Origin of the sequence: Halococcus sp. IIIV-5B (assembly GCF_003602035.1) — an archaeon.
Taxonomy (GTDB): Archaea; Halobacteriota; Halobacteria; order Halobacteriales; family Halococcaceae; genus Halococcus; species Halococcus salsus.
The window spans coordinates 1-57671 of record NZ_QZWE01000022.1 but is presented as its reverse complement, the minus strand read 5'-3'; the positions used below and the strand labels follow the sequence as shown (position 1 = coordinate 57671).

At 60.5% G+C, this 57671-nt stretch carries 49 protein-coding genes and 3 pseudogenes (1 of these 52 running past the window's edge); 30 read left to right on the top strand and 22 right to left on the bottom strand.

What is annotated here, in order from left to right; all coding sequences use genetic code 11:
* The 4 genes from D3261_RS14230 to D3261_RS14215 all read left to right on the top strand — a co-directional run.
* Positions 1-556, top strand: the 3' portion of a protein-coding gene (locus D3261_RS14230; RefSeq protein ID WP_120073461.1) for a helix-hairpin-helix domain-containing protein. 479 nt of this gene lie to the left of the window's left edge; the window shows 556 of its 1035 coding nt (coding positions 480-1035); its start codon lies beyond the left edge, outside the window; it ends in the stop codon at positions 554-556.
* A 78-nt stretch (positions 557-634) separates the two neighbouring features.
* Complete coding sequence (locus D3261_RS14225; RefSeq protein ID WP_120073460.1) at positions 635-1435, top strand: enoyl-CoA hydratase/isomerase family protein; 801 nt, start codon at positions 635-637, stop codon at positions 1433-1435.
* Between the two features lie 105 nt (positions 1436-1540).
* The gene (locus D3261_RS14220) at positions 1541-1780 is read left to right on the top strand and encodes an amphi-Trp domain-containing protein (protein ID WP_120073458.1); all 240 of its coding nucleotides are present in this window, start codon (positions 1541-1543) and stop codon (positions 1778-1780) included.
* The gene (locus D3261_RS14215; protein WP_120073456.1) at positions 1780-2142 is read left to right on the top strand and encodes a hypothetical protein; all 363 of its coding nucleotides are present in this window, start codon (positions 1780-1782) and stop codon (positions 2140-2142) included. The genes D3261_RS14220 and D3261_RS14215 overlap by 1 nt, the downstream gene beginning before the upstream one ends.
* Here D3261_RS14215 and D3261_RS14210 read toward each other — a convergent pair whose 3' ends face one another.
* Positions 2143-2568: a DUF5796 family protein gene (locus D3261_RS14210; RefSeq protein WP_120073454.1), complete on the bottom strand. Its 426-nt coding sequence runs from the start codon at positions 2566-2568 to the stop codon at positions 2143-2145.
* A 78-nt stretch (positions 2569-2646) separates the two neighbouring features.
* Here D3261_RS14210 and D3261_RS14205 point away from each other — a divergent pair, with 78 nt between their 5' ends.
* Entirely contained in the window at positions 2647-3492 is an 846-nt protein-coding gene (locus D3261_RS14205; protein WP_120073452.1) for a shikimate kinase, read from the top strand.
* Positions 3450-3755, top strand: coding sequence for a chorismate mutase (locus D3261_RS14200; RefSeq protein ID WP_120073450.1), 306 nt, complete (start codon positions 3450-3452; stop codon positions 3753-3755). Before D3261_RS14205 ends, D3261_RS14200 begins: the two co-directional genes overlap by 43 nt.
* Positions 3756-3895: 140 nt before the next feature.
* On the opposite strand, the gene D3261_RS14195 is transcribed toward D3261_RS14200, so the two are convergent.
* A complete protein-coding gene (locus D3261_RS14195) occupies positions 3896-5539 on the bottom strand; it encodes an FAD-binding domain-containing protein (RefSeq protein WP_158589399.1) in 1644 nt (547 codons plus the stop codon).
* 345 nt (positions 5540-5884) lie between these two features.
* Between D3261_RS14195 and D3261_RS14190 the strand changes: the two genes are divergently transcribed.
* From D3261_RS14190 to D3261_RS21065, 3 genes and pseudogenes are all read left to right on the top strand, one after another.
* The gene (locus tag D3261_RS14190) at positions 5885-6751 is read left to right on the top strand and encodes an NmrA family NAD(P)-binding protein (protein ID WP_120073446.1); all 867 of its coding nucleotides are present in this window, start codon (positions 5885-5887) and stop codon (positions 6749-6751) included.
* Between the two features lie 129 nt (positions 6752-6880).
* Positions 6881-7258 carry a DUF1446 domain-containing protein gene (locus D3261_RS19795; RefSeq protein ID WP_147464979.1) on the top strand — a complete coding sequence of 126 codons (378 nt, stop codon included), beginning with the start codon at positions 6881-6883 and terminating at the stop codon, positions 7256-7258.
* Between the two features lie 716 nt (positions 7259-7974).
* Positions 7975-8409: pseudogene (locus D3261_RS21065) on the top strand (SDR family NAD(P)-dependent oxidoreductase); the annotation flags it as partial.
* A gap of 1093 nt (positions 8410-9502) precedes the next feature.
* Here the strand turns inward: D3261_RS21065 and D3261_RS14180 are convergent.
* From D3261_RS14180 to D3261_RS14165, 4 genes are all read right to left on the bottom strand, one after another.
* Positions 9503-10390, bottom strand: a complete 888-nt coding sequence (locus tag D3261_RS14180; protein ID WP_199694017.1) for a carbohydrate ABC transporter permease — start codon at positions 10388-10390, stop codon at positions 9503-9505.
* Between the two features lie 43 nt (positions 10391-10433).
* The gene (locus tag D3261_RS14175; protein ID WP_199694016.1) at positions 10434-11198 is read right to left on the bottom strand and encodes a carbohydrate ABC transporter permease; all 765 of its coding nucleotides are present in this window, start codon (positions 11196-11198) and stop codon (positions 10434-10436) included.
* A 156-nt stretch (positions 11199-11354) separates the two neighbouring features.
* Positions 11355-12770: an ABC transporter substrate-binding protein gene (locus tag D3261_RS14170; RefSeq protein WP_120073440.1), complete on the bottom strand. Its 1416-nt coding sequence runs from the start codon at positions 12768-12770 to the stop codon at positions 11355-11357.
* 257 nt (positions 12771-13027) lie between these two features.
* On the bottom strand, positions 13028-14446 hold the full coding sequence (locus D3261_RS14165) for an extracellular solute-binding protein (protein WP_120073438.1): 1419 nt from the start codon (positions 14444-14446) through the stop codon (positions 13028-13030).
* 161 nt (positions 14447-14607) lie between these two features.
* Here D3261_RS14165 and melA (D3261_RS14160) point away from each other — a divergent pair, with 161 nt between their 5' ends.
* Positions 14608-15915 (top strand): alpha-galactosidase, encoded by a 1308-nt coding sequence (gene melA / locus D3261_RS14160; RefSeq protein WP_120073466.1) that lies wholly within the window; start codon positions 14608-14610, stop codon positions 15913-15915.
* A gap of 16 nt (positions 15916-15931) precedes the next feature.
* Here melA (D3261_RS14160) and D3261_RS14155 read toward each other — a convergent pair whose 3' ends face one another.
* Both D3261_RS14155 and melA (D3261_RS14150) read right to left on the bottom strand, forming a co-directional pair.
* Entirely contained in the window at positions 15932-17125 is a 1194-nt protein-coding gene (locus D3261_RS14155; RefSeq protein ID WP_120073436.1) for an ABC transporter ATP-binding protein, read from the bottom strand.
* A gap of 150 nt (positions 17126-17275) precedes the next feature.
* Positions 17276-18625: an alpha-galactosidase gene (melA, locus tag D3261_RS14150; protein ID WP_120073434.1), complete on the bottom strand. Its 1350-nt coding sequence runs from the start codon at positions 18623-18625 to the stop codon at positions 17276-17278.
* Positions 18626-18770: 145 nt separating this feature from the next.
* Here melA (D3261_RS14150) and D3261_RS14145 point away from each other — a divergent pair, with 145 nt between their 5' ends.
* Positions 18771-19583, top strand: a complete 813-nt coding sequence (locus tag D3261_RS14145) for an IclR family transcriptional regulator (RefSeq protein WP_120073432.1) — start codon at positions 18771-18773, stop codon at positions 19581-19583.
* A gap of 1224 nt (positions 19584-20807) precedes the next feature.
* Here the strand turns inward: D3261_RS14145 and D3261_RS14140 are convergent.
* Positions 20808-21563, bottom strand: a complete 756-nt coding sequence (locus tag D3261_RS14140; RefSeq protein WP_158589397.1) for an IclR family transcriptional regulator — start codon at positions 21561-21563, stop codon at positions 20808-20810.
* A 277-nt stretch (positions 21564-21840) separates the two neighbouring features.
* Between D3261_RS14140 and D3261_RS14135 the strand changes: the two genes are divergently transcribed.
* The 3 genes from D3261_RS14135 (at position 21841) to D3261_RS14125 (ending at position 25773) form a co-directional block, all read left to right on the top strand.
* A complete protein-coding gene (locus D3261_RS14135) occupies positions 21841-23022 on the top strand; it encodes a CaiB/BaiF CoA-transferase family protein (protein WP_120073428.1) in 1182 nt (393 codons plus the stop codon).
* A 121-nt stretch (positions 23023-23143) separates the two neighbouring features.
* Positions 23144-24115, top strand: a complete 972-nt coding sequence (locus tag D3261_RS14130; RefSeq protein WP_158589396.1) for an MBL fold metallo-hydrolase — start codon at positions 23144-23146, stop codon at positions 24113-24115.
* Between the two features lie 5 nt (positions 24116-24120).
* On the top strand, positions 24121-25773 hold the full coding sequence (locus D3261_RS14125) for an acyl-CoA synthetase (RefSeq protein WP_147464978.1): 1653 nt from the start codon (positions 24121-24123) through the stop codon (positions 25771-25773).
* Positions 25774-25803: 30 nt separating this feature from the next.
* Here D3261_RS14125 and D3261_RS14120 read toward each other — a convergent pair whose 3' ends face one another.
* The 3 genes from D3261_RS14120 to D3261_RS14110 all read right to left on the bottom strand — a co-directional run bounded on the left by D3261_RS14120 (position 25804) and on the right by D3261_RS14110 (position 29206).
* Positions 25804-26931, bottom strand: coding sequence for a Gfo/Idh/MocA family protein (locus D3261_RS14120; protein ID WP_120073422.1), 1128 nt, complete (start codon positions 26929-26931; stop codon positions 25804-25806).
* 2 nt (positions 26932-26933) lie between these two features.
* Positions 26934-28049: a Gfo/Idh/MocA family protein gene (locus D3261_RS14115; RefSeq protein ID WP_120073420.1), complete on the bottom strand. Its 1116-nt coding sequence runs from the start codon at positions 28047-28049 to the stop codon at positions 26934-26936.
* A 77-nt stretch (positions 28050-28126) separates the two neighbouring features.
* The gene (locus D3261_RS14110) at positions 28127-29206 is read right to left on the bottom strand and encodes a DUF4432 family protein (RefSeq protein ID WP_120073418.1); all 1080 of its coding nucleotides are present in this window, start codon (positions 29204-29206) and stop codon (positions 28127-28129) included.
* An 86-nt stretch (positions 29207-29292) separates the two neighbouring features.
* Between D3261_RS14110 and D3261_RS14105 the strand changes: the two genes are divergently transcribed.
* The 3 genes from D3261_RS14105 to D3261_RS14095 all read left to right on the top strand — a co-directional run bounded on the left by D3261_RS14105 (position 29293) and on the right by D3261_RS14095 (position 32138).
* Positions 29293-30075, top strand: a complete 783-nt coding sequence (locus D3261_RS14105) for an SDR family NAD(P)-dependent oxidoreductase (RefSeq protein WP_120073417.1) — start codon at positions 29293-29295, stop codon at positions 30073-30075.
* A gap of 48 nt (positions 30076-30123) precedes the next feature.
* Positions 30124-31260 carry a glycoside hydrolase family 88 protein gene (locus D3261_RS14100; protein ID WP_158589395.1) on the top strand — a complete coding sequence of 379 codons (1137 nt, stop codon included), beginning with the start codon at positions 30124-30126 and terminating at the stop codon, positions 31258-31260.
* 116 nt (positions 31261-31376) lie between these two features.
* Positions 31377-32138 (top strand): enoyl-CoA hydratase/isomerase family protein, encoded by a 762-nt coding sequence (locus D3261_RS14095; RefSeq protein WP_120073413.1) that lies wholly within the window; start codon positions 31377-31379, stop codon positions 32136-32138.
* A gap of 825 nt (positions 32139-32963) precedes the next feature.
* Here D3261_RS14095 and D3261_RS14090 read toward each other — a convergent pair.
* Positions 32964-33404: a hypothetical protein gene (locus D3261_RS14090; RefSeq protein ID WP_199694013.1), complete on the bottom strand. Its 441-nt coding sequence runs from the start codon at positions 33402-33404 to the stop codon at positions 32964-32966.
* Between the two features lie 314 nt (positions 33405-33718).
* Between D3261_RS14090 and D3261_RS14085 the strand changes: the two genes are divergently transcribed.
* Positions 33719-34657, top strand: a complete 939-nt coding sequence (locus D3261_RS14085; protein ID WP_120073411.1) for an NADP-dependent oxidoreductase — start codon at positions 33719-33721, stop codon at positions 34655-34657.
* A 123-nt stretch (positions 34658-34780) separates the two neighbouring features.
* On the opposite strand, the gene D3261_RS14080 is transcribed toward D3261_RS14085, so the two are convergent.
* Positions 34781-35998 carry a mandelate racemase/muconate lactonizing enzyme family protein gene (locus D3261_RS14080; RefSeq protein ID WP_120073409.1) on the bottom strand — a complete coding sequence of 406 codons (1218 nt, stop codon included), beginning with the start codon at positions 35996-35998 and terminating at the stop codon, positions 34781-34783.
* Between the two features lie 87 nt (positions 35999-36085).
* A complete protein-coding gene (locus D3261_RS14075; protein WP_120073407.1) occupies positions 36086-38251 on the bottom strand; it encodes a glycoside hydrolase family 3 protein in 2166 nt (721 codons plus the stop codon).
* A gap of 151 nt (positions 38252-38402) precedes the next feature.
* On the opposite strand from D3261_RS14075, the gene D3261_RS14070 reads away from it, so the two are divergent.
* The 5 genes and pseudogenes from D3261_RS14070 (at position 38403) to D3261_RS14050 (ending at position 42927) form a co-directional block, all read left to right on the top strand.
* Positions 38403-39023 (top strand): TetR/AcrR family transcriptional regulator, encoded by a 621-nt coding sequence (locus D3261_RS14070; RefSeq protein WP_120073405.1) that lies wholly within the window; start codon positions 38403-38405, stop codon positions 39021-39023.
* A gap of 85 nt (positions 39024-39108) precedes the next feature.
* Complete coding sequence (locus tag D3261_RS14065) at positions 39109-40317, top strand: cytochrome P450 (RefSeq protein WP_120073403.1); 1209 nt, start codon at positions 39109-39111, stop codon at positions 40315-40317.
* Positions 40318-40396: 79 nt separating this feature from the next.
* A pseudogene (locus tag D3261_RS21060) lies at positions 40397-40572 on the top strand (SDR family NAD(P)-dependent oxidoreductase); the annotation flags it as partial.
* Between the two features lie 78 nt (positions 40573-40650).
* Entirely contained in the window at positions 40651-41289 is a 639-nt protein-coding gene (locus D3261_RS14055; protein ID WP_120073401.1) for a cyclase family protein, read from the top strand.
* A 330-nt stretch (positions 41290-41619) separates the two neighbouring features.
* A complete protein-coding gene (locus D3261_RS14050; RefSeq protein ID WP_394337584.1) occupies positions 41620-42927 on the top strand; it encodes an MFS transporter in 1308 nt (435 codons plus the stop codon).
* Positions 42928-43237: 310 nt separating this feature from the next.
* On the opposite strand, the gene D3261_RS14040 is transcribed toward D3261_RS14050, so the two are convergent.
* The 3 genes from D3261_RS14040 to D3261_RS14030 all read right to left on the bottom strand — a co-directional run bounded on the left by D3261_RS14040 (position 43238) and on the right by D3261_RS14030 (position 46077).
* Positions 43238-44011 carry an SDR family NAD(P)-dependent oxidoreductase gene (locus D3261_RS14040; RefSeq protein ID WP_120073399.1) on the bottom strand — a complete coding sequence of 258 codons (774 nt, stop codon included), beginning with the start codon at positions 44009-44011 and terminating at the stop codon, positions 43238-43240.
* A 123-nt stretch (positions 44012-44134) separates the two neighbouring features.
* A complete protein-coding gene (locus tag D3261_RS14035; protein WP_120073397.1) occupies positions 44135-44770 on the bottom strand; it encodes a TetR/AcrR family transcriptional regulator in 636 nt (211 codons plus the stop codon).
* A gap of 101 nt (positions 44771-44871) precedes the next feature.
* On the bottom strand, positions 44872-46077 hold the full coding sequence (locus tag D3261_RS14030; RefSeq protein ID WP_233554000.1) for a cytochrome P450: 1206 nt from the start codon (positions 46075-46077) through the stop codon (positions 44872-44874).
* Between the two features lie 259 nt (positions 46078-46336).
* Between D3261_RS14030 and D3261_RS14025 the strand changes: the two genes are divergently transcribed.
* From D3261_RS14025 to D3261_RS14015, 3 genes are all read left to right on the top strand, one after another.
* Positions 46337-47092: an SDR family oxidoreductase gene (locus tag D3261_RS14025; RefSeq protein WP_120073394.1), complete on the top strand. Its 756-nt coding sequence runs from the start codon at positions 46337-46339 to the stop codon at positions 47090-47092.
* Between the two features lie 262 nt (positions 47093-47354).
* Positions 47355-48341 carry an asparaginase gene (locus tag D3261_RS14020; protein ID WP_120073392.1) on the top strand — a complete coding sequence of 329 codons (987 nt, stop codon included), beginning with the start codon at positions 47355-47357 and terminating at the stop codon, positions 48339-48341.
* A 100-nt stretch (positions 48342-48441) separates the two neighbouring features.
* A complete protein-coding gene (locus D3261_RS14015; protein WP_120073390.1) occupies positions 48442-49341 on the top strand; it encodes a polysaccharide deacetylase in 900 nt (299 codons plus the stop codon).
* A gap of 30 nt (positions 49342-49371) precedes the next feature.
* Here D3261_RS14015 and D3261_RS14010 read toward each other — a convergent pair whose 3' ends face one another.
* The gene (locus tag D3261_RS14010) at positions 49372-50103 is read right to left on the bottom strand and encodes an SDR family NAD(P)-dependent oxidoreductase (protein ID WP_120073388.1); all 732 of its coding nucleotides are present in this window, start codon (positions 50101-50103) and stop codon (positions 49372-49374) included.
* Between the two features lie 143 nt (positions 50104-50246).
* Between D3261_RS14010 and D3261_RS14005 the strand changes: the two genes are divergently transcribed.
* A complete protein-coding gene (locus D3261_RS14005) occupies positions 50247-50438 on the top strand; it encodes a hypothetical protein (protein WP_120073386.1) in 192 nt (63 codons plus the stop codon).
* Between the two features lie 168 nt (positions 50439-50606).
* Here D3261_RS14005 and D3261_RS20725 read toward each other — a convergent pair whose 3' ends face one another.
* Positions 50607-51320 carry a hypothetical protein gene (locus D3261_RS20725; RefSeq protein ID WP_233553999.1) on the bottom strand — a complete coding sequence of 238 codons (714 nt, stop codon included), beginning with the start codon at positions 51318-51320 and terminating at the stop codon, positions 50607-50609.
* Here D3261_RS20725 and D3261_RS13990 point away from each other — a divergent pair.
* A complete protein-coding gene (locus D3261_RS13990; protein ID WP_120073382.1) occupies positions 51313-51969 on the top strand; it encodes a hypothetical protein in 657 nt (218 codons plus the stop codon). The genes D3261_RS20725 and D3261_RS13990 overlap by 8 nt on opposite strands.
* A gap of 28 nt (positions 51970-51997) precedes the next feature.
* Here D3261_RS13990 and D3261_RS13985 read toward each other — a convergent pair whose 3' ends face one another.
* The gene (locus D3261_RS13985) at positions 51998-53395 is read right to left on the bottom strand and encodes a DUF402 domain-containing protein (RefSeq protein ID WP_120073380.1); all 1398 of its coding nucleotides are present in this window, start codon (positions 53393-53395) and stop codon (positions 51998-52000) included.
* Positions 53396-53917: 522 nt separating this feature from the next.
* On the opposite strand from D3261_RS13985, the gene D3261_RS13980 reads away from it, so the two are divergent.
* Positions 53918-55369: a Na+/H+ antiporter NhaC family protein gene (locus D3261_RS13980; RefSeq protein ID WP_120073379.1), complete on the top strand. Its 1452-nt coding sequence runs from the start codon at positions 53918-53920 to the stop codon at positions 55367-55369.
* Positions 55370-56575: 1206 nt separating this feature from the next.
* Positions 56576-57340 carry an IclR family transcriptional regulator gene (locus D3261_RS13975; RefSeq protein ID WP_120073377.1) on the top strand — a complete coding sequence of 255 codons (765 nt, stop codon included), beginning with the start codon at positions 56576-56578 and terminating at the stop codon, positions 57338-57340.
* 198 nt (positions 57341-57538) lie between these two features.
* Here D3261_RS13975 and D3261_RS13970 read toward each other — a convergent pair.
* A pseudogene (locus D3261_RS13970) lies at positions 57539-57671 on the bottom strand (mandelate racemase/muconate lactonizing enzyme family protein); the annotation flags it as partial.

Sequence of the window (57671 nt, the reverse complement as noted above, 5' to 3'; positions counted from 1 at the left end):
CGACGCAGGGTCGAGCGACGAGAACGCGGAGGCGTCAGCGGCGGCCGAAGGCGACGCGGCTGGCTCGACGGGCTCGATGACCGAGGAGACGAACGAGTCGCCCTCCGCGACCGAGGACGCCGAGGCCGCCGGGCCGGCCGACGGCGACGATGGCGACGACCTCGAACTCGATCACGACGGTGCGGAGACGAGCGACGATGACTCCTCGGCCGGGGGAGCGGTCGACGAAAGCAGCGAGGCGTCCGCGGCCGCTGGCGGCGACGCCGCCGGGTCGACGGGGTCGATAACCGAGGAGACGAATGAGTCGATCTCCGCGACCGAGGACGCCGAGGCGGCCGGACCGACCGACGCCGACCCAACCCAGGTCACCGAGGATGCCGACACCGACGCGCTCAAAGGTATCGGGCCGTCGTACTCCGAGACGCTCGCCGAGGCCGGCGTCGAGACCGTCGCCGACCTCGTGGACGCCGACCCCGCCGACCTCGCCGACGAGACCGGCATCTCCGAGAGCCGGGTCGAGCAGTGGACCGAGCGCGCGAAGGCCCGACGGCAGTAACGGCTCAGTCTCGCTCTTTCCGACCCGACGTTCCCTTGACCGGCAGCGTATTCCGCCCGGGACCCGACGGGTCGCCGTATGCACGACGAACTCGAAGCGGTGGTCGTGGCGTTCGACGAGGACACCGGCGTCGCGACGCTGACGCTCGACCGGCCGGACTCGTTGAACGCGCTGAACGCGCGGATGCGGGCAGATATCGTGTCGGGACTCGACCGCCTCGCCGAGCGCGACGCGGACGCCGAGGGTGTCGCGGTTCGTGCGGTGGTCATCGAGGGAGCTGGCGAGAAGGCCTTCTGTGCAGGTGCGGACATCAACGAGTTCTCGGGGAGCTCCCCGGGCGCGTTCGAACCCCACACCATGCGGGATTCGGTCAGCGAGTTCCCCGCGCCCGTGGTCGCGAAGATCGACGGCTACTGTCTCGGCGGCGGCCTCGAACTCGCGCTGGCCTGTGACTTCCGGCTCGCGAGCGAGTCGAGTCGGCTGGGGTTCCCCGAAGTCGACCTCGGCATCCTGCCCGGGGCGGGCGGGATCCAGTACGTCGCGCGGCTCGCGAACCCCGCGGTCGCGACGGAGTTCGCGACGACCGGCGAGCACATCGCCGCCGAGCGCGCCGACGAGGTGGGGATCCTCAATCACGTGTACCCCGACGACGAGTTCGAGAGGGAAGTCACGAGGTTCGTCGAGACCATCGCCGAAAAACCGCCGCTCGCGGTGCGGGCGATAAAGGACTCGGGCAACGTGGCGGCCGAATCCGACCTCCACGAAGGCCGGAAGTACGACCGGCGGGTGTTCGCGACGCTGCTCGAAACCGACGACCACGCCGAGGGCGCACGGGCCTTCGCGGAGGACGATTACGACCCCGAGTTCACCGGCCGCTGATACCCTCGGTCGGTGGTCGTGGGCCCACGGAAACCCGTACAGGGCGCAGGAGCTCCCCGAGCTGGCACAATGTTTAATTACCGACCACCCCCTATATAATAGCTCATGGCTGAGAAGAACATCACCGAGGACGAACTCGACCGTAGCGAGGCCGCCGACCGTCTCCGAACGATCGCCGACGACCTCGAATCCGGCGAGCAGTTCGACATCGACATCGACAACAAGACCATCACGCTCAGCCCGCCCGCCGCGGTCGGGTTCGAGGTCGGCGCACGCGAGAGCTCCTCGATCCTCCGCGGGAGTCGTGAGTCGGTGACGATCAAGATGGACTGGAGGCCGGAGTAATGGCGCTCCTCGACACCATCGTCGTCTTCGTCGTCAGCCTGATCCTCGGTACGGTCGGTATCTACGCTGGCGTTCGCCTCGTGGCCGACCGCGACGTGGGGTTCGCCAACCCCGCGATCACGGCCCTGATCGGCTCGCTGGTCTGGGTGCTCTCGGGCGTCTTCATCGGCTGGATACCGCTGCTCGGCCCGCTCCTGATGCTCGTCATCTGGGTCGGCGTCATCAACTGGCGCTACCCGGGTGGCTGGATCACCGCCGCCGGGATCGGCCTCGTCGCGGTGATCGTCGTCTACGCCGTCATCGTGGTGCTCGGCACGCTCGGGATCGTCACGCCCGACGCGCTCGGCGTGCCCGGTATCTAACTACTCGCCGACGACTTCGACGCTTCGTTCGCCCATCTCGTCCTCCTCGAAGACGAATACCCGCCCCCGAGCGACGTCCGGGTCGGCGTCGACGGTGACCCGATAACTCCCGGCGGCCACGCTGACGCCGGGAAAGAGCGTGGTCTCCTCGCCGTCGTCGACGAAGACCCGCCCGACCCCGGTCCCCTCCATGATCTCGTCGGCGGTCGTCCGGTCGTTGACGTAGACGAGCACGCCCTCCGTCTCCGTCGGGTCGGTCACGAGGACGTGGACTTCCTTTCCCGGGGCGGTGGTGTGGCTCCCCTCGACTTTCGCGGGGACGCCGTGATAGAACACCTCGCGACCGTCGGTGTACTCGACCGCGATGCCGGCCTCGGTGAGGGCTACGGAGAGAGTATCCGGCGAGAGTTCGCTGTGCTGGCTCATGACGGGAACAGGGACGGACGACCCAAAAGCGCCGCGTCCGACCGCCAGCGGTAAGTGCGGTCGCGCGGATGCCGAGGCATGAAGGGGCACGCGAGCGCGCCGGGGGCGGGAACCATCCTGAACGCGCTCGCCACCGGCACGGGCGGTGCGTTCGCCATCGACCGCGAGACGACTTCGACTGTGGAACTCACCGACGACGACACGATAACGGGCGAGATCGAGGGCGCGCCCGATGCCGACACCTACCTCATCGAGCGGTGCGTCGAGCTCGTGGTCGACGCACACGGCGACGGCGAGGGTGGACGGGTGAGAACCGAAAGTGAGGTGCCGATGGCGGCGGGGTTGAAGAGTTCGAGCGCGGCGGCGAACGCGGTGGTGCTGGCGACCCTCGACGCGCTGGGTCGTGAGGTCCCGCGCGAGGAAGCCCTCGACCTCGGGATCCGGGCGGCGAAGGACGCTGGGATCACGATCACTGGCTGTGCCGCCGGCGCGCGTGCGAGCATGTTCGGTGGCGCGGTGGTGGCGGACAACACGACGAACGAGCACCTTCACGCCGACGACGTCGACTGGGACGTGCTGGTCTGGATGCCGGACGAGCGGGCGTTCAGCGCCGACGCGGACATCGAGCGGTGTGAGCGCGTCGCGCCGCTGGCCGACCTCGTGGCAGACCTCGCGTTCGAGGGGGCCTACGAGCGCGCGATGACGGTGAACGGGTTCGCCTTCTGTGCGGCGCTCGACTTCCCGACCGACCCACTACTCGACGCGCTCCCCCACGCCGCTGGTACGTCCCTCTCGGGAAGCGGGTCGAGCTACACCGCGGTCGGCGAGCGCGAAGCACTAGAGAAAGTACAAGAGGCGTGGGACGACTACGAGGGAGACACATGGCTGACGACGACCCGGACCGACGGCGCACGGATGGGATGAACCTCGACGAACTCCGCGAGGAGATCGAGACCATCGACCGCGAGATCGTCGAGCACATCGCCCAGCGAACCTACGTCGCCGAGACCATCGCGAACGTCAAGCGCGACCAGGGACTGCCCACCACCGACGAGTCCCAGGAACAGCGCGTGATGGACCGTGCCGGCGAGAACGCCCAGCGCTTCGACGTCGACGATAATTTGGTGAAAGCGATGTTTCGGCTGCTGATCGAACTGAACAAGGTCGAACAGCGCGAATCGCGGTAGATCGGGTTCCAGCGAACGCTCGCTCGTCCGCCCTCGACGCCACCGCCCGCCGCAGTGAGCGGTCGACGTTCGTGGGGAGACCGTCGACGACTGGCTCGACGACCGGACGCGTCCCACGGAGACTGGCTGTTGCGTGCCGGTTAGAACTCTCCGAGACGGTGCTGACTCCCGCCGTCCGACCGCTCGTTCGTCGTACTCTCACTCGTGGCTTCGCCGTTCATACGCTGACGACGGTCTCGGGAGAGCGACGCGCGCCGACGAACGGCGGGGTCGTCGAGCGCCGCCCGTGCTTGGTCGGCGAGTCGGCCGAACTGCTCGCGAGCGATGGTCGCTTCGCGTTCGAAGTCGACGACCGGGTAGGGGTAATCGACATCCGGTTCGTCGCCGATCGTGGTGTCGCACTCGTGCTGGACGTGGACCGGTGCTCGCTCGGGACGGGCGAGGAATTCGGTCGGGAGGTCACGAAGCTCGGGGACGTACGTCCGAACGAACGCACCATCCGGGTCGTTCTCGCGAGCCTGTTTTCGTGGGTTGTAAATCCGGTTCGGGTGACAGCCGACGAGCCCGCACTGCATCTGCCACTGGGCGTAGTTGATCGCCGGGTCGGCATCGACGAGGTGGTAGTACATGAAATCCGCGCCGATGCGCCACCACTGTTTGAGGATGTAGCCGAAGAAGGAGGCGACCATCGCCCGCATCCGGAAGTTCAACCAGCCGGTCTCGGTGAGCGCCCGCATCGAGGCATCGACCATCGGGAAGCCGGTTCGACCCGCCTTCCACGCCGCGACGAGCGCCGGATCGTGTTCGTCGTCGTCCGTGTAGAGTCCACGGAGCACGGGGTTGACGGCTTCCCGGGTGAGTGTCGGGTTGTCGGCGAGCTTCTGGCGGAAGTGACGATTCCAGTACAAGCGCGATTCGAAGAGGTCGCGTGCACGCTCGGCCCCACCGCGTTCGACACCGGCCTGGTAGACTTGTCGAGCCGAGAGGAGACCGAATCGAAGATACGGCGAGAGTCGCGAGGTTCGCCGTTCGGCTTCGGCTGGGGGCGAGATCCCACCGGGATACTGGTCGATGGTCTTCGCACGGGTGAACCAATCGAGGCGACGGTGAGCCGCACGATGGGTCCCACGAGGGACGTCCCGTTTCACGGCGTCGACCCCGTACTGCGTCTCGATCTCCTCGATAGTCACATCGCTTGCGGGGACGTTCGTCTCGGACACGAGCACGTCCGAGTCGGGCGACGGGTGGTGCTCTCCACGCAGATACTCCTCACACTGTTCGGCCCACCCCTCGCGCGAGTCGATGCCTCGCTCCTGCGCGTCGAAGACTATCGCCCCCTCGGGGACTGCTTCGATGGTGGTTCGAGCGTGCAGGGAGTCCCCGGCCTCACCTCCACTGCCGATGCGAGACCCGAGCTCGTCGTCGCGTCGAGCGCCGTAGCGGGCGGTCGGATGGCGGGTGTAGCAGAGGTGTGAGTACCGGGTGTTCGTCGTATCGAGGAGCGCACCGAATCGCTGGGCGGGCTCGCCGTGGAGGAACGCGAGTTCCGCACCACGTTCACGATACTGCTCACGGAGACTGGCGAGACACTCGTGGAGGAAGGCGGCCCGGCCGTCACAAGCGAGCGAGCGCGAGCCGTAGAACCGCGGATCGAAAACGAAGACGGGCTGTATCGTCGCCTCGTTCTCGCGAGCGAGCGCGGCGGCTCTGTCGAGCGCGGGATTGTCCCGAACCCGGAGGTCCGTCCGGTGCCAAACCAGGATCGTCTCGTCGTCCGCCGTCACGATGACCGAGGGATGCTTACTCCGAACCGAACCGGACCGTGCCGGACGTGGACGGGTTCGGTGGACGAGGCAAGTCCCGGGACACATTCCGAGGCTCGTGATCGCTCCATGTGACGAGAAACGACCCGTGGAGTATAAATCGAAGTAAACAGCACTGTGAAAATGAAACTGTTTCCTACCTGAGACGACCGATATCGGCCGACAGCAGCCGTGAATCGAACGCTAGCGACACGTTCACTGGGCTACCTTCGGGACTGGGAACGGGGCGGATGCGGTCGCCGTCAGCGCGACCGCGGTCGTCAGCGGTATCTCTGTGAGGGTTCCTAGAGACGGTGGCACGTACTGATGACGCAAACGATACTCGTGACCGGCGCGACGGGCACCGTCGGTTCCATCGTCGTCGAGTCCCTCGCCGACCACGGGGCACGGATACGGGTCGCCACCCGAGGGACTGACACGGCTGAGAAACACCTCGGCGGGGACGACGCTCGCGTCGTCTTCGATTTCACTCATCCCGAAACGTGGGGGGAGGCGCTGACGGACGTCGATCGGGTCTTCCTCGTTCGTCCGCCGGTTGTCGACGTCGCACGCATTCGGGAGTTCGTCGATGCCGCCGCTCGCGTCGGTGTCGAGCACGTCGTCTATCTCTCGATTCTCGGTGCCAACCGGAATCCGTGGCTTCCGCATCGCCGGATCGAACGCCACATCAAAGCGACCGACCTCGCATATACGTTCCTTCGAGCGTCGTTCTTCATGCAGAACCTCAGTGGGGTTCACCGACCCGAGATCGTCAACCACGACGAGATCGTCGTCCCCGCCGGGACCGGGAGGACGAGTTTCGTCGACGCCCGAGACGTCGCGGCGGCCGCGGCGGTCGCACTCACCGAGGACGGCTACGAGAACCGAGCGTACGACGTTACCGGTCCGGAGGCGCTGAACTACGACGAAGTCGCCCGTCTCTTCACCGATGAATTGGACCGCTCCATTGACTACGCGAACCCATCGATACTGACGTTCGTTCGTCGGATGACGGCCCGGGGTCATCCCTTGCCTTTCGTCGTGGTCATGCTCGGCATCTACACTACCGCTCGATTGGGGTTCTCCGCCCGCGTGAGTGGAGACATCGAAACGCTTCTCGAACGAAAACCGATCGGTATGCGGCAGTTCGTTGCGGACCACGCGCATGTGTTTGAGAATACAGTAGAGGACTGATCCTCAGCTGCCACTATTACGAATCCTTGGCTCGGTCGTCGAACGGCGCGACGAAACCACAGAGAGTTGGTCTACTTCGAACACGGTTGGTGCTTTCTCGGACGTTCGGTTCGAAGCGGACTGTACCGGGTGAAGGGCGCAACCGCCGCTCCGGTTTCTGAAACGCTGAAGGTCGATGTCGGTTACGAGGATTCGATCGTTGGAGCGGGATGGATATCGTACGGCGGCCTTGGCGCGACCGGGAGATCGCGATCAGCAGCGGTTGCCAACGGACCGGTCGCTCGATACGATCTCCCAGAGCTACACGGACTCAATTTCGTCGTCGAAGACGCACTCGATGGAGGGGTGACGACATCACTCCGGGTGGACTCGCATGGGAAATCGCTGTCTTCGCTCGTTCAGACTGTCGAACTCGATCTACAGGCGTCCGTCAGCCAGACGTACACTACTATCGCAGCGACGAGTCGAGTGCTCCAGCGGTTTGTACGTATTGCCATCCGAGAGTAGGTACTGGTTCTCGGCAGCGTTGGAGCGAGTCTGACGACTGATGAATTCTACGAACACGGCGTCGTTTTCACGTAGGCTTAGGCAATTATCGAACTTATCGCGTCCGTGTGATCTTCCTGGTCTCTCCCTCGGACGGTCGATGTCCGATAATCACGGTCTATCGGGCGATCTCTCCAACTCCAACACACTGTATCCGACCAGCTAAGTTGTAGTAGACACCTTCGACCAGTTTGCTATCTGCCTCGTTCTGAGAAGACCGTGTTAACCGACAGGGGATGGGCGATCTGTCGGGACCCAAACACCGAGCCTCTATCATAGCGATCCACATTGTGATAGGGCGAACAAGGGGTTATACTGCTTCTGAGAAGAACACCGGGTGCAGTAACGAAATCGAAAAGCCCCTCACGCAGGCGCTTAGTTCGTGGTAGTGTTCAGACGGGTTTGCCGATCAACGCTGATCTCAAGCGATCCCCAGTCCGATCCAAATCGATGTCAACAAGATCACCCACCCAACTCAGTGGCCAGACAGCGATCCTCATCGATACATCATCCGGAAGTGGCGAGGAGACCGCCAAAGCCCCGGCCGAGCGAGGTGCGGACGTCGTGCCTGCTGCCCGTGGTGAGTACGTTCTGGTACAGTAGCGAGGGGATCGAGGCCACGAGGGTAGGTTCGTTTGTTGTTCCCACGAACGTAATCAACGAGAACGACCTCCAGTCTCGTCGAGAAAATACGATCTCGGTTCGGGACCATCGAGATAGCCGTGAACAACGCTGGCATAGGACTCATTGGGCCTGTGGATGATGTCCACCGGTCTCACTTTCGCCGGATGATCGAGGTCGACCTTCTCGGTTTGACAAAGCTCACGCACGCTGTTCTACCGGTCATGCGGGACCAGAGCAGAGGACGTCTCGTGAACGTCCTCTCGTTACAGGCCGTAGTGCAAGCGCTACCAGATCCGGGTAACAATGGGTCCAAGTTCGGAGTCAACGGGTTTTCTGAACCCCTTCGGCAGGAGGTCACCACCCACAGGATCCGGACGATAGTGGTCGAACCCGGTGCAGTCAGTACTGAATCCACGGGTCACATTCGGACCGATAAACAGACCCCAAATCGAGGATCGATCCTTCGGTTCGATTACACCGTTCCATAGTATCTGTCGCGATGTTGTAATTATTACGATAACTATACTACAACAACAGAAGTGTCTGTCAACCATAACGTTACGACGAGCGTGGAAGGCAGGAAATATTTACTGCTTTACTTTGATCCGAGCCAACATCTATTTGGCGCATATCATTGTCGATGAGTCCCGCTGGATCCTACGAAGTCGAAAGAAAGACGATGGTGCAGCAGATTCCGACTCCAGCCCAAATACGAAGTCAGACTCGTTTAGCCGAGATTTGCCGACAAAACGGTATGGTCTACTGACGAATATATGATTAATTGTGCAGATTCAACGGGCTCTCAGTGAACTTGCTTGAGAAATCATCTACGAGAGTGATCGCCCGGCTGTTCGCGAGATGCATCGAACAGCACACCAGTGCTCCGAAGAAGCGCCGTCGTGATGACTTCGTGTTAACCATCGTAGTAGAGTCGATCCGCTCTCCAAGCCGCTCCACTGTAGCATAGACCTCTGGTGGGTGTTAGCAGCGACTCAGGTTACATCAAAGCGCGATGTCTCTTGGCCGAGTGCGCTCTCCTCAAGAGATACGTAATAACTTATAACTTCATACACACAAGAGGGTTTCAATGACCACCGGTCGGCGTGTTGTGATAGAACCGGTTTCGCGATGATTCAGATCACAATTTCTGTAGCGGCTCGTGGGGATTCAAGTCGAGAACATTGCTGGAAAGGTAAAGCAACTCAACAATTTTCAGATAGTTATTTACACACGAGGAAACGACGCCAATCGAATCTTCCTCCTTCGGGCGGTCATAGCTGTCTTCGAAGCTAGGTATCTACATTGAAGTGAGACATACATGATGGCAATATCCGAAGTCACGGTTGATAACTGGCATACTAGACGATCACGCGTAGTGATGACCTCCAAGAAGTCATCGTTTGGCTAGTGGATACTGACGCGATTTACGCCGAAACGACTTGGCTTGAAAACCAGACCAAAACAAGTGCGATAAAATTTACGACAAAATACTAAAACTAATAATACATACATACTATTTAGAAAACTATACAGCGAAAAAGAGATCAAGGTGAGCAACACGTCAGGCCGAAAATCGAACGATCAGGCCCCTTTCAGCCCGCCTTTGGCGAGACCCTCAACGACCATCTCTTGTATCAGTGCAAAGAGGATGACTACAGGTAGCATCGTGAGCACTGCGGCGGTCAGCACCAGTGCCCAATTGACCTGGTTCTGCGACTGAAACAACTGGAGTGCAAACGGGAGTGTTCGAATAGCCCCGGTCTGTGAGAGGACCGACACCGCGAGGTAGTCGTTCCATGAGACGATGAACGTATAGAAGCCAGCGACGGTCAGCCCTGGCTTCGCCAACGGAAGCATGATCCGAGTGATCACGCTAATTTCGCCACAACCGTCCATCTTCCCCGCGTCCCTGAGAGAGTCGGGGATATCGTCGAAGAACCCCTTGAGCAGCCATGTTCCGAATGGAAGCGTGAACGCTGTGTGGGCAAGGACGATCCCAATGTACGAGTCGATTAGCTGGAGTGATGTCATCAGGAGGAAGAACGGGATGAGCAACAGCACCCACGGGAACATCTGCGTAGCGAGGAACCCGAGGAGAAGCGACATCCGACCTGGGAACTCGAAGGAACTCATCGCATAGGCTGCGAGCGTCCCCGTGATGAGCGTGAGCACTGTCGTTGCTGTCGATATGATGAACGAGTTGATCGCGTAGTTGATGAAGTCCTGTCTGGTAAGAACGGTGATGTAGTTCTCAAGGGTGAACGAGCTAAGGCTCGGAAGGAGATTTGACGAGTAGAGGGCGCTCGCGCCGGTAAACGTCGAGACAAAGATGTAGATAACAGGGACGAGCAAGAACCCGAAGTAGATGAACAGGACGGCATACGTGCCGATCGCCATCCGTGAGGACATATCCTCCCCAAGCCATGCATCGAACCGCTGGACGAGGTTGTTGCCTTCGCTATGCGCCATCAGTTCGTCCCTCCGTGTCGGTGGTTGTGATTGTCAGATAGTATCATTCAATATCCTCCAGTTGGACGTAGATGAAAGTGAACGCCAGTAGGATGATCAACATGGTCAGACCAATGCTTGCGGCAAACCCGAGTGTGTACTCGTTGAACGCAAGTTTGTAGACATAGGTGGCGAGCACCTCAGTCGAACCCAGGGGGCCACCGCCAGTTGTGAGGTAGATGATCTCGAAGTCGTTGACTGTGAAGATCGTATGGAGTACGATCATGATCATCGAGACATACGTGATGTTCGGCAGCGTGATGTACCGGAACTGTTCGAGTTTGCCGGCTCCATCGAGTTCGGCAGCCTCATACAGTGATGTGGGAATCGACTGCATCGCAGCCATCAGCGCGACAGCCGTGAAGGGGATGTTTCGCCACATGTGCATCACGACGATCAGGGGTTTCGCCCAGGTCGGGTCCCCGAACCAATACGTGGTATCAATGTTGAAGAACGAGAGGATGATGTTGACCAGCCCGTATTCAGGCTGCATGATGAACCGGAAGATGATCGTCATGACGATAATTGGCATTACCCACGTCACGAGCGATACATTCCGGAAGAAGGTGATCCCTGGAAGTTTCTGCTTGAGCGCAAGTGCGAGCCCCAGCCCGAAGATGTATTCCAAAGACACCGCTGCTGTCGCTATCACAACCGTGTTCGAGAACGCATCCCAAAACTCGGGGGTGTCGAGCATCTCTGTGATGTTCTGCAGACCGACCCACATGACCTCATTTGGCTGTAACAGCGACACCTCTTGGAACGCCATAATGATCCCACGAAGGGTTGGGTACAGGACTACGAGGGCCAGCAAGAATGTCGCGGGAATGACGAAGGCGTACCCTAGCCATGTTTCACGAAACAGCTCGCTAAACGTTACTGCGTAACGCCGTAAGCCACTGTTTGAGCTAGTATCAGTGGCCATCTAACCCTCAAATTCTCCTGCAATTTGGGTAAGCTCTTCATGGAGAGTCTGACCTGCTTGCTGAGGGTCCATTTCGCCGTAGGCGACACCCTGGATCTTGGGGTAAATCGCTTCCCTAGTTTCACCCCACGGAACCTTCGCTAGCGGTCGCCCTGTCTTCGCCACCTGCTTGAACGGTTGTAGACTTTTGGTTTCGATGGTCGACGAGATGTCTGTGTGAAGGGGCGTAGCAAGGTTCATGCCTGTGTTCTTCATTTTTCGGAATGCCTGAGGACTGCAGTAGAGTCCGGCGGCTTCCTTGGCTTTTTGCTTGTTCGAGGAGAAGCTGTTCACCATTACGGGTTTGACTTCGAGGAACGTCCCCCGCGAGGCGTTCGAGTCATGTGGCAGAGCTTTGACTGTGGTGTTCTCGAACATGATCTGCTCGGCTGCCTTCTGATCTTCAACAGCGTCTTCGGAAACACTGTCCAAGATCCACGGTCCGCATTCTACCATCGCGTAGTCTCCGTTGAGGTAGCCGTAGTCAAGGACCTGCCACCCGGTTCCGAGTTGGTCGGTGTTAGCGATGGGGTTGTCGGATGCCCACACATTGTGATACCAATTCGTGAAAACGCTTACCAACGCATCCGCATCTGGAACGACCTCCCATGAGCCATTGTTCACACTGTAAAGTTGGTCTTCATGCTGATAGACGTGGGACATGAACTCCTGAAAGCCGCGTGAGGAACCGTCTTTCGTACAATTGTGGAAGGGAGTAATATCGTCCCGCTGTTCCTTGATGGTCCGACCGACTTTGAGGAACTGTTGAGCGGTTTCCGGTGGTTCGAGGCCGAGATCATCGAAGATGTCGTTCCGATAGAGCAGAGCACGGCCATTCCCCGTCCACGGCATGCCCCAAACATCTCCTTTGTACGTTACTGCCCGGATTGCCCCGTCAGTGAATCCGTCCCAATAATCGAGTTGCTCAGCGTAGTCCGTGAGCGGCTCGATGAGTTCGGCTGCCTGGAACTCGGTGAGGTGGTTCAAGATCCCCTCAAGGTAATCGGGCTGTCCCTGTCGTGCTCCTGTAAGGAAATTCTCCCTGCGGTCCGCGTATGTCGACGCTGATACGGATAGGCTAACCGAATTCTGCTGTTTGAGAGTGTTCCGATACCAATTCTCCCATTTTTTAGCCGCGGAGTTGTTGAACGATTCCGTCCAGAAGAGTAGTTCTGTCTGCCCGCCACCACCGCCGCTATTCCCGCCGTCGCTTCCATTCCCGCCGCTTCCATTCCCGCCGCTACCGTTGCCGCCATCACCGCCACCGCCGCCACCGAGACATCCGGCAGTAGATGTAATTCCTATAGTGGCCGCAGAGCCCGCGATGCCTTTGACGACATCTCGTCGGGTGCGCTCGCCTCTGTTACGGTTTGCCATGATACACGATCATTGTTAGAGTCATATAACATAAATCCTTCTATACAATTATAGGTCCTGAAATATAACTATGATGGTACATCGCGGGAGCCCCTTCTTGGAGTTCTACGGTAGTTGTTGGGCCAATCTCTCAAATAACAGCTATAGCACGGAAGAAAGACGATATCAGGACCTCTGTTCTCATATCGGATATATACATTTTTCTACGTTTCGAATCCCTCAACGATTTGCGTTACTTCTTCGTTTTTCCACACATACTATACCTCAAAATCACCTGCGATCTGGGTGAGTTCTTCGTGGAGAGTCTGACCGGCTTGCTGGGGATCCATCTCGCCGTAAGCGACCCCCTGAATCTTAGGGTAAATCGCTTCCATCGGCTCACCCCACGGTACTTTCGCCAGTGGACGCCCGCTACTCAACACTTGACTGAATCCAGATAGGTTGTCATTTTCGATGGTTGACGAGACTTCCGTATGAACCGGCGTTGGAAGACTGGAACCGGCTTCTTTCAGTTTCCGGAAGCTCTGCGGGCTGCAGAGAACCCGGGATGCTTCTTTGGCTTTCCGGATGTTTGACGAGAAACTGTTCACCATGATCGGTTTGACTTCGAGGAACGTCCCTCGTGAGGCGTTCGAGTCGTGTGGCAGATGGGTGACGGTAGTGTTCTCGAACATGAGTTGCTCGGCTGCTTGTGAATCTTCAACCGCGTCATCGTTCACAGCATTCATGATGAATGGCCCACACTCGATCATAGCATAGTCACCATTGAGATAGCCATAGTCGAGAACCTGCCACCCGGTCCCGAGTTGGTTGCTGTCTGCGAGCGGATTGTCGGATGCCCATACTTCCTGATACCAGTTCGTGAAGACAGTCGTTAGTACATCCGCGTTTGGAACGACTTCCCATGAACCGTTATTGGTTTGGAAGAGTTGCTTCTCGTGCTGATAGACGTGGGACATGAACTCCTGAAACGCGCGTGCCGAACCATCTTTCGTACAGTTCTGGTAAGCCATCACGTCATCACGTTGCTTGTTGATGGCACGACCGGCTTCGAGGAACTGTTGGACGTTTTCTGGTGGTTCGAGCCCAAGGTCGTCGAAGATATCGTTCCGATAGAGCAAGGCACGAGCGTTGCCTGCCCACGGCACACCCCATACGTCTCCCTGGTATGTTACTGCCTCGATCGCTCCATCTGTGAACCCATCCCAATACCCAACTTGGTTTGTGAACTCCGTGAGTGGTTCGATGAGGTCGGCCGACTGAAATTCAGTGAGGTGGCTCAGGATACCTACGAGATAATCGGGTTGTCCCTGCCGGGCCCCTGTGAGGTAGTTCTCGCGTCGGTCCGGATATGTCGACGAGGAGACGGACAGGTTTACCGAGATCTGGGTCTTGAGGGTGTTTTGATACCAGTTGACCCATTTTGGTGTCTCTGGACTCTGAAACGCATTTGACCACCAGAGAAGATCCGTCTGTCCGCCGCCGCCACCACCGCCACTTCCGTTACCGCCGCCACCGCTCCCATTTCCGCCGCCGCTATTGTTTCCTCCGCTACCGTTACCACTGCCGCCACCGAGACACCCTGCAGTAGATGTGATGCCGAGAACGCCGGCAGTACCACCGATACCTTTGACGACATCTCGTCGAGTACGACCGTCTTTGCTACGTTTTGCCATATTGCACGATGGTAGATTAGGCCATGTCATATAAAACATTCTATAATGGTATATTTCCAACAACAGTCACGTTGATAGCTTGTAACACCGTATAGGCCGCTCCAGTGATGAAGATTCACACCCTCTGGTTTTATAACATGGTCAAATCAAAAGATTATCCGATGCCCAAGATAACCTTCCTTGGTGCTGGGAGCATGGTTTTTGCGACGAATCTCGTAGGGGATGTCCTTTCGTTTGAATCGCTGGAAGACAGTGAACTCGCGTTGATGGACATCGATAAAGATCGGCTTGAGACCACTCGCAAAATCACCGAAGCAACAATCGAGAATGCGGGTCTCGATGGGTCGGTAGGAGCGACGACCGACCGGAAAGAAGCGCTCGATGGAGCGGATTACGTCCTCAACATGATCAACGTTGGTGGCACCGAACCCTTTGAGAACGAGATCCGAATTCCTCAGAAGTATGGCGTCAACCAAGCCATCGGTGATACCATTGGCCCCGGCGGTATCTTCCGCGCACTTCGGACGATTCCCACCATGCTTGATATCGCCGCTGATATCGAAGAGAAATGCCCTGAGGCGATGTTGTTAAACTACACTAACCCAATGTCGATCCTCTGCAAGACACTGTATGAGGCCACCGATGTCGACGTGTACGGCCTGTGTCACAGCGTTCCGCATACGATGGAAGCGCTCGCAGAGTACGCTGGTGTTTCTCAGGAGGGCTTGGAGTATTGGGTCGCCGGCATCAACCATGTCGCGTGGGTGCTCACTGCGGAGCACGACGGCGAGAGCATCTACCCTGCACTTCACGAAGCGGTGGACGACCCCTCCATTTACGAGCAGGACACAGTTCGCTTCGAGATGATGAAGCACTTCGGCTACTTCCCGACGGAATCATCTCACCACATGTCGGAGTACGTTCCCTACTTCCGAACAGATGACGAGACCATCGATGCGATGACTGGCGAAGGCTTCGCCGAGCGAATGCAAACGGCGACCTATCTCGAAGGATGGACACAACGCTCGGCTGAGCGTGACAACCCCGATATTGAGGTCGACCTCGACAACGTGATGCCTGAGCGCTCAGAGGAGTACGCTTCCCGACTGATCGACTCGATTGAGACGGATACACCTCGACAGGTGAACCTCAACGTTCCAAACACGACGGGTGCGATAAGCAACCTCGCAACGAGTGCATGCGTGGAGGTGCCGGTTCTGGTTGATGGGACAGGTATCACTCCGTGCTCGGTTGGCGACCTTCCCGCAGAAGTGGTCGCATTCCCGCAACGCCACACCACCATTCATCGCCTTGTTGCCGAAGGGGCGCTGGAAGGAGATCGTGAGAAAATACATCAGGCTGTTAAACTCGATCCACTCTCTTCGGCGGTACTTATGCTTGATGAGATCCACGAGATGACGGAAGAATTGCTTGAGGCGAACAAAGCCTACCTACCGCAACTCGAATAGAGTTGCATAGTGATACTTAATCCGCTTGTTCGGTACTGACTCCGGTGCTGGTCCCCTGGCTTTCACCGACGCCAGGGATTTCGATCGTCTCGTTTTCCGAATGGACGCGGTTATGGAGTGCGTCCCCGGTATTCCCGTCGAAGACGTGAATGCGGTCGTTCGGGAACGAGACCGTCAACTCTTGTCCTGGCTCAAGAACGAAATCGCCTTCGAGCGTTGCGGTGTATCGATCTCCTCCGATGTCGAGGTAGACGTAGCTGACATCGCCGAGTGGTTCGGTTACTTCGACCGTTGCATGAACGGCATTTTTTGCGTCTTCCCGTACCAGATTAATATCTTCTGGTCGGATTCCGAGAGTGAACCGGTTCGTTGTCCCTTTGATGTCGTTGTATGTTGAGTCGTCGAGTTCATACTCGAATCCTTCGTGAACGAGGGTTGGCGTTGCACCGTCTTCGTCAAGCTCTACGTCGAAGAAGTTCATCGAGGGTGAGCCGATGAATCCCGCAACGAACCGGTTTTTCGGGCAGTGATAGCACTCTAGCGGAGTACCGATCTGTTGAAGTTCGCCACCATTGAGCACAGCGATACGGTCGCCCATCGTCATCGCTTCCGTCTGGTCGTGTGTGACGTAGATTGTCGTTACGTCCAAATTTTCTTGGATGCTCTGGAGTTCTGTCCGCATCTGCGTGCGAAGTTTGGCATCGAGATTCGAGAGCGGCTCGTCCATCAGGAACACTTCTGGCTCACGGACTATCGCTCGACCGAGGGCTACTCGTTGTTGCTGCCCACCGGAGAGCTCGTCAGGCTTTTTGTTCAAGAGTTCCTCAATACCCATCATCTCGGCCACCTCATCGGTTCTCTTGTTCCGCTCATCTTTATCCATATCGGTCGACATTTTCAGTCCAAATGAGATGTTCTCACGGGCAGTCATGTGCGGATAAAGAGCGTAATTCTGGAACACCATCGCCATATCACGGTGTTTCGGTTTCTGACTCACGACGTTTTCCCCATCTAGGACAAGCTCACCGGATGTTGGTGATTCTAGGCCGGCGATACAACGGAGTGTCGTCGATTTCCCGCATCCGGACGGACCTACGAGCACGATAAATTCACCATCTTTTATGTCTGCGTTGAATCCATCAACGGCGACAATCGTGTTGTCGTTATCTCGAAATTCCTTCCGGAGATCTCTGACTTCAAGATTTCCCATGCAAAGACGATGCACGTCTGTAGGACTTAGTCTTTCCGGAATTTTCACACGTGTTCTGTGGTGAATTATTTCGTGGCGCTGCTCGGTGTACGCTACAGGAGGGGCCGGTCGCCGTGAGACAACGAATGAATACAGAGGGAAACGAGAGGCCTACTGCATGGTAGGCATCGCACGATTACTATTCACTAGGCTATCAGGAAGATAGTCGGCATTGGCCGCTAACAAGTCGTCAACCATACTATCTATCTCTTCAAGTGTGCAAGCAGCGGCGGTAAGTGGGTCAAGTTTGATCGCTTGTCGGAGCGCGGTTTGGTCATGCATGAGGACAGCTTTCACAGCAAGTCGTTGAACATCGACGTTCGAGCGCATGATCGACGATAGCTGCGGTGGGAGAGACCCCATACTACACGGATGGATACCTTGACCGTCAACGAGACAGGGTACTTCAACACATGCATCGCTGCCAATATTCGAGATGGCGCCCGTATCGTTACGGACATTGAGATTCATCCGACGCTGAGTGTTCGTTTCCATTGAGTGGATGATTCGCGATCCGTACTCCTCTGACCGGGTGATCTCAGGATCGAGATCGTCGACATCCATTTCCCGTGCTTCCTGCTGATACTCACACCAGTGTTCGAAATAGCGACCTGTCGGCATCCAGTCGACGAAATAGTCTTCGAAATCCTCGTCAACGATGAGGTCATCGATCGTTTCTTCGTTCGTTCGGAAGTAGGGAACGTACTCCGACATGTGGTTGCTTGACTCCGTCGGGAAGTAGCCGAAGTGCTTCATCATCTCGAAACGAACATTGTCTTGGTCGTAAATATCTGGGTTGTCAAGTGCCTCCCGGAGGGCAGGATAAATGCTCTCTCCGTCGTATTTTGCGTCGAGCACCCAGGCAACGTGATTGATGCCCGCTACCCAAAAATCCAACTCATCCCGTGGCACGCTGGCGTACCGTGAGATCGCGTCCGCAGTGTGCTGGACGCTGTGACACAAGCCATAGACGTCGATATCGGTGGCCTCGTCCACCGCCCAGCACAACATTGCCATTGGGTTTGAATAATTCAATAGCGGCGCGTCTGGACAAAGTTGTTCCATCTCATGAGCGAGATCGAGCATCATCGGTGCGGTTCGGAGTGCCCGAAAGACACCGCCCGGCCCGAGGGTGTCACCCACTGCCTGGTTGACACCATACGCCTCGGGAATGCGGATCTCGTTCTCAAACGGTTCTCGCCCGCCAACGTGAACCATATTGAGCACGTAATCTGCTCCATCAAGAGCCTCCTCTCGGTCAGTCGTCGCCTCAATGGTCGCTGCTACATCATTGTGTTCGATTACCGCTTCCGTGGCGGCGACGGTCCGGTCAAGTCGATCACGGTTGATGTCCATCAGTGAGAGAGTACTCTCTTGTAATTCCGGATACGAAAGGACGTCCCCTACCAGATTGCGAGCAAACACGATACTACCAGCTCCAATGAATGCCATTTTTGGCATATCTTGACTGTCGTTCACCAACTATATTAAACGTGTGGTCACGACTACCTCAGACTGCTGTCGAGTAAGTGTTTCACTCGAAATAGCCCCCACTGCTGTTTGTTCTCAACAAAATCTTTTTACCTATGAGATCCGAGTGTAGAGTATGCCAACGTCAAACAACACCTCTCGCACGGTAAAGGCAGTGGACACGTCCTTTGAGATTCTCGAAGAGGTACTCCATCGTGACGGTGCAGGCGTAACAGAACTCGCGGATGCATTGAGTCTCTCGAAGGGAACGGTTCACCACCACCTCGCGTCGCTTGAAAAACAATACTTCGTCTCCAATCGCGAAGGGCAATACACACTTGGGCTGGGTGCACTCGTATACGGTGGACACGCTCAAAGCAAGGATGCGGTGTTCACCGCCGGTAAGCAAGACGTTGATAAGCTTGCGCGCATCACGAACGAAACAGCGCGTCTCATCGTTGAACACGCAGGTTATGGCCTAACCCTCTACCAATCGGTCGGGCAGAAGGTCGACAACCCGCGGACGCATATAGGGACGATGGAACAGCTCCACAGTACCGCCGCAGGGAAGGCATTCCTCGCTGCTCTCCCAGTACCGGATGTGAACGATATCGTGGATGAACGAGGGTTGGAGGGATTTACTTCGAATACTATTCAGGACAGGGATGAACTCATCGCCGAACTGGAACAGATCCGATCGGATGGTATTGCGTTTGATGATTGCGAACAATTTGACGACATACGGTGTATCGCTACTACCTTTACTACCGAGGATAGTGGCCTCCTTGGGGCCATTAGCATCTCCGCACCTGCCGAACGCATGGGTGAGACGCGTTTTCGTCAAGAACTTCCCCGTCGAATGAAGAACCTCTGTGAGGTGATCGAGCAGGTAGACCACTACCAGTTCCAGAGCAGAGTCCCGTGCATCTCCCGTACCCGCCCTCTCTGAACACTCTGAGAGATCATTCACCACTGTCCTCTCTCCCTCAGACGATTCCTAATACAGAGCCGTATTCAACTCCCTTTGTACAGTACTGTGTAACAATCTGTTGTAGTCGGGTTTAGTCACCGTTCGCGAAGAACAAACTGACTCCTTGTCTTCTTGTCCACTTCGAGTATACCTGTCAGCAGTCTCTCCCTCTGCTATCAGCGCGATAAGTACCCAAAAAGTTCTCTCGTTTTACTATCCAAACCCACGTATGCGGACGATGACGATTGGAAGTAGGTCTGCTGAAGATATGACGGTGTCACAGTCCCTTGTGTTCTACAGCCTGATCGTACCGTGCTGTTGCAGGGTTTTGCTCTCAACAAACACACTAATTAGTGGTCGAAAACGACATATTGGGTCGACAAATCAATCGGTACTGTGTGGACGCGACTGTAGGATGTACCGGAGGAGATGGTTCAAACGACTACCGTTTGGGTTCAACACCGTGATCAGACCAATGGACTCTGGTGGGGTCGGAAGGTAGGCCGGCTGTGCCGAAGCGAGCTCAAGGTGGAATACAGCGTGTGCATACAATGCAAGTGGATGTAAAGAAGAAGCAAGAGTGCTGACCACAGATCCACCCGGCGTCTGACGATCGAACTGAGTGCCCATTCTCAATGCTTTGCTTGTGACTGCACAAAAAGGAGTTAAGAACACCCTGTAACACCAATATGCTTGTTATGGGTCTGTCGGACTCGTGCTTAGGTCGAGTAGTCGGTCAATAGCGTTTTGGCGAGGTATCCACCTTTTGGTTCAAATCACACTTAGTACTGAGCAGGGCTATCAACAAGATTTAAAAAGTGTAAGATTTCTTACCTACATCAAGAAGAATCACTCTGTTTCTCAAGTGACGGAAAGTCGCGTAACGAATACGTGACAGAGAGGGTTTGAGAATGAATAGAATACCATGGTAATATACGGCCACCAGATTGTGAGAATGTGAACATTTTGATAGAGTTTAGTATATCCGAATCGCTGAGGTTTTAACCGATCCACCCACTACAAGATAACACTCATACCGATGTTACTCCATCTTGACCACAAAGCCTTTTCTAGGTAGTATTGTGGACAACACCGCTAAACTGCACTCGACACTCACTTACAGGGATCACGACCGTCTATCGTCTTGATAGTTGACGATGCTTCGTCAAACGAGGAAATTTGGTATAGCTGAACCCGAAGCGATCACTGATATGTCGCTTTCACTTCGATTGTCCGTTGGATACGCGCGAGCTGGTCCGGAAGCTCGTCCCAGTACCGATCACCACGCAGGCGGTTCACCGGCCCGGACATCGCGATGGCACCGATTACCTCACCGTCACTCTTCACTGCGGTGCCGATGCCACGGAGTCCATCGATCCGTTCTTCGTCGTCGAAGGCGATACCCCGTTTCCGAATGGTTGCCAACTGGTCGAACAGTTCTTCTTGGCTGGAAACGGTGTTCGCGGTCCACCTCGTCAGTCCATGTGTATCGACGATCTCGCGAACACGTCCTTCCGTGAGTTCGGCAAGGAGCGCTTTCCCGGACGCCGTGCAGTGCATCGGGAGCCGAGCACCGAGTCGGGAATCCATCGGCATCGCGTTGGTGCCGGCGGTCTGATAGAGCCACAGACATCGACCCTCCCACTCCCTGATTATCCCGAGCAACTCGCCCGACTCTATCGCGAGTTCGTCCACACCCTCCCGTCCTGCCTGGTACACCGGTTCGCCTTCGCGTACGTACCCACCCAGGTCGAGACACTTGAACCCGATCTTGTACGTTGTCCCCTCCTTTCGTACGAATCCACACTGCTCCAGCGTCGCGAGATAGCTGTGGATCGCACCCTTCGAGAGTCGTAGTTCGTCTTCGAGCTCCATCAGTCGGGCTCCGTCGCGGTCCTTTAGGATCGTGAGGATGGTATCCGCGCGTTCGATCGACTGGACGGGGTTCTTGGCTTTCATCGATAAGACACTCCGACGACGACCCATATCAATGTTTGGCAATTCTGAATCGACCCCGTCACGGTCCGTTCCCGGTATTGGTTCAGCGAGGATCGACTACAGCGCAGCGCCTCTCCAGGTCTGGTGTGTGGCTGCGACGATCCGTATCGCGAGAGGGGACCTTGTCAGGACGAAAGCTATCACGAAGGCGTTTCGTGGGCTCTGGCATTGAGCCCGAGTTGTTGTTCGTGCTATCGGCCGGGTCAACGTTTATCTATACGTCCAGCATACACACGCCATGCGACCGCTTGAAGACCTCACAGTCGTCGACTTCACACAACTCATGGCGGGCGGCTGGATGACCCAGAAACTCGGCGACATGGGTGCCGACATCATCAAAGTCGAGCGCAAGAGCGGTGACCAGCAACGCCACATGAGCTATCAGGGGACGTTTCTCGATGGCGAAGGGATCGGCTTCCTCGCGATGAACCGGAACAAACGAAGCATCGGTCTCGACCTGAAGACCGATTCGGGACACGCGATCGCTCGCCAGCTCGTCGAGACGGCGGACGTCGTCGTTCAGAACTTCCGACCGGGCGTGATGGAACGTCTCGGTCTCGACTACGAAAGCGTCGCGGCGGAGAATCCAGCCGTGATCTATGTCGCCATCTCCGGCTACGGGAGCAGCGGTCCGTACGCCGACCGACCCGGCCAAGACCTCCTCTATCAGGCTGCAACCGGCATCGCGTCCTATACGGGTCGCGCGGACGAGCCACCGACACCCGCCGGAACGGTGATCATCGACGAACACACTGCGACCCTCGCCGCGCTTCGAACGATGCAGGCGCTCTATCACCGGCTTCGGACCGGCGAAGGACAGCGAGTGGAGATGAACCTCTTCGACGCCGCCGTCGACCTCCAAGTCAACGAGGTCACGTTCACGGTCAACACGGGTCGCCACCTCTCCCGCGGGGCGAAGACACACGGCCATCCCTATCTCTACCCGCCGTACGGGCTCTACGAGGCCGCCGACGGTTACGTCGCGATCGGGATGGCACCGATCGAACGGGTCGCCGAGATATTCGACCTGGAGGCTCTGCTGGAGTACGACGGGCAACGGGAGCTGTTCGAGAAGCGGGACGAAGTCCACGGGCTCATCGAGGCGTACACCCACGACCAACCCCGCGATGAACTCGTCGACAGGCTCGTGGATGGCGACGTCCAAGCGTCGACGGTCGACCCCCCGGAGGACGTCCCCGACAACCCACAGGCAAAGCACAACGAGATGGTCATCGACGTGGAACATCCGGAGGGAGAGTCGTTTGCAACGACGGGTATCCCGGGTCGGCTCTCGAAGACGCCCGGCGGTGTGGACCGCCGCCCACCAAAGCTCGGTGAGCACACCGATGAGGTCCTCGCCGGTCTCGGCTACACGGACGCGGAGATCGACGAGCTGCGGGAGGGTGGCGCGATCGCGTAGGTGAACGGCAAAGCTTTATGCTTGGTTCACACCGATGTACTCCACGTTTACCCATGCAACTATCGTGCCGAAGGGCGGACGGCGGACGGACGAATCGAGACCACCTCTGGGGAGGGCGGCGATGAGCGATATCGAGACGATCGAGCTCGCACCCGGCGTCCACCGGGTCGAGACCGTCGCTGAGGACGGGAAACTCCACGGTTATCACGTGCTAGACGGTGCGAGCGGCCCCGTGCTCGTCGATAGCGGCTACGTGGACGCCCCCACACAGGTCTACGAACCGTTCCTCGAATCACAGGGGCTGGCCCTCTCGGACGTCAGCCTCGCGCTCATCACTCACGCCGACGCGGACCACTTCGGCGGGAACGCCGAACTACGGGCACACAGTCCCGGAGCGACGATCGCCATCCACCGTGCCGATGCGCCGCTCGCCGAGAGCACCGCACGCATCCTCGACCGACGCTACCGGATGTTCGCCGACGAGCACGACCTCGTCTACGACCGCTCGGTCTACGACTGGCTCGAAGGGATGATGGGGCCCGACGAACCGATCGACCTCCGCCTGCGTGGTGGGGAGTCGATCCGGGTTCGGGACCGAACGCTGACGCTCCTCCACACGCCCGGTCACACGCGCGGCCACCTCATGCTCTACGACGAGGCGCACGACCTCGTCATCGGCGCTGACGGCTTCTTCGGTCGGGGGCTGGTCGACGTCGACGGCGAGTACCTCCAGCCCCCGCCGTACTTCCTCTACCCCGAGTACGAGAACACGATCCGGCTCGTCGAAGCGCTGAATCCGGAAATCCTCTCGTTCACGCACTACGAGGTGTTGCGGGGCGAGGAGGTCGGCGCGTTCGTCCAGGAATCGCTCGATTTCGTTGCGGAGATCGAATCGGTCGCGCTCGCGGTGCTGGACGACCACGGAACGGTGACCCTGACCGAGGCGATCGAAGCGGTCGTCGACCGCCGCGGCGACTTCGGGCTCAACGACGACCTCGCGTTTCCGCTCACCGCACACTACGGTAACCTGGTGGAGCGTGGCGTTCTCGAGCGAACGGAGCGCGACGGCGTCGTCGCGTGGACCCGGTCGTAGTATCGATGTCGCTCGGCTACACCGGTCTGGAGACCGTGGACGGCGTCACCTACGAGACGCTCGTCGACCGCTTCGAGTGGCGGATACCGGAACGGTACAGCATCGCCGAGGCGGCGCTGGACCCAGCGAACGACGAACGAACGGCGCTCGTCCACACCGACGACGACGGGGCGGTCCATCGTTTTACGTACCACGAGCTGCGGCGCGCAGCCGCAGCGTTTCAGGCACACCTCGCCGAGCGTGGGGTCGGACGTGGCGACCGGATCGCGCTCTGTGGGCCACAGTCGCCGGAGCTGCTCGTCGCCCACCTCGGGGTCTACCGTCTCGGGGCTGTCGCCGTGCCGGTGTCGGTGATCACGGGCACGGACGCCTTCGCACACAGCCTCGACCACGCGGACACGACGGGCGCGGTCGTAGAGCGGGCTGCAGCGGCGCGGTTCGCCGACGTCCTCGACCGGTCGGCGCTCGACTTCGTCCTCCCGTTCGAGCTGTCCACCACGTACGATGGGCCCCAACGCGCGCTCGGCGGGCTCTCGGTACCGGTGGACCCGTCCGCGAGTATGGACGCCGTCGACCTCACTCCCGACGACCCGGCACTCGTCGTCTACACGTCGGGAACGTCCGGCAGCCCGAAGGGTGTCGTCCAGAATCACCAGTACCTAATCGGGACGTTGCCGGGCTACCAACTCTGGTTCGAGGTGTTCGGCGAGCGACATCGCGAACGCGTCTGGACCCCCGCGGAGTGGGCGTGGGCCGGCGCGCTCTTCGACGTGGTCTTTCCGACGCTGGCGATGGGCGGAACGGTCTGCTCGCGCGTCCGTCGACGGGGGTTCGACGCAGAGACCGCGCTCGAACACATCGCCGCTCGCCGGATATCACGGCTGTTCGTCCCGGCGACGGCGCTCCGGCGGGTCCGCGACGAAACGGACCCGAGCGCACACGACCTCACCTCGCTGGCGGTCGTGATGGCGGGCGGGGAGAAGCTCCCTGGGTCGCTGCTCGCGTGGAGCCGCGAGGCGCTCGGCGCGACGGTCAACGAGTGCTACGGGCAGACGGAAGCGAACGCCCTCATCGGGAGTTCGAGCGCGGTGTTCGAGACGAAGCCCGACTCGATGGGCAGACCCTACCCGGGCCACGAGTGTCGGATCGTCGACGAAGACGGCGAAGAACTGCCCATCGGCGAGACCGGCGAGATCGTTCTGGACCTCCCGGACCCGGTCGTCTTCGACCGGTACTGGAAGGACCCCGACGCGACCGCAGCGGCGTTCACCGAGGACGGTCGCTACCGAACGGGTGACCTCGCGCTGCGCGACGAAGAGGGCTACGTTCGCTTTCGCGGGCGCGCGGACGACCTGATCATCAGTTCCGGCTACCGTATCAGCCCGACGGAGGTCGAGGTCGCACTGTCGCGGAGCCGGTTCGTGAGCGACGTCGCGGTCGGCGGCGTCCCCGACTCCGAGCGCGGCCAGCGCGTCACGGCGTTCGTCGTTCTGAATGACGGTGTCGACGAGCGCCCCGAACGGGTCCGGGACGAACTGACCACCCTGGTGAGCGACGAACTCGGTGCGTACAAGACCCCACGGGAGATCGTCTTCCTCGACGATCCGCCTGAAACACGGACGGGAAAACTCGACCGCTCGGCGCTGTTCGGTCGATAGTCCGAACCCGAGACCGGTCTCCGATCTCGATCAGCTCTCGGTGCCGCGCATTCGCCGGACCTCGCCGGGAACCTTTGGCTCCCCGTCCTCGGCACTGGCGACCGCGGCGTAGCAGAGTTCGAGGCTCTTCAGGTTGTCACGGGCGCTGTTGACGGGCTCGCGGTCTTCCTCGATAGCCGAAAGCAACTCGGCCATCGCACCGTGGAAGCCATCCGGGAACCAGCGTCCGTCGAGTTCGGGCGTGGCGTAGCCGTCGGCGGTGTACAGCGTCACCGTCTGCTCTTCGAGGTCCGGTCCCTCGCTCAGTATCGTCCCCTCGGTTCCGGCGACGTACGTCCGGTCCTCCGGGCCGAGTTTCGTGTCGGCGTCGAAGGCGAGCGTCGCCTGCGCGCCGTCGAACTCCACGAGTGCCTGCCCGAGCAGCGGCGGGTCCGCGACCTGGCTCGGCGACGACTCGTAGGTGGCGTACACCCGCTCGGGTTCGCGGGAGCCGACGAAACAGCGGAGGATGTCGAACCAGTGGATCGCGAAGTCGTAGAGGACCGCGTGCTCGATGTCGTTGATCTCCGTTTCGGCGATCCAGTTGTGATTCCAGTCGACGGTGAACTGGATGCCGTGGGGTTCGCCGACAAGCCCGCGGTCGATCGCCTGGCGCATGTAGCTCCAGTGGGGTGCCCAGCGACCGTTCTGGTTGACCGCGAGTTCGACGCCGCGCTCGTCGGCGAGCTCGACCATGCGCTCGCCGAACGCGAGGTCGACGGTGAACGGTTTCTGACTCAGAACGTGCTTGCCGGCGTCGAGCGCGTCCTCGATGAGTGGCTCGCGCTGGACCGGGTGTGGCAGGAGGTCGACGATCTCCACGTCGTCGCGGGCGAGCACGTCGTGGTAGTCGGTGTAGATGTCGACGTCCGCGTCGGAGTAGAACTCGTCCCGGCGCTCGACGGCGTACTCGCGCGTCCGGCTGCACATCGCAACCACGTCGTAGCCCGCCGCCGCGTAGGCCTGACAGTGCTGTTCGCTGATCCCGCCCATCCCGACCATCGCGATGCCGGGGTCGTACGTCTCCGGGTCGTCCGGCTGGTATGGCAGGTCGGGCGCTTCGACCGCTTCGAGGTCGACGATCTCCGCGAGGCCGTAGTCGTCTTGGTCGTCGGCCATGCTCACTCCCCGAGCGAGACCGTCTCGCCACGCTCGGCGCTCTGCTTGGCGGCGTCGACGATGCGCTGGGCGTCACGACAGAGTTCAGGGTTGAGCGGGCCGAACTCGACGGCGTGGTCGCCCTCGATACAGTCGACCACGTACTGGATCGGGTTCTGGAGCGGGGTTTCGAGCTCGTCGACGTCGAGTTCGTAGCCGTCCGGGTCGTCGGCGGTCTGGACGCGGATCGTCCCCTCGTAGTCGTAACTGCTGATGGTCCCCTCGGTCCCGACGACGACGAAGCCACACTTCGGCTGTGGTTGGTTCACCCACGGGTCGGTGAAGGTGCCCCACCGAGTTTCGTACTTCGAGAGCCCGGCGTCGTACTTCGCGATCGTGATACTGTGCGTGTCGACGGGCGACCAGTCCGGGAGGTAGGTGTCGGTCGTCACCTCGTTCGGGAGTTCGCCGTCGCGGAACCAGGTGCCGAGCGTCACCCCGTAGCCGAGATAGTCGTAGAGCGACCCGCCGCCGCGGTCCGCTTGGTGCCACCACGTCTTCGCCGCGCTCGCGACGTCCTCCTGGTCCCCACCCGCGAAGTGGAGTTCGCCCGAATCGCTGTACTCGACCTGCTCGAAGCGACCGCTGCCCTTGTTGCCGTCGTAGTAGTGGATCTCGACGACCTCGCCGATCTCTCCCTCGTCGATCAGGCGTTTCGTCGTGCGGTGCGGTGGATACCACGCCAGCGGCCAGTTGACCGCGAGTCGGACGCCCGCCTCGTCGACGGCCTCCAGCATCCGCTCGGCGTCGGCGACGCTCGTCGCGAACGGTTTCTCCAGCACGATGTCGGCTCCGTACGGAGCGACCTTCTCGACCCACTCGGCGTGTTCGGAGGGGACGGGACAGAGGACCACGATGTCCGGCTCCGTCTCCTCCAGACAGGCGACGTGGTCGTCGTAGACGCTCTCCTCGGGGATGTCGAACTCCGCGGCGGTGTCGGCGACGCCGAGCGTCGATTCGTCCGGTTCCTCGTCGCAGACGGCGACGATCTCGGTGTCCGGATGGTCCTCGACCATCCGTAGGTTGTCGCCCATGTGGAAGTGAGCGAAGTTGATTCCGGCGACTGTGTAGTGTGCCATGATGTCTTCTCCGCCAGTGCTACGCACTAGCCGTTTCGATCACGAACGATGGAGTATTCAAGCTTTCGCCGACGCGCTCAACGTCCCGTCACGGTTCCGTCCGGGGTGATCGCGGAGACGGCGTCGTGCCCACGATAGGTGACGGCGGTGTACGTGGCTTCGAGCGTCTCGCCCGGTTCGATGGTCTTCATCGTGCCGTTCTCGCGCTGCGCATCCGGAAGACCCGCGCTCGGGTACGCCGTGGTTGGTTCGAGCCCCGCGGTGTAGTTCCGGTTGAAGTACGGCGAATCGGCGTCGCCGCCGAACGCCTGCCAGTACCAGAGACACTCGAACGGGTCGGTCGGGAACGTGAAACCGAAGCCGAGGTCGAGTTCGGGGTTCGTGACGGCGTACCAGCCCGCATCGAGGTCGGTCGCGTAGGCGACGTCGTGGATCGTCGCATCCGTCGGGGGAAACTCGCCGAGGTCGACGGTGCCGTCGCCGTCGAGGGCAGGGGCATTCGGCCACTCGAAGGTCGCATCACCCAGCAGACGGTTGTTCTCGTGACTCGGGTCGTACGGCTCCGAGACACCCGTCGCTGCTGGAACGTCGAGACGGGCCGCGGGGCCGACGAGCGGCCGTCCGAGCGCGAGGTGTTGTTGCCAGACGTACTCCAGTTCGACGCCGCCGTCGTTGGTGACCCGCTCCTCGACCCGCAGCGCGGATTCGCCGGCGGGGAGGGTCAGCGTCCGTTCGATCGAGAACGGATAGCGAACGAGTTCGACCGAGAGACCGAGCGCGACCGCCTCGGGGTCGTCCTGTACGATTTCGGCGTTCCACGGGAGCAGCGCCGACTCGCCGTGGAGACCGTAGGGAGTCCCCGCAAATCCATCCGTGTAGCCCGCGACCGGGAGGTTGACTTGCCAGCCGCCCGGGTAGCTGTCGTGCCAGCCGGTAGGGTCGACGGTCGGCACTACCCGCTCGGTCGGCGGCAGCCAGTTGTGGTCGGTGTGGAACAGCACGTCGACGTCGGTACGTTTGTCGCGGAACTCGATGACGTCGCCGCCTTTTCCGGGGAGGACCATGATACGGAGCGACTCGTTCTCCAGGAACGCCGTTTCGATGCCTCTGTACGTGAAGTCGGTCGAAATACGCGGGAGATCCCAGTCCGAGGACATGCTGCCTCAATCACTTCGCGGTAGGTTAAGCGTTCCCATGAGCCAAATCGTTATGTACCGGTGCGGTCGATCCACGAGAACGGACCATGAACGCAGCAAGACATGCGGACAGAACGGTCGTCGTCACCGGTGCGAGCTCCGGAATCGGTCGCGGGATCGCCGTCCGATTCGCCGAGGAAGGAGCGAACGTCGTCGTTGCGGACGTCAGACACGAACCGAAGCGGGGGAAACACTTCGATACGGACCTCACGACGCCGACGGACGTCGCCATCCGCGAGGACGGCGGCGAGGCGATCTACGTGGAGACGGACGTCAGCGACCCGGACGCGGTCGCGGCGCTGATGGACGAAGCCGTGGCGACCTACGGCGGGATAGACGTGCTCGTCAACAACGCCGGCGTCTACATCCCGGGCGATTCCCAGGAGACGACACCGGAGGAGTTCCGGACCGTGGTCGGGGTCGACCTCGCCGGAGCGTTCTACTGTGCGAAGTACGTGATCCCCCAACTGAAAGAACGCAGCGGCCACCTCCTCAACATCGGCTCGGTGAACTCGGAGGAAGGCGGCGGTGGGCCCTCGTACGCGAGCGCGAAGGCGGCGGTGGTCAACCTGACGCGCGACCTCGCGGTCGAACTCGGCGGCGACGAAGTCAACGTCAACGCGATCTGTCCCGGCTTCGTCGAGACCGCGATCCAGGACTACCAGACGGAGGCCGAGATGCAGGTCCAGCTCGACCACACGCTTCTCCCCTACGCCGGTACACCGACGGACATCGGCGACGCCGCGGTCTTCCTCGCGAGCGAGGAGGCGCGCTTCGTCCACGGCACGACGCTCTACGTCGACGGCGGGTGGACCGCACACAGCCTCTGAGCACGGTGTGCCATCGCAGTTTATATGACTGGACGACGACCGTCCGGTATGGCACGATCCGACGACCATTCGCATGCCGACCTGATCGAGCGGGTCGGGACGACGCTCGACGAGGTGGGTACCCGGTTTCCGTACTACGCCGACCCGGCGGACGGGTCCTGGACGACGACACCGAACGGCAACTGGTGTGGCGGTCACTGGCTCCAGATGCTATGGCACGCCCACGTCGAGACCGGCGAGGAACGGTTCGAACGTGCCGCTCGCGAGGGAACGTCCACGATGGTCGAGTACATGCCCCGACGGTCGATGTTCTGTGGGATGAACTTTCACCACGCGGGCTTTCGTGCCTACGACCTGACGGGCGAGGAGCGGTACCGAGCCCTCGGTATCGAGGGTGCGGACGCGATGGTGGCGTACTTCGACCAAGGGGCTCGACAGATCCCACTGGGGATCCTCGACATCGAGTCGCCCTCGCCCGAGTTCCGCGGCCCGGAATCCGACGAGGGACCGTCGGGCGAACACCTCGGGGCGGTCGACGCCATCCACACCTCCCTGCCCGTCCTCTGGCGAGCGTTCGAGGAGACCGGCGACCCGGTCTACCGCGACACGGCGATCTCACACGCCGATAGACATCTCGACTGGTACATCCGCGAGGACGGCCGGACCTGGCACCACGCGGAGTTCGATCCCGATAGCGGAGCCCTCGTTCGCCAGTACAACGAACTCGCCTTTTCCGAGGAGACCTGCTGGGCACGTGGACAGGGCTGGTGTATCGCCGGCCTCGCACGGGCGTACGAAGCGACCGAAGCCGAACGCTACCTCCGAGCGCTGAACGAAGTGACCGCGTACTACGTTCGACAGAGCCCCCCGGACCTCGTCCCCCACTGGGATTTCGAGCATCCAAACAAGCCGAACGTCGAACGGGATACGAGTGCCGCTGCGATCGCTGCGTACGGCCTCGCGCTTCTCACGGAAGCCAAGGAAACGAGGGAACTGGTGGCGACCGGTGAGCGCATTCGTGCCTCGTTGCTCGAAGACTACGTCACTCCGCGGGGTTCGGAGGACGAGCGACCCACCGGAATGGTCCTCGAGGGGTGCTACAACGGGCCGTCCGGATTCGCAGACCATCACGAACTTCTCTGGACGGATTACTACTTGCTGGAGGCGCTTGCGGTGGCGGCATGAACAATTGATGATCGGCTGATAACGAGGGAAATAGCGTACGGATGAGAATTCAGGTCCTGTCCGTCCCCTTGAACTGACCGGTGGTGTTTTATCCCACGGTGATTCATCTGCTCGGTATGGCCCCGGAACACCTGCTCTACACCGTGGACGAGCCTATCGCGACGATAACGCTCAACCGACCGGAGAAGCTGAACGCGCTCGCCGTCCAGACGTGGGACGAGCTTCGAGCGTGTCTCGAACGGGCGGACGAAGACGCCGCTGTCCGCACCATCGTCTTGGAGGGTGCTGGTCGGGCGTTCTGCTCGGGCGACGATATCGGTGACTTGGATTTCGGCACCGCAGGTGACGCGTGGGCGTATGCGGAGCGTATCATCCGGTCCGGGCTCACGATCGACCGGATCGATACGCCGGTCATCGCGAAAGTGGACGGGCTCGCGTTTGGTGGGGGTTGTGAGCTAGCGGTCCTCCCCGACGTCACCATCGCAAGCGAGGACGCACGGTTCCGTATGCCGGAGTCGCTGATCGGGGCCGTACCCGGGATCGGGCTCGCGAGGTTCCCCGAACTCATCGGTCTCAAACGAACGCGGGAACTGTTCCTGACGAACCGCGAACTGAGCGGGGTCGAAGCGCACGACATCGGGCTCGTCAACGAGGTGGTCCCCGCGGACTCACTCGACGACGTCGTCGCTCAGCGGGCTGCGGACGTGGCTTCGACCGCTCCAGTATCGACGCGACTCATCAAGCGAACACTGAACGCTCGGTTGGCCGACGAAGCCGAGGGAGTCAGTGCATTGACCTTCGCCCTCACCACTGAGGATATGAAGACGGGGATGGACGCGTTCTTCGATGATCGTGACCCGGATTGGGACGACAAGTGATCACCACCGCGACGCATCAATCAATCAAGTCCGTTGAAACCGACGTCAACGGTTCAAACACGCTACGAAACTTGTACCGCGGTACCGAAGCGTTGGGACGTTCCTCCGTAGACTGCCTGTCTGCGGTATCCGATCTGGCGATCGGTCCGTCTTCCCGTGTAGGTCGCCCTGATCGAAGTACGTGGACGCTCTCCGAACGACGATCTATACCGTATTACGCAGTTGTAGGGGCGGGCCGGGGTCGGCTACCAACCAGCAGCCCGATAGACAACTGGAATTCGAGTCACAGCTCCGACGATTCTCTTGGAACGAATCCAATTGACGGGTGAATATTTAAAGTCACTCGGATTCAATCGAATGGCTGTCTAATTTCACTATTTCTCCGAGCACGCGTTCGGCCCCCACGTCCCGATTCGGGACCTGTTTTCACGTATTCAGTCTGACAACCCAATTCGTCGGAATACATAAGAGGAAGTCCTCGCGAAACCAGCACGGAGAGATCCCAACCGGCGATAGAGACAACGATGGTTGAGATGTGGGGTCTTCCGGACGGTTGCTAACGTAGACGAAGATCGACCGTGCTACCGCCGCCTTTCGAAGGACTATTCAGCCGACGACCTCGGCAGCCTCGACACAGTCACAACTATCAGGAGGCTGATTCCAACACGATTCCCGTGGTATTGGTGATCCGTTCGTCTGCATCCGCTCGGCCGTTTTACTTTTGCTCCCTGTGACGCTTTTCGAGGTCGGTCGAACGTCGGCGCGCCTCGAAGGACCGACTCGCAGTGTGACTCCCGAGTCCGGGTCGATCGCGTTCCGACCCGGCTACTCGGCGTCGTCGCCGAACCGTTCCTTCAGGTAGTCGAGCGCACCGGTCGACCAGAGCGCCCACAGGACCAACACCGGTTGAAAGAACAGCCGAACGAAGCGCTTCCGGTCGGTATCCAACCCGAACCCGTCGACGCCGTTGGTGAACTGGGAGACGTTCCCCGGGAAGATCAGAACGTAGAACAGGGCCAACCCCAGCCCCACCACTACGCGAAATCGTGATACGAACACCATGCTCAGTCCCAATACGAGTTCTGCGACCCCGGATCCGATCACGACCGCGTCCCTGAAACCCGGAGCGTCCGGCAGCCAGCGCGGGACCTGCGCCTGGAACTCCTCGCGGCTCACGGTCAGGTGAGCAGCACCCGCCACCGTCATGAAGCCACCCAGTACGACCCGAAACAGCTTCTGTACCCACGTCGTCTCGATAGAGGACATCGTTCTCGTGTCTATCTCACGAACGGGTTCGGCACACTAGTATATGCCTCTTCTCGCCCGCTCGGGGACCAAACAACGATCCGGGCCGGATGCGCGACTCACAAAGATCGTCGTCCTGGAACACGCCACGCGTGGGGGAGTCCGGAGCGTTTCCCAGCCACAGAGGTGCGGAAGACCTATAACTGACTAACAGTTCAATCAACACGTTTGGAAGCCAAGATGAGACCCCATACTCCTTCGATGACGGCGGATGTCGGCCCTTCGATTCTCGATCGTGCGAACGAACGACGTCCTACGGAGAGATGACTACAGAGATGAACGCGATTCGCGTCCACGAATACGGCGGATCGAGCGAGCTCCGTTACGAATCGGTCGAACGACCGGAACCCGCCGGCGACGAGCTGCTGGTTCGTGTCCGTGGAGCGGGAGTGAATCCGGTTGATGCGGTCGCCCGTCGGGGTCGGTTGAACTATCAGTTGCCGTGGATACCCGGATGGGACCTCTCGGGAACCGTTGCAGCGGTCGGCGAATCGGTGACCGACTTCGAGGTAGGCGACAGCATCTACGGTCTCACCCGTTTTCCAGCGGCCGGTAGCACGTACGCGGAGTACGCGACGGTGCCCGCCACCGATATCGATACGAAGCCCGAAGTCCTCGATCATATCGCAGCCGCGGCCGTTCCGATGGTCGCACTGACGGCATGGCAGGCACTCTTCGACCGGGGCGGCCTTCAGGAAGACGACCGAGTGTTGATCCACGCGGCAGCCGGTGGCGTCGGTCATATCGCTGTTCAGTTAGCGAACCACCGAGGCGCGACCGTCATCGGGACTGCTTCGGGTTACAATCGCGAGTTCCTCACCGAACTCGGTGTCGATCAGTTCCTTGATTACGAGGAGACACCGTTCGAGGAGGCGATCGACGAACCGGTTGACCTCGTCGTCGATGCGGTCAGTGGCGAGACGTACGCACGTTCGCTCTCCGTACTCCGTGAAGGTGGCACTATCGCTACGCTCCTCGATTCCCCGTCCGACGAGCAGACCGACGTCCACGGGGTCGAGAGTCGTCGGGTCGCTGTCGAAGCGAACGGGAAGACGCTCTCCGAGATCACCTCGTTGATCGAGGATGGTGCGGTCGTCCCAACCGTTTCGGCGGTCTATCCCCTGTCGGATGCAACGGCCGCCCACGAGGACATCGAAGGCCAACACGCCCGCGGAAAACTCGTTCTCGAACCCGATGGTGGTACTGACGAGTGACGCTGTTGTGACCGGTGAGATATCGACTCGGACCTCGCAGCGGGGATACCTCAGTTGGCGTTCGGATCGACCGTTACGCCGCCGATACCGGGTCCTCAGTCGTTCCGTGGGCGACTCGTTCGACTATAGCGTCGCATCGCCGTCGAGCAGATGTCGACTTGCCACTCGTTCGTCCAGTTCGACTCCCAATCCGGGTTTCTCGGGGACCGCTATGTAGCCGTCCTGAATGAGCGGGTCGTCCTGCGCGACCAGATCATCCCACCAGTCGACCTCCAGAGCGTGATACTCCAGAACGTCGAAGTTGGGGAGTGCTGCACAGAGGTGAACGCAGGCCATCGTCCCGATGGGGCTACAGACGTTGTGCGGGGAGATCGGAATGTAGTTCTCTTCGGCACGGCTCGCTATCTTCATGGTTTCCGCGAGCCCACCGACGGTCGTCGGGTCCGGGGTGATGATGTCGACCCCCTGGTCGTAGAGCAGGTCTGAAAGCTCGTGGACCCGAAAGCGATTCTCGCCCGTCGCTATCGGCGTGTGAGTCGAGGCGGTCACCGCCTTTTGCGCATCCAGGTTCTCCGGGGGTAGCAGGTCCTCGAGCCACATCAGCTTGAACGGCTCCAGTTCGCGGGCCAGCCGTTTCGCGCTCTCGACCGAATACTCCCAGTGGCAATCGAAGGCGAGGTCGATGTCGTATCCGATCTCGCTTCGGACGGTCTCGACGATCTCGCGTTTGTGTTCGATCGCGCCGTTCGTCAACCGCCCGTTCGTACGGTCCGGCGTGTTGTCCATCGGGAGGTCGAGATCGAACTTGAGGGCGGTGAACCCCATATCGGTCACCTCCGCTGCGGCATCGGCGTATGCTTCGGGGGAGTACGCGTCGTCGTTAGCGTACGCGGTCGCGCCGTCCGCTACCCGATACGCCTCGCCCGCGTGGGTATCGCAGTAGATCCGGATTTCATCCCGGTACTTGGAGCCGAGCAACTGATAGACCGGCAGACCGAGGATCTTCCCGGCGATGTCCCAGAGGGCGATCTCGATACCGGAAGCCGCGGTCACGACCTTCCCGGTCGTCCCGCCGTGTCCGGACATCTCCTGAATGATGCGCTTGACGACCCGCTCGACATCGAGTGGGTTCTCGCCGACGAGAAACCGGTTCGTGTACGCTACGAGCTCCGGTATCCCGCCACCACGATACGCCTCGCCGATACCGGTCACGCCGGCATCGGTCTCTATCTCGATGAGGTTCCACTCGAAGTTGCCGTCGATGACGTAGCTATTGATCTCAGTGATCTCGACGTCGCGGTCCGGATGGCGATCGTCAGTGTGGTCCGAATAATCCCTCATCGAGACCGAGTCCGAAGGGCTCAGTAATCAGTTCGTGGACTTGAGCAAAAATACCCACGTCGAGGTGGTCCCCGTTCGGGTGACGCCTCAGTGTTCGACTTCCACCTCGGTCCGCACGTCCCGAACGGAGCGTCCGACCTCGATGGTGTACGTGCCCGGATCGATCGTCCACCCTTCCGACTCGTCGTACCGATCGAACGCCCTGTCGTCGAGGTCTATCTCGGCCGTCGTGGTGTCGCCCGCGGGGACTTCGATAGCGGCGAAACCAGCGAGTTCCCGTTCGGGTCGGTCGACGGTCGTCTCGGGTGGGCGAACGTAGGCTTGGACGACCTCGTGGCCGTCGCGGTCGCTCACGTTCTCGACGGGAACCGAGAGCCTTCCGTCGTCGAGTGTGGCGTCACCGTACGTGAAATCGGCGTAGGAGTGGCCGTGCCCGAAGGGATACGTCGGCTCCGTCGTGTCCGAATCGAAGGCTCGATAGCCGACGAAGACGCCCTCCTCGTAACGAACCGAGCCGTCTTCACCGGGGAAGCGCCGCTTCGTGGACGTCGGGTAGGCCTCCTCAGGCGCGAACGTGACCGGTAAGCGGCCACTTGGGTCGGTATCCCCATAGAGCACCGCAGCCGTGGCGGTTCCGTGGGCTTGGCCCGGATACCACCCCTCGACGACCGCGGCGACCGTTTCACGCCACGGCATCGCGACCGGCCCGCTCGAATTGACGACGACGACGATAGTCCGGTCGTTGGCCTCGGCTACGGCTTCGACCAGCTCGTTCTGTCTTCCGGGGAGTTCGAGGCTCTCGCGATCCATCGCTTCGGTGGTGACGTCTCGAACGAAGACGACGGACACGTCGGCATCTTTGGCCACCTGCGCGGCGTTCTCGATGTCGGGCTTCCGGGTTGGCTCGTCGTCGCCGGTCTCGGGCTGAAAGATATCCATCATCGAGACGCTCTCTACCGATGGGAGGCCATAAGCGAGGGAGACGTCGCCGTCGGACCGTTCCTCGATCCCCGTGGCTGGACTCTGCGGGTTCGTGGCTTCGACCTCGGAGGACCCCCCACCACCGAGCAGCGCCTCGTCGATGTTCGGCCCGATGACCGCTACGTCCACGTCGTCCGCAAGCGGCAGGAGCCCGTCGTTTTCGAGGAGCACCGTTCCCCGAGCGGCGACCCGCTCGGCGTGGTTATGATGACCTGACACATCCACGGAATCCGAGTCGGCACGGGAGTCGTCGAGGACTCCGCGGTCGGCCATCACGGTGAGAACCCGCCGGACCATGTCATCGAGCCGTTCTTCCGGTACCTCGTCGGATTCGACCGCTGGGACGAGCGCCTCGGAAAAACGTTCACACGTACTCGGGTCGGGTATCGCCCCGGTGGTCTCGAACGATGATTCAGGTGTCTCGGACGGTGCATCTGCCGTCCCCTCCGACGGAACGCTCGTCTCTACCGAGTCGTCCTCGGGTGAGGCGTCGTCACTCATCGTGTTCGCCATCTCGGTCATCGGAATGCCGGGCATCTCCACGTCGAGGCCGCCGTTCGCTGCCGCCGCAGCGCCCTCGGTAGCGAACCAGTCCGAGACGACGTAGCCCTCGAACCCGAACTCGTCCTTGAGAACGTCACGGACCAGGTGACCGTGTTCACTCATTGAAGTGCCGTTCACTGCGTTGTACGCGGTCATAACGCTCCCCGCACCTGCGTCGACTGCGGCTTCGAACGACGGCAGATAGAGCTCTCGCAAGGCGCGCTCGCTCACCTCGGCGCTGACGGATACACGATCGGTCTCTTGGTTGTTGGCGACGTAATGCTTCGGCGTGGCAACGACGTCCTGTGATTCGATGCCGCCAGTGACGGCGGCTGCAAACGCCGCCGAGTGAAGCGGGTCCTCGGAGAAGTATTCGAAGTTCCGTCCGTTCTGTGGGGTTCGGATCAGGTTCGTTCCGGGTGCGAGCACGGAGTCCATACCCTTCTCCCTCGTCTCGCGTCCCAGTGCGGCACCGTGTTCGTACGCCAATTCCGTATCGAAAGTGGCTGCCAACGAGAGCGGAGCAGGGAACGCAGTCGCTCGTTCGTGGGGGATCCGAACACCGAGCGGACCGTCGGCCATGCCGAGCGACGGGATGTCGAGCCGTTCGACGCCTTCGAGATAGCCCGTTGCACGGCCCGTCGGATCGCTCGTTCCGGAGACGAGCGTGCACTTCTCTTCGACGGTGAGCTCGGACAGGAGTTCTTCGACGGTCGTTTCGCTGGCCATTGATTGGATGATCAGTCGACGGACGTTAAATATCGTGGTCCAAACGGCTCAGATGAGGTGACGAACGTTTCGGCTGGAGTCCGTGCTGAGATGATCGTTCAGAGGGGATGAAACAAAAGGACCATCCACACATGGGATATAGCACATCACAATGAGTAACGCACGAAAAACCGAACAACGGATCCGGGAAGCCGCGTTTCGCGCGCTCGCCGAGCACGGCTACACGGACCTCACGCTCGTGGACATCGGGGACGAGCTCGGGCAGAACCCGTCGCTGATCTACCACTACTTCGACAGCAAGGACGAGCTGTTGCTCTCGATGCTCGACGTCTTCGTGGACCTCTTCGTCGGACGGCGAGCCGAGGAGCCAATCGACGACCCGGAAGCGGCCCTCCGGACGTTCGTATCGCAGCTCCTCCATCCGGACCCGACGCGAGTGGACGAGGTAATGGAATCGCCGCCGGCCGACATCGAGACGGCTCTCTCGCGTGTGTTCGTCGAGCTGTGGGCACACGCGACGTGGGACGACGCGTTCCGCGCGGAGACGACGGCTATCGAAACGCGCGTCCACGAGACGATCGCCCGAATCCTTCGCGTCGGCATCGAGCGTGGGCGTTTCGTCTCGGTGGACCCCGAGCTGACGGCCGACCACGTCTTCTTCCTCCTCAAGCAGGGCCTCCACACCCGTACGACGACGGATTCGGGGACCGCAACCGACCGCGTCGAGCGGATCACGGATACCATCATCGACGACCTCTCCACAAGCGACTGACGACGACCGCTCCCCGCAAACGGAACGACCCCGACCGAGAGCCGTGCCCGAAAGGCTTACAACTAACTAATTAGTCAATTAAGTTGTGCAGTCCACCGATTCGGTCGACAGTGCCCGGCAGCATCCGGCGGCCCTACAGAGCCGCGACGCCCATCTCGCACCCTTCGAGTGGTACGCCGAGATGCGAAGTGAAACGCCCGTCCACTACGACGAACAACGCAAAACGTGGGACGTCTTCCGCTACGAGGACGTCGACCACGTGCTCCGCAACTACGAGCAGTTCTCGGCGGACCGCTCCGATAGCGATGGCGACCCCTCGGACGATGCTGGGAGTGATATGAGCGTTCTCAAGACGATGATCAGTACGGACCCCCCGGAGCACGAGCGCCTGCGTGGGTTCGTCAACGAACGGTTCCAACCCGGCACGCTTCGCGAATATCGACCCCGGCTCGAAGAACTCACCGACGAGTTGATCGATGGGGTCGAGGACACTGATCGGTTCGATTTCGTCGAGGAGTTCGCGGTTCCGTTCCCGGTGACGGTCATCGCGGAACTGCTGGGTATCCCCGCCGAGCGTCGCGACCAGTTCCGGGAGTGGTCGAGCGCGATCATCGCCCGTCCCGACGACCCGAGCGAGGACGCCGTTCAGCGCATGCGGCGACAGCGCGAGACGGCCCAGAAGGAGATGGGGCAGTACTTCGGGAAGCTCCTCCAGGAACGCCAGTCGGGGGAGGGTGACGACCTCATCACGCTGGCGGCGACGGCGGACGAACTGAACATGCAGGAGAAGATCGGCTTCTGTATGATCCTCCTCCTCGCGGGGAACATCACGACCACGAACCTCCTGACGAACGCCATCTGGTCCTTCGAGGAACAGGGTATCACCGAGGCCGTCCGGTCGGGCGACATCGACCGCAAACGAGCCATCGAGGAGGTACTTCGGTATCGCTCCCCGATCCAGGAGATACAGCGGGTGACGACTGAACCCGTCGAACTCGGTGGACACGAGATCGAGACCGGGGAGATCGTGAACGTCTGGGTTGGCGCTGCGAACCGCGACCCGGAGGTCTTCGACGACCCGGATGCGTTCCGCCCGGAGCGGAGTCCCAACCAGCACCTCGCGTTCGGAAAGGGCATTCACTACTGTTTGGGCGCGCCGCTCGCCCGTCTCGAAGCGGACATCGCGCTCGACCGTCTGCTCGCGCGTTTCGACCGGCTCGATGCGGATCTCTCGGAACTCCACCCGATATCCAGTCACTACGGTCTCCGCTCCCTTCCCTGTCGAGCGGAGTAGGTCGGTAGCTGTCCGGTCGACATACGACCGAACAGGTCGAGCTGAGTGGCGTGACCATCCCTGCCGGCGAACAGACCACCTCGTGGGAGTGGGCGGGCCTTCCAGTTACTCTGCCGGGAAGCATGGCGTCGTTGATCGACGAAATCGGTTGCACTCGAGTATGCGAGTCGTGACGTTCGAGTCAACGCAATCGCCCCCGGGCCAACGAAGCCCGATATCCAATCGGGACTGATCGGAGGAGACCTGCGTTCGATGTCACTCCGACAACGGCTCGGTGCAGGCGTTCGACTGTCCGTTATGTCACTATTTACCCACTCAGCCATAGACTGAAGCGTGCAAGTCGATCTTACCCACCGAATCGAGACCGAAATGACCGTTTACCCAGGCGATCCGCCAGTCTGTGTTGAACCCCATGCGGTCTACGACCAGGACGGCTATCGAGTTAGTGTCATACAATTGGGAAGTCATACTGGCACCCATATCGACGCACCATCCCATGTGTTAGAAGAAGGACGAACTTTAGATACCTATGCAATCGAACAGTTCACGTTCGAAGCTGCCCGTATCGACTGCACGGGATTGAGTGACCGTGAGCCCATCACAGTCGAAAACGTTCCTGATGATGACATCGATCTCGCCCTCTTTTGGACGGGCTGGAGTACTCACTGGGGAACAGAGCGGTATCTCGACCATCCGTATCTGGCACCTGACGCGGCCGCTGTATGCGCCGAACGAGGCTATGCAGTTGGCATCGATACTCTGAGCCCGGACCCGACACGTACCCAGAATTCCGAGGAAATCGATTCGACTGGGTTGCAGGCTCATCACACCCTGCTCGGTGCTGATAATCTCATCATCGAAAACCTCCGCAACCTCGGAGAACTCTCCGATCGATTCGAATTACGCGCGTATCCAGTAGCGCTCGGAGGCGACGGTGCCCCAGTCCGCGCGGTCGGTACCGTTGACGAATAGATTTCTTCCACCGGAGACATCCCCCGATCTGAGGGTCCGTACGACCTACTACACACGATTTCCACAGCCGAACTCCGGTCAGTGGCCGCCGTCGTGTACTGTCCGTGCAAAAGTAACGCGAACATGTGTTCGGCGGTCTACTCGGGTTATCTTACGGGCTGGTCGCTCGGGCTCCCTTGCTGGTCTCTGTCGAAGCTATGCGATCCATCATCCCCAGCAAGCCCATCGTAATGCTTATACAATAGACTGACCGATCAGTCAGCGAATGGTTCTGCTACGTATCGAAGAGCGGTTGAGGTATACGGAAACAGGCAGACACGGAGAGAGTTCGTGAACCTGCTCGAGAAGCTCGGGCTGAGAAGCCTCTTCAACACCGATCGACGAATATTCACGCTCGCGTTCGCGCGGATGGCGGACTCGATCGGGAACTCGTTTCTGATCATCGTTCTGCCGCTCTACATCGGGAGCGGCGTCGTCACCGGCCAGACGTTCGGGCTGGGTGTCGCACTAATAACGGGTATCATCCTCTCGGCGTTCGGCTTTTTGAGTACGGTCCTCCAGCCGGTCGCGGGATATCTCTCTGACCGCACCGGGAGTCGCCGGATATTTATCGTGATCGGACTGGTGATCCTCACGGTCGCGAACTTCGTCTACTCGTTCGCCGAGAGTTACGCGTTGATGCTCATCATCCGTGGCGTGCAGGGTATCGGTGTGGCGATCACGATCCCCTCGACGGTGGCGCTGGTGAACGAACTCACCGACGACGGCTCGCGTGGGAACGATATGGGCGTCTTCAACACCTTCCGGTTCCTCGGGGTCGCCGCCGGTCCACTCCTCGCAGGGGGCGTGATCGGTGCTGGTCCGTACCAACTCGCCGGACTCTCAATCACGGGCTTCGACGCCGCCTTCTACGTCGCGGCGCTCGGGTCGTTGATCGGAGCGATACTCATTATGGTGTTCATCGAAGACCCCGACCCGGAGGAGCAGGACGCCGAAGCGGGGAGTGACATCGGGATCACGGTGTTCGACCACGACCACGATACGCTGATCGACCCCGTGTTCGCACTCGGTCTCGCGATGTTCGCCGTCTCGATCGGTCTCGTGTTGATCGAACCGCTCCAGACGACCATCAACGAGCATCTCGATCAGGGTGCGCAGTTGTTCAGTGTCGAGTTCTCAGCGTTCATCGTCTCTCAAGTTCTGCTCCAGACACCGGTTGGGAACGCGAGCGACCGCTACGGTCGCCGTCCGTTCATTCTGGGCGGCCTTGTGGTACTCGTTCCGGCGATGCTCGCCCAAGGACTCGTAACGACACCGATCGGGATGATACTCACCCGGCTGGTTCAGGGTGCAGCGGCGGCGACGGCGTTTGCTCCCGCGTTCGCGCTAGCCGGCGATATCGCCAGGTCAGGCAACTCCGGGACGACCTTCGCGGTACTCACGATGGCGTTCACTCTTGGAAGCGCCGTCGGCCCGCTATTGGCGGGCTATCTCGTTTCGTTCGGGTACGTAGTGCCGTTCGCTTTCACTGCGCTTCTCTCTGGGCTGGGGGCACTCCTCGTCTACTCCCAAGTCGAAGAAACTCACGCGACCACCGCCGAGACGGCGGGCAATGCACAACCGGCCGGCCAAGACTGAATTGTATCGGTTCCCTCGTTCTCGAAGCGGATATCGCGGTTGACCGTCTCCTCGCGCGTTTCGACCGGCTCGATACGGATCTCTCGGAGCTCCAACCGATATCCAGTCACTACGGTCTCCGCTCGCTTCCCTGTCGAGCGGCGTAGGTTGGTCCTCACATCGTCACGGAACCATCCCGTCGAGCGATCTACGCCGCTGGTTCGGGCGAACGTGATCCTCGGCCGCTTTGCTCCGGCCGAAGAGGAGAGAACCAGCTTCGTTCGATTCGAATTGGATGCTGACTACAATCGGTACCCGATCCTGCTCCCGTTCAGTCGGCGGCCTGACCGCCGTCGACGGGGAGCGTGTGGCCGGTGATGTACGATGCATCGTCGGAACAGAGGAACGCGACGACACCGGCCATCTCGTCGGCGGTCGCGCCGCGGCCCATCGGCACGTCGACCATCGCCGACGTGTCGAACTCAAACGTCGTCGGGTCGGTGCTCCCGCCTTCGGTGTTGGCCTGAATGTTGGTCTCCGTCGGACCGGGGGCGATCGCGTTGACACGGACTCCGCGGCTGGCGTACTCGAGCGCCACCGTCTTCGTGAGCCCGACGACGCCGTGCTTGCTCGCCGAGTAGCTCGCGAGGCCCCCCATCCCGACGAGACCGGCCTCGGAGGCGGTGTTGACGATGGCCGCACCACCTTCGTCCGCCATCACGGGAAGCTCGGCCTTCATGCAGTTCCAGATCCCCTTGAGGTTGATGTCGAGTAACCGGTCCCACTGGTCATCCTCGATATCGGTCACCCGCGCGAACCCGGTCAGGATTCCGGCGTTGTTGTGGGCGAAGTCGAGCCCGCCGTAGGTCTCGACGGCGGTGTCGACCATCCCCGCGACGGAATCCGGGTCGCTGACGTCCACTTCGACGAAGACCGCATCGCCGCCTGCGTCCTCGATGATGTCGACGGTCTCCTCCCCGGTGTCCGCTACGACGTCCGCAACCACGACGTTCGCTCCCTCCGCAGCGAGACGCTCGGCCGACGCCCGTCCGATACCGGACCCGGCTCCCGTGACGACCGCGGTTTTGTCGCTGATCCCTTGCATAGCACCCAGTATATTGAACGATCAATCAAATAAGCGTTGCTATCGGTCGCCCTCGAATGCGAACCCGGTCTCGGCCCGGACGAGACAGCGCTTCGACCGCTCGACGAAAATCCGATAGTCGCGCTAGTCGGGGTCGCGAAGGTCGACCGAGAGTTCTCGCTCCGTGAGATGGTACAGGCTGGAACGCGTCGCTTCGGCTGCCTCGTCGCGGTCGACCGCTGTCTTCGTATGGAGCCCATGCAAGAGGAGCGCGAACAGGTGCTCAGCGGTCCTCGTCGGTGTCGTCTCGCGGAACTGTCCCGCTTCGATCCCCCGTTCGAGCGTCCGTGTGATCTCGTCGACGAACTGGGTCTCCAGTTCGGTGATCTTCGCACGATACCGCTCGTCCCGGGTCGCCTGTGCCCAGAGCTCCGCGTAGACGTAGACGAGAACGACGTCGAACGCTATCTCGTCCGCCGTAGAAACGTCGTCAGTGGTGACGGCGAACGAATCGAAGAACGAGTCGATGAGGTCGGACAGGTCCGCTTTCGAGTCGGACGACCCGTCGTGGTCTCGCCGGTCGACGAACTCCTCGCCGACCAGGTCGAGCGTCGAGAGCAACAGGTCGTCCTTGTCGTCGAAGTAGTGGTACAGAAGCGACGAACTCTGGCCCAGCTCCGCCCCGATCCGTTTGATCGACAGGTCCGCATAACCGTGCTTGGCCAGCGCACGGATCGCAGCGACCCTGATCCGCCACTCGGTCCCTTCCCTGTGACTCATGTCCCGATCACAATACCTCTAGTCTGTCCGAGCGGGAGTGAATACTGTTTTGGAACCACTTTTCCATCAACTCTCCGTCGGGGAGGGTGAGCGACCGCTCGCTATCGCTCGTAGAACCGCATCGGAAGGCTATCGAGTCCGTAGGTGAGCGGCCAGGACATGGGTTCCGGATCGAAGGACTCCTCCGCGAGTTCGATCTCCCGTATCCGGTCGGTGACGGCATCGAGGATGATGTCACCTTCCAGTCTCGCGAGCGGCGCTCCCAGACAGACGTGCGGACCGAACCCGAACGCGATGTGGCGGTTCGCCCGCCGGTCCGGTCGGAACCGCTCCGGGTCGTCGAACACGTCCGGGTCCCGATTCGCGGACCCGATCCACGAAGTGACCTGCTCGCCGGCGGGGATGGTCACACCACTCAGCTCCACTTCTTCGGTCGTGTGACGACCGGAAAGCGACTGCACGGGGCCTCGGTAGCGAAGCGACTCCTCGAACGTCAACCCCCTGTCGAGCGTGCCATCACGCAGGTTCTCATACTGGTCCTCCTCGGCGAGCGTCCAGAGCACGCTGCCGGCCGCGTGGGTCGTGGTCGAGTGACCGGCGAGGAAGAGGAAGATGCAAAACGAGACCTGCTCCTCCGTCGAGAGGGCGTTCTCGGACGCGTCGGTGCTCGTGATCGCCGAAATCACGTCGTCACGATCCTCACCTCGACGCTCTTCGAGGAGCGTGCTGACGTATTCGCGTATCTCTTTGAATGTCCGTTGAGCATCCTTCCAGTCCCCGGATCCCGACGCACCGCCACCACCCATGACGTCGCTCCACTGTTCGACCGTCTCCCAGTCCTCACGTGGGATACCGAGCAGTCGGGAGATCGTGAGAACCGTAACCGGCGCGGTGAGTTGTCCGATAGCATCGATAGCGGGGCCGTCCTCGAGCGTCCGGTCGAGCTGTTCATCGACGATGGAACGGATCGACGGGCGCAGCGATTCGAGGTTCCCCGGCTGGAAGAACTCGTCGACGACGCCGCGAAGCCGGTCGTGCTCAGGCGGGTTCTCGTCCACGAGAACCGTTCCGAGGATATCGAACGAATCGAAATCCGACAACCCCGCCGAGGAGAAGGTCTCGTAGTCCGAGAGAACCCGCTTGACGTCGTCATAGCGGAAGACGTCCCATCGCTGGCGTTCCTCATCGTACCGAACAGGGTCGGTACGCCGCATCTCTTCGTACCACGCGAACGGGTCGACCCGCCGCTGAGACGGTTCGAGCCCGCTCGGGAGCTTCATATCGAGCTGAGGGTTTTGCGTTGCCACAGCTAATTTATTGAACAGTCAATTAATAGGCCTTCTGCTCGGCCGTTTTCGTATATGTTTGATTCAATATGATAACCACACCACATCAAATATAGGCAGACAACGTCTCGAAGTCGGGTCCACTAGAGCGTTGACTGATCTGATCGAGCGTCGCTTCGTTCGTCGGCCCTTCTGGAAACCATCCTCCGAACGACGAAACACTCTATACACAGCACCGACTATTGATACGTTGACCCATACCAATGGGGGTCACACAGCCATGAATGGAATCCAAGACGGAGTGGCGGTCGTCACTGGAGCGGGCTCGGGAATCGGTCGACGAACAGCGCTCCGGTTCGCCGAAGAGGGTGCAAGCGTCGTCGTGGCCGACATCGTCGAGGACGGTGGGGAGGAAACCGTCCGCTCGATTCAGGACGACGGCGGGGACGCGACGTTCATTCGAACGGATGTCACCGACGAGGACGACGTCGACCGGATGGTGGAGGAAGCGGTCGATCGGTATGGAGGGCTTGACTTCGCTCACAACAACGCTGGGCTCGAAGGAGACAGTAACGCGCTGGCCGAGCACTCCGAAGCGAACTGGGATCAAGTGATCGATGTGAATCTGAAGGGTGTCTGGCGATGTATGAAGCGTGAGATCCCGGAGATGCTCGAGCAGGGCAGTGGGAGCATCGTCAACACCGCTTCGATCTCGGGGTTGACCGGCAGCGGCGGGTCACCTTACGTCGCGAGCAAGCACGGTGTGATCGGGTTGACGCGAAAAGCAACCCTCGATTATGCCGACGAGAACATCCGGATCAACGCGGTCTGTCCGGGTATCATTGACACCCCGATGGTGCAGCGGGCCGGTGAAGACAACCCGGAGATGATGGATCAGATGACCGCGGGCGTCCCGGCCGGTCGGCTCGGGGACCCCGAAGAGATCGCCCAAGCGGTCGTCTGGCTCTGTTCGGATGACTCCTCGTTCGTGATGGGGCACCCACTAACGATCGACGGCGGGCTCACCGTTCAGTAATAGCCGAACGGAACGAACGATCTCGCATCGATCCTTTTTGATCGAAGACCACTGAGAGAAGAGGTCTCGTTTCGACGATGCGTATATCCGGACGCCCCCACGGGCATCGGGCAACCACGACCGGACAGCCGTTCGCTGTTCGGGACACACTCGTTCGGCGTATCGACCATCGAGATCGACTGCGGAACAGTGAGCGCACTCTATCTCGCGGATTTTCCAGAAGTGCTATCGTGCACATGCTATCATAGTGGGACGAAGACCGATGTCCGTGCCACTCACCGTTCTCAGTACTGGAGGAACGATCGCAAGTACGTCCGGCGAAGCCGGCGCGACGCCGAGCAAGAGCGGTGACGACCTCGTTGCGGCCGTGCCGGAACTCGCCTCGTATGCGGACATCGAGGTGGTGGAAGTGGTGCAGACACCCAGCTTCGACATGGATCTTGGGTCCCTCGCGACGATCGCAAAGCGAATTCGAACGGCCGTCGAGAACGGCGCGGAAGGGGCCATCGTCACTCACGGGACCGATACGATGGAGGAGTCCGCGTACTACCTCGACCTCGTGCTCGATCTCGACGCGCCAGTCGTTCTGACAGGGGCTCAGCGGCGGCCGGACGAGGTGAGCCCCGACGGACCGAGCAATCTCCTCACCGCAGTGCGGATGGCGAGTCACGAGCGATTCCGCGGGGCGGGTGGTGTCTACATCGCCTTCGACGAGGAACTCCACGCTGCCCGCGACGTGACGAAACAGCACACGAGCGAGCTCTCGGCGTTCGTCTCACCCGAGAAATGTCCGATCGCGCGCTCGACTCGCGAGGGGATCCGAGTTCACCGTGAGCCGGGAAGCCGATCGATCTCGATCGATGCGCTCGCGTCGACGGCCACCGTGCCGATGGTGAAAACCGGGGTCGGTGTCGGTGCACAGCAGGTGACCGACGCTCTCAAGGTGGGTGCCGACGGTATCGTCGTCGAAGGAACCGGTCTCGGCAACACGACGAGCGCACTCGGCGATGCCATCGCCGACGCCATCGAAACGGGTGTTCCCGCCGTGATGACCTCCCGGTGTCAGGGTGGCGTCGTCGCCCCGGTCTACGGAACCGCTGGCGGCGGCGAGACGCTCCGCGCACACGGAGTCATCGAGGGTGGTGACCTCCCGGCACACAAAGCACGCCTGAAGCTACTGTTGCTCATCGAAGCGCTCGGAACCGACGATATGGGTGCTCTCCGCGAGGCTTTCGAGGGAGGGGTTTGACCGGACAGCGCACCAACAGATCGAGTGCTTAGATACCAGCAACGTTTGCGACGACGACCACGGCTATCGGCTCCGCCCGCGAGAGGGAACACGAACTACGATGGGTGATATCGACGTGGCGATCGGCGTTGACGCGGACTGTGTCGCCGGCTGGCTTGGCTCGTACGGCGGTGCGGATTCGCCCGCGGACCTCTCGCGCGGGCTCTCGGCCGGGAACGAAGGCATCCCACGGATGCTCCAGCTCTTCGAAGACGAGCACATCGACACCTCGTGGTACGTCCCCGGCCACACTATCGAGACGTTCCGCGAGGAGATCCAAGCGGTCGCGGACGCCGGCCACGAGATCGGTGTCCACGGCTACTCCCACGAGAACCCGACCGACCTCTCGCGCGAGCAGGAGGACGAGATCCTCCAGCTCTCGATCGACCTCGTCGAGGAGGTGACCGGCGAGAAACCGGTCGGTCACCGAGCGAGCTGGTGGGAGTTCAGCGAGAACACGCCGGAGCTCGTCGAGAAGTACGACTTCCTCTACGACAGTAGCCTCATGGAACGGGAGTTCGAGCCGGGCTACATGCGGAAGGGCGACAGCTGGGAGAAGATCAAGTACGACCAAGACCCCGATTCGTGGACGACACCGTACGAGTATGGCGAAGAAACGGACGTCGTGGAGATACCGATCAGCTGGTACCGCGACGACATCCCGGCGATGCTCTTCATCAAACAGCCGCTCTATCACGCCGGGTACAAGGACCCCGAGATGATGTACGAACAGTACTACAAGCGGCAGTTCGACTATCTCTACAACCGCCGGGGTGCCGGAGTCTACACGTTCACGATCCACCCCGACCTGCACGGGCTGCCCCACATGATCCCGCACCTCGAAGACTTCATCACCTACGTCAAGAGCCACGAGAACGCCGACTTCGTCACGCTGGAGGAGGTTGCCCGAAAATACGACGACGATCCGTCCGTCTACGAAGCGCACGGCGAGTACATCTGAACGACGGTCGACTCCCTCGGAGGGAGACCGTCACCGAAACTGCATTCCACCGTTGACGTTGAGTATCTCGCCTTGGAGGTACTCGTTCTCCAGTACGTACCTGATGGTGTGAGCGACGTCTTCCGGTTTGCACGCGTACTGAGGGAGATGGGTGTCGAGGTTCTCGTGCCCACGGAATTCTATCGCCTCTAGATGCTCTAGGATGGTATCGTTGAGACCGGTTTCGACGGGGCCGGGCGCGACAGCGTTGACCTGGAGGCCGTCTCCACCGTATTCGCGAGCCAACGACCGGGTGAGACCGTGCAGACCGGCCTTGCTCGCTGCATAGCTCGCGTCGACCGTCCCACCGGTGCCCCCGATGCTGGAGAGGAACACGACGTCCCCGTCGGGCTCGAGGTGTGGGATCGCGGCCCGTGCAACGTAGAACGCCCCCGAGAGATTCGTTTCGAGGACACGGTTCCACTGCTCGTCGTCGATATCGGTTGCGAGGTCCGGGTCGACGATGCCGGCGTTGTTGACGACTGCGTCGAGTTCACCGAACTCATCGACGACGGTCGCGACCATGGATTCGACGTCCGCTGAGTTGCTGACGTCGGCCCTCACTGCGATCGCGTCTCCTCCATCGCTTTCGATGTCGTCGACGACGTCAGCAGCGGCATCTTCGGCGGTCCGATAGTTGACCGCGATGTCGTGGTCCGGCGCGAGTGAGTACGCTATCGAGCGTCCGATACCACGGCTTGCACCGGTGATGAGTACAGCCATCTAACACCCCATTGTACTACCCGATGGTTAAGCGATTCGCGATCGCTCTCCGGCGGATCGGTTAGAAAAAAGCGGACCGATCAGGCGTGGTTCCCGTTCATCGTCGGCGAACGGTTATCACACTCCGCCGCCTCTCGGTAGCGATGAGGGACGTGTTCAGAAAGCTCGGTCGTCAGGCCGAGCGGTTCAAACGGAACATGGACGAGGGGATGGAAGAGAACGCGGACTACGAGTGCAAAGCGTGTGAGGCGCGGTTCGCGACGAACAGGGAGCGCTGCCCGAACTGCGGGTCGGAGGCGGTCGCACCGACGAAAAACGAAGCAGGATCCGGCTGATCCCGTTCTCACCCCCTCCACGACGGAGACGACTCACCCCGAGAACCGCTCTGCAACTGTGCTCGCCGAAGAGCAGTCTACGACGGCCGAGATTCTCGAATCGATAGTCGGTCCCGCGAGTTCCTCGCCCGTTCGGATCCCGGTCCCAACTGCTAATACGAGGTGGGGTCAATGCGGAAGCAAATGGTTCACGTCCCGAATCCCACAGCCACGAGAACGGTCGTCCGGTCGACACCCAGCACGACCTCCAGCAACGGGTGAACTGAGTGTGAACCCGCGCTCTCTGCTCGTCGTTCTGGTGGTCCTATCGATGCTGCTGGCCGGCTGTAGCTTCCTCTCGCAGGCACCCGAGGACACCTCGACGGCGGTCCCGGCAACGAACAACACGAGTACGGTGTCGACTGGCTCCACGGCTTCCACTACGGGGACACCATCCTCGACGCCAGTAGCAACGTCCACTTCCACGTCGACGTCGATCAGCACGGCAACTCCGGAGCCGAACGGTACGTCGGCGCTCACACCTCGACCGACCGAGACGGAAACGGACACGGCCCTCCCGACAACCACAACGGCGACGTCGACGGATACGGCGACGTCAACATCCACGGATACACCGACCAACACGGCAACCGCTACGGCGACGTCGACTCCAACGGCGACCCCAACTGAGACGGCAACGCCAACCCCCACCGAAACGCCGACACCGACCGAAACACCGACACCCACACCGACCGAAACGGCAACGCCGACACCCACACCGACACCAACTGAAACAGCGACGCCAACACCGACAGCAACCGAAACGGCAACGCCGACCCCGACACGGACGGAGACGGCAGCGGAGACGGATTCGTCCCGTGAGGGCTGGTACAACGTGACCATCGTCGCGGACGGGTCGGGCGGCTCGTACTACCGAATGTACGGGGGTACTGGCCCGACCATCGAACTGGGGGCGGAAGCCGATACCGATGACTCGGCCAGTTACGAGGACCGAGTGATCCTCGACGACCCCTACTACGCCGAAGGGTTCGTCGGGGACAACGGGGTCGATAGCTATCAGTACGAACCGACCATCGCGGACGAGCCCTCCCTCGACTTCGTCAACGACGGTGACGTCCCGCTCGAAGTGTACCTGAACGGCGAGCTGTACGAGACGGTCGAACCAGGCCAAGGAACGGACGGCGAGCGCGTCGACCCCGACGCCCCGTCGAGCGGCGAGAACTTCATCAGGGTCGAGGCGGTCGGCGATGGGGCCTCGAACTACACGCTCATGGCCGGGGAAGCTGGCACGATGCCGTTCTACTACGAAAGCGAGGCGAACCCGGGAACCACGGCCGAGAATCCCGATTACACAGGTAGGGTGTCGGGGGCGTACGGGTTCGTCGGGGCGGGTGGTGTCGACACGTACTCGACGGACGGTACACTCTACAGCATCGAAAACGAGGGGTCGGCAACGCTGAAAGTCTCCCAAAACGGCGAGGTTTGGGCCACCGTCCAACCGGGGGAGACGATAGAGCCCTCGTACGAATAGGGGCCACTCGATAGCTTACGATCGAGGGTCAGAGCGCGTTCTCGATCGTGGTCGCGACCTCGCGAGCCGTCTCCGCGAGCGGTTCGGAAACGTGGCCCGCCGAAACAGCACTGTCGAGCTCGGCATCGTCCACACGTTCGATCCGGCCATCGGCGTGCTTCACGACGTCGACGTGGAGGTCGACGTAGCGAGCGGCGGTCGGGAAGACCTCGACCGGCGTGCAGATGTTGACGTACGTCCCTCGACGCGCTCCGTCCGCATCCCGATAGACGGTCGGATACCACCACTTCCCCTCGGTGAACTTCGTCGTCGCAGTATCGCCAGCACGGCGCTCGGTTCCCAGTGCATCGTAGGTCCCCCCAGGCGTCATCTCCCGTCGAACGGTGACACTCGACTCGTCACGGTCGGTCACGAAGCCCTCACCCAACGTGATTCGACGGCCATCCGGCTTGCCGTGGACGATCTTCACGTCGTCGTCCTCGTCCGGCCCGAACTGCCGGGCGATCGTCGCGAACGGAAACTCGGATTCCGCGCTGTCGTCCAGATCGCACACCGCCTCTACGAGCTCGACAGCAGCGCTCGCGTCCGTACTCCCGGCTTTGATACGGTGGTGGCCGGCCATCGTCGGGCAGACGACCCGGCGAGCGTCGTCGAGCGCGAAGCGTGATACACGGCCGAACCAGATCCAGGTCGTCGCGCACTCGTTCCAGACGACGCCGGGTTCGTCCTGACTCTCGGGTGCGTCGGAGAGCGCCGCATCGATAGCCGTGGCCCGGTCGCTCGCGGACGCGAGGGCGTCCGAGAGCGCGGCGAACTCCGCGTCGTCGCTCGCGTCCATCCAGCGTGCCCGCCAACCGTCCGGTGGGTCGTTCGGGAGGAGGTCAGTGAGATCCGCAGCCATACCCGGTCGTGTCGACGTCTCTCCGGACCCATCGCGCACGAGTTGGACCAAATGGCCACCCACTTCGAGGTGCGTATCGAGCACTGGGCGGTCGTCGCTCCACGGCGGCACAGGGTCGACGACCTGCACGCTGAGTCGGTCGTCTTCCTCGATCTGGTGGGCCGTGTTCGAATCCGGAAGGAATCCCGAACGACCGCCACAGTCCACGACGGCACCGCCCCTGATCGTCCCCGTGACCTGCCCCGTGAACACCGCCTCACGAGGCATCTCCGCGGACCAGCTGAACGTGTCCGTTTCGAGGCTAGCGAGATGGGTCGCTGCAGTGTTTACCGCCGTGGAGTCACCGTGGATGCCGATGCCCTGTCGGTCATCGGTCGTCTCAATCGTGACGTCGGATCCCTCGATGGCGAACCCACCGTCGAAGCGCTCTTGGATAGTGGGGGATGCCTGTACGACCGTGTGGTCGGCCTCGCGGAAGAGGGCCGTCAGTGCAGTGGCGTAGATGCCACGAATTCGAGCCTTCATCGCGCGTCGGACACGCTAATACGCTGATGAGGGGGCCTATCGGGGAACCGGTTTTCGAGAACCGTGGGAGCTTCGTCTTCGTTCATATTTGGTGTGGAGCCGCCTCGTCCCCAGCAACGTTTCGATCGGGCGACCGAGCAGCATGGATCGAGGGTCGAATTCGAAGAAAACGGTTCGACTCGCACCCGTGGTCGGCGATTCCGGCTTGTCCAGAGTGCGTAGCGCCGAACCACGACCGCAGCGCTACGACGATGAGCGCGGCGAGGAAGAGCGGGAGCGATCGTAGGTGAGGCGAAAAACGCGATTCGAGCTCGAAAACACGGCGGAGTCCCTCGGCGGGTCGCTTTCAGATCGGGGCCATACACTCCATGCTGGAAACGACGCAGGTCGATACGTCGTCCGGTTCGCCTGTCAACCGAGTCGAGCCGATGGAGCGGAACAGATCTATGGCGATCGAGTGTGATGCCCGAAGAGAATATTATCGTGCTGTTTAATGCCCTTCAGTAATTGTACTTAGTATAGATGGGTTCGTTCGACGCAGACTTCCCGACTGATGGGTCCCGTTTCGGCGGACAGAAGCCGTCGGTCCTCCAGGCACTCGTTCCACTGGTCGGTGTCGTCGTCTTCCTCGGCGTCGGCTCCGGTGTACTGGGGCTCGCCCCACACGGACCATTACTCTGGAGCATCGTTCTGACCGGGTTGGTCGGTCGGTACTGGATGGACCTTTCGTTCGAGGAGCTTTACGACGGTGTCGAGGACAGTCTCGCGATGGGGTTGCAGGCGATCCTGATCATTCTCGTCATCTACGCCCTCATCGCCACCTGGGTGAGCGCGGGGACGATTCCGGGGATGATGTACTACGGGCTTTCAGTTCTCACACCGACCGTGTTCCTCCCGACAACGGTCCTCCTCGCGGCTGTCGTTGCGTTCTCTATCGGGTCCTCGTGGACGACTGCGGGCACGCTCGGTATCGCCTTCGTCGGTATCGGTTCCGGGCTCGGGATCCCAGCGCCGATGACCGCGGGAGCCATCCTCTCGGGGGCGTACGCAGGGGACAAGCAATCGCCCCTCTCAGATACGACGAACCTCGCAGCGGGCGTGACGAACACCGACCTCTACGACCACATTCGGGCGATGCGCCTCGGGACAGCCCTCGCCCTCGGGGTCTCGGTCGCCATCTTCGCCTACCTCGGGCTGCAGACGACCGGGACCATCCCGGCTGGGCGCGTCGACGAAATTCGAGGGACGCTCGTCGGTACGTACGACCTCTCGGTACTCGTGTTCTTCCCGCTGCTCGTGACGTTCGGGTTCGCGTTGTACGGCTATCCGGCGCTCTCGTCGCTCATCGCCGGTGTTTTCGCGGGGGTTGGAACGACTATCCTGCTTCAAGAGCCATCGTTTACTGCTGCGTGGGAGGTGTTCCTGAACGGCACGACCCCCGAGACGGGGAGCGAAGCGGTGAACTCGTTGCTCGCGAGCGGGGGACTCACCGGTTCCGCGTGGACGGTCGCTGTCGTGGTCGCCGCACTCTCGCTCGGCGGACTTCTGGAGCGAACTGGCATCCTCGCGGTACTCGCACGTTCACTCGAACGTTCGATTCGGGGCGCAAGCAGCCTCGTCGCCGCCACTGGTGTCTCGGCTATCGTCGTGAATCTCTTCTCGGCCCAACAGTACATGAGCATCGCCGTGCCCGGCATGAGCCTCCGAAATCTCTACACGGAGTACGGACTCGACAGTTCGGCACTCTCACAAGCCATCGAGTCCGCCGGCACGCCGACCGGCGCGCTGATCCCGTGGCACGCCGGTGGTGTATACATGGCGAGCGTACTCGGTGTGGCGACGCTCCAGTACGCGCCGTACTACTTCTTCGGCTATCTCTCGCCGCTCATCCTCTTCGTGATGGCGATAACCGGGCGTGGGATAGCGACCAACGAAGGTGAATCGCCTGCCACCGTCCCAACAGCGAACGATTGAGGAACTCGCTATCGTACGCTACAGGGACCTCCTCGGCGGCGCAGGGAGTGTTTCGGGACAATCCTGATCGTCGTCTTCCTCGTGCTGTTGGGCCCCTCTTGAAGCCTCCATCACCTCCGGACACTTGCGAGGTCGACTCGATGAGTCTCCACCATCTCGAGAAGTGCCGAGCCCCAGAGAGGGGTCGATGTAGGCCTTCGACAGAAGCGGATCACTCACGACCGGCCCGACACCGAAATCCAGTCTCTCGACCACTGGTACGATAGACGGATTCGTCGACGTCGATGGCGAACTCATCGTTAGAATAATATACCTATGGAAGCACCTGTCGGTCGGCCCTCGCCGAACAGCTCTGGTGAGATGTTTTTACTGGTCAAGGTATACTACCTGTAACTAATCTGAAAGCCATCGTCATGAACGAGGTCCACCAAGTGCTAACGGGAATCAAGAGAAAACCGGCGATGTAGCGAGCCACAACCGGACTCATGGGCACGGCTCGCTTGCCCAAGAGGAGGGGCCGAACATCCGATCTCGGCCAAAAGAGGTTCTACAACCGGTTCTACCGATTCATCGAGTTTCTCGGCGAACCAGTTCGGGGCTATTCAAGAGAATGCTGTCGAAAAGAACTCGCAACAGCCACCGCAACGGAACGGGTCCACCCTCCGAGCAGTTCCACGTGGTCTGAGTTCCTCCGATAATCGTCGATAGCGATTCGTGTGGTCTCCCCGAAGTCGTTCGTTCGATGACGGTGCCGACCTCAGAAGTTCGATATATCCTGAACCCGATGCGATCGCACCGGCAGAGTAGGTAATAACTTATATCTTATAGCGCGGCGATACGGTTTCAACAAGGATAACTTTGTGAGTAGGGGTGTAATTACTCTCAAATGGGTCAAGGCATAAGCTTCAGTAGCCAGCAGAGGTTCCGATTGTCGAAACGTCGGTAGAACCAATGCGACTGAACTATCGGTCTTGCCGAGAGTAAGCCCTCCCACTAGCTATTCGTTCACGGCCGGCGAAACGGACGACATCACCACCGCACCACGAGGAAAAGAAGACGTGCCGTTCAGTCAGTCACGGGCAATCAATCTTCGGCTTCCCAACCAGTGAGATGGGCAGCAAACGGTCCGAGGGGATCGTTTCGCCGTATTCGGCTACCACCGAAAACAGCCGAATTATTCATTATGGTTCGGCGTGACGACCGAACATGAGAGACCGGACCCAGTACGCGATACGATCAGTTGGAACCCTCTTCCGGATCATTCAGGCACTCAAAGAGATGGATGGTGCGAAGGCTTCCGAGTTGGCCGATCGGTTGGATATCCCCGAAAGCACGCTACACAACTATCTCAGCACGCTCGTTCAGGAAGGGTACATCGTCAAGGACGGGACCTCCTACGGGATCGGTATTCGCTTTCTCGAGTATGGCACCTATGCGAAGCGCCAGATCAACCTATACAACGTCGCGAAGTCAAAGATCGATGCCCTAGCGCGTTCTACGGGTGAGCTTGCAAGTCTCATGATAGAAGAGGACGGTCAGGGAACGTATCTATACCGTGTAGAGGGAGCGAACGCGATCTCTCCCGCGTGTGTTGACGGCACGCGGCTCCCGCTTGTCACCACGGCCCTCGGTCGGTCCATCTTAGCCCATCTTCCCCAAGAAAGCGTGGACAACGTCGCCGACAAACGAGCGGCAGTCGCTGGGGCCGACGCAGTTCCTACCACGTATGATGACCTCACTCGAGAACTGGCGGGGATACGGGAACGAGGGGTTGCCTTCGATGACGAGACGGAACGGGCGGGACTGCGGTGCGTTGCAGCGCCGATTCTCGACGAAGACGACCAAGTCCTCGGCGCGGTGGGGGTTTCGGGGCCATCGTATCGGATTCAGAACGAACGGTTTGCCCGGGAGCTCCCCAGGGAAGTCCTCGACAAGGCAAACGAAGTCCGGTTGGACGTCGTTAGTATCTGATCCGCGGTCCGGTAAACATCCCACAACGGTCACGGCTCCTCGCGGACTATCGCTCGAAATCCGCTGTCCTATCGGTTGCTGGTCGTTCAGCCCGAGCGTTTTCGGTTGTAGTAATGACATTGGTCACGGTCCCGTTCCACGATTCGGAGAACGTCTCCGTTCGACTCGCGAGAGCTGAGAACGCGTCCGATGTCTCGATTACGTCTCGTCGAAGAGGGTCTCGCCGGCGACGAGGTGCTCGCCGACGGTGTCGAGGTCGAGCGTGAGCCCGAGGCCCGGCTCGTCCGGGATCGGGAGCCGACCCGTCCCGAGCACCGTCTCCTCGACCAGG

Coding starts and splice junctions, on each gene's coding strand:
- D3261_RS14020 (WP_120073392.1), top strand. CDS start 47,355: ATGTCCGTGCCACTCACCGTTCTCAGTACTGGAGGAACGATCGCAAGT.
- D3261_RS14200 (WP_120073450.1), top strand. CDS start 3,450: ATGGCTGACGACGACCCGGACCGACGGCGCACGGATGGGATGAACCTC.
- D3261_RS14080 (WP_120073409.1), bottom strand. CDS start 35,998: ATGAGGGATTATTCGGACCACACTGACGATCGCCATCCGGACCGCGAC.
- D3261_RS14210 (WP_120073454.1), bottom strand. CDS start 2,568: ATGAGCCAGCACAGCGAACTCTCGCCGGATACTCTCTCCGTAGCCCTC.
- D3261_RS14145 (WP_120073432.1), top strand. CDS start 18,771: ATGCCAACGTCAAACAACACCTCTCGCACGGTAAAGGCAGTGGACACG.
- D3261_RS14125 (WP_147464978.1), top strand. CDS start 24,121: ATGTCGCTCGGCTACACCGGTCTGGAGACCGTGGACGGCGTCACCTAC.
- D3261_RS14040 (WP_120073399.1), bottom strand. CDS start 44,011: ATGCAAGGGATCAGCGACAAAACCGCGGTCGTCACGGGAGCCGGGTCC.
- melA (WP_120073434.1), bottom strand. CDS start 18,625: ATGCCAAAAATGGCATTCATTGGAGCTGGTAGTATCGTGTTTGCTCGC.
- D3261_RS14225 (WP_120073460.1), top strand. CDS start 635: ATGCACGACGAACTCGAAGCGGTGGTCGTGGCGTTCGACGAGGACACC.
- D3261_RS14180 (WP_199694017.1), bottom strand. CDS start 10,390: ATGGCGCATAGCGAAGGCAACAACCTCGTCCAGCGGTTCGATGCATGG.
- D3261_RS14095 (WP_120073413.1), top strand. CDS start 31,377: ATGGCCCCGGAACACCTGCTCTACACCGTGGACGAGCCTATCGCGACG.
- D3261_RS14140 (WP_158589397.1), bottom strand. CDS start 21,563: ATGAAAGCCAAGAACCCCGTCCAGTCGATCGAACGCGCGGATACCATC.
- D3261_RS14130 (WP_158589396.1), top strand. CDS start 23,144: ATGAGCGATATCGAGACGATCGAGCTCGCACCCGGCGTCCACCGGGTC.
- D3261_RS14165 (WP_120073438.1), bottom strand. CDS start 14,446: ATGGCAAAACGTAGCAAAGACGGTCGTACTCGACGAGATGTCGTCAAA.
- D3261_RS14035 (WP_120073397.1), bottom strand. CDS start 44,770: ATGAGTCACAGGGAAGGGACCGAGTGGCGGATCAGGGTCGCTGCGATC.
- D3261_RS14070 (WP_120073405.1), top strand. CDS start 38,403: ATGAGTAACGCACGAAAAACCGAACAACGGATCCGGGAAGCCGCGTTT.
- D3261_RS14010 (WP_120073388.1), bottom strand. CDS start 50,103: ATGGCTGTACTCATCACCGGTGCAAGCCGTGGTATCGGACGCTCGATA.
- D3261_RS14205 (WP_120073452.1), top strand. CDS start 2,647: ATGAAGGGGCACGCGAGCGCGCCGGGGGCGGGAACCATCCTGAACGCG.
- D3261_RS14115 (WP_120073420.1), bottom strand. CDS start 28,049: ATGGCACACTACACAGTCGCCGGAATCAACTTCGCTCACTTCCACATG.
- D3261_RS14085 (WP_120073411.1), top strand. CDS start 33,719: ATGAACGCGATTCGCGTCCACGAATACGGCGGATCGAGCGAGCTCCGT.
- D3261_RS14105 (WP_120073417.1), top strand. CDS start 29,293: ATGAACGCAGCAAGACATGCGGACAGAACGGTCGTCGTCACCGGTGCG.
- D3261_RS14005 (WP_120073386.1), top strand. CDS start 50,247: ATGAGGGACGTGTTCAGAAAGCTCGGTCGTCAGGCCGAGCGGTTCAAA.
- D3261_RS13980 (WP_120073379.1), top strand. CDS start 53,918: ATGGGTTCGTTCGACGCAGACTTCCCGACTGATGGGTCCCGTTTCGGC.
- D3261_RS14190 (WP_120073446.1), top strand. CDS start 5,885: ATGACGCAAACGATACTCGTGACCGGCGCGACGGGCACCGTCGGTTCC.
- D3261_RS14025 (WP_120073394.1), top strand. CDS start 46,337: ATGAATGGAATCCAAGACGGAGTGGCGGTCGTCACTGGAGCGGGCTCG.
- D3261_RS13975 (WP_120073377.1), top strand. CDS start 56,576: ATGAGAGACCGGACCCAGTACGCGATACGATCAGTTGGAACCCTCTTC.
- melA (WP_120073466.1), top strand. CDS start 14,608: ATGCCCAAGATAACCTTCCTTGGTGCTGGGAGCATGGTTTTTGCGACG.
- D3261_RS14120 (WP_120073422.1), bottom strand. CDS start 26,931: ATGGCCGACGACCAAGACGACTACGGCCTCGCGGAGATCGTCGACCTC.
- D3261_RS14015 (WP_120073390.1), top strand. CDS start 48,442: ATGGGTGATATCGACGTGGCGATCGGCGTTGACGCGGACTGTGTCGCC.
- D3261_RS14170 (WP_120073440.1), bottom strand. CDS start 12,770: ATGGCAAACCGTAACAGAGGCGAGCGCACCCGACGAGATGTCGTCAAA.
- D3261_RS14090 (WP_199694013.1), bottom strand. CDS start 33,404: ATGTCCTCTATCGAGACGACGTGGGTACAGAAGCTGTTTCGGGTCGTA.
- D3261_RS14220 (WP_120073458.1), top strand. CDS start 1,541: ATGGCTGAGAAGAACATCACCGAGGACGAACTCGACCGTAGCGAGGCC.
- D3261_RS14135 (WP_120073428.1), top strand. CDS start 21,841: ATGCGACCGCTTGAAGACCTCACAGTCGTCGACTTCACACAACTCATG.
- D3261_RS20725 (WP_233553999.1), bottom strand. CDS start 51,320: ATGGTCACGTTGTACCAGCCCTCACGGGACGAATCCGTCTCCGCTGCC.
- D3261_RS14075 (WP_120073407.1), bottom strand. CDS start 38,251: ATGGCCAGCGAAACGACCGTCGAAGAACTCCTGTCCGAGCTCACCGTC.
- D3261_RS14215 (WP_120073456.1), top strand. CDS start 1,780: ATGGCGCTCCTCGACACCATCGTCGTCTTCGTCGTCAGCCTGATCCTC.
- D3261_RS13985 (WP_120073380.1), bottom strand. CDS start 53,395: ATGAAGGCTCGAATTCGTGGCATCTACGCCACTGCACTGACGGCCCTC.
- D3261_RS14100 (WP_158589395.1), top strand. CDS start 30,124: ATGGCACGATCCGACGACCATTCGCATGCCGACCTGATCGAGCGGGTC.
- D3261_RS14175 (WP_199694016.1), bottom strand. CDS start 11,198: ATGGCGTTCCAAGAGGTGTCGCTGTTACAGCCAAATGAGGTCATGTGG.
- D3261_RS14155 (WP_120073436.1), bottom strand. CDS start 17,125: ATGGGAAATCTTGAAGTCAGAGATCTCCGGAAGGAATTTCGAGATAAC.
- D3261_RS14110 (WP_120073418.1), bottom strand. CDS start 29,206: ATGTCCTCGGACTGGGATCTCCCGCGTATTTCGACCGACTTCACGTAC.